The organism is Streptomyces adelaidensis (assembly GCF_016598475.1).
Lineage (GTDB): Bacteria > Actinomycetota > Actinomycetes > Streptomycetales > Streptomycetaceae > Streptomyces > Streptomyces adelaidensis.
This window is the reverse complement of sequence record NZ_JAEMUX010000059.1, coordinates 1-55,528: the sequence shown is the minus strand read 5'-3', so window position 1 is coordinate 55,528 and position 55,528 is coordinate 1. Positions and strand designations below refer to the sequence as shown.

Here is a 55,528-nt window from a genome sequence, read left to right as displayed (position 1 = left end):
GCTGGCGTATCTGCGGGAGACGCCCCCCACGGAGGAGAACGGGGAGGATCTGGTGCTCTGTGTCAACAACTTCTCGCGCTTCGCGCAGCCCACCGAACTCGACCTGCGCTCCTACGAGGGACGCCACCCCGTCGAACTCATCGGAGGCGTGCGCTTCCCGGCCATCGGCGAACTGCCCTATCTGCTCACGCTCGCGGGCCACGGCTTCTACTGGTTCCGGCTCTCCCGAGTCCTCTCCCGCGCTGCCCGAGGGCGTTGAAGCGTGGGCCGGCGAAAGGACGCGTCACCATGCCGAAGACGGCATCAGCACTGCTCCCGCGTAGCAGCGACGGGGTCGCCGCCGACCTCATGACCTCGCTCGCCGGGCTGCTGCGCGAGTGGCTGCCACGGCAGCGCTGGTTCGCCGGCAAGGACCGGCCGGTCACCGACCTCGCCCTGCTGTCGACGACCGAGCTGTATCCGGGCTGCCTGCATCTGCTTGTGCACACCGGTCAGCCCAGTCACATCGGGCCCGGGGTGCCGGCGCCCGGCGGCGCACTCCCGGCAGGCGACTGCTACCAGCTGCTGCTGGGCGTGGGCGAACAGCTGCCGCCGCGCCTCGGCCGGGCGCTCATCGGGCAGGCTCGGCAGGGGCCGCTCGCGGGTCTGACGGTGTACGACGCGCTGTACGACCCCCGCTCGGCGCGGTTGCTGCTCGAACGGCTGCGGCATCCCGGCACGACGGGCCCCCTGCGCTTCGAGGCGGACCCCGCCGTACGGGTCCCGGCCGGCCTGGCGCCCCGGCTGCTCGCCGCCGAGCAGTCCAACTCCTCGCTGGTGTACGGGGACGAGTTCATCCTCAAGGTCTTCCGGCGCATCCAGCCCGGCGTCAACCCCGATCTGGAGGTGCCGGGGGCGCTGGCCGGGCAGGGCTGTGGCCGGGTGCCCGCTCCGGTGGCCTGGTTCCGGACGACGGATCCGTTCGCGGCGACGCTCGGTGTGCTCCAGCCGTTCCTGCCCGACGCGTCCGACGGCTGGACACTGGCGCTCGGCGCGCTCGCCGCCGGGCACGACTTCACCACGCAGGCCCATGAACTGGGGCGGGCCACGGCGGACGTGCACCTGGCGCTGGCCTCGGCCTTCCCGCCGGGGGCCCATGACGAGAACGAGCGGACGGCGGCCGCGATGACCGAGCGGCTGGACGCCGCCGCGCGCTGTGTACCGGCGCTCCAGCCGTTCGTCCCCGGCCTGCGCACCGCCTTCCGGGCCCTCCTGTCCTGCGATGCCGGGCCGCCCGCCCAGCGGATCCACGGCGATCTGCATCTGGGGCAGGTGCTGCGGGCCGGCCGGGAGTGGTTCGTGATCGACTTCGAGGGCGAGCCGTCCCGTCCGCTCACCGAGCGGTGCGGCACCCAGTCCCCGGTGCGGGACATCGCCGGGATGCTGCGCTCCTTCGACTACGCCGCCCGGCAGCGCCGCCCCTGGCGCCCGCAGTGGGCGCGCCACTGCCGGGAGGCCTACTGCGCGGGCTACGCCGACCGCGCCGGCTGGGACCCGCGCGAGAAACAGAGTCTGCTGCGCGCCTACGAGACGGACCGGGCCGTGTACGAGGTCCTGTATGAGGCCCGGCACCGCCCCGACTGGCTGCCCGTGCCGATGGCGGCGATCGGGCGTATCGCTGTGAGAGGAGACTGAGACCGTGGCTCTGCGCGACACCTCACCCCCCGAGTCGGCCGGCCCGCCGACGCGCAGGCCCCGGGCCGTCAAAGGCGCCCCGCCCCTGGCCCCGGACGACCGTGCGCGGCTGCTCTGCGGCGCGCACCACGACCCGCACGCCCTGCTCGGCGCCCACCCCGTCCCGGGTGGCGTCGTCGTACGGGCACTGCGGCCGTACGCCCATGCCGTGAGCATCGTGCTCGACGGTGAGCGCACCTACCTCTCCTCGGAGGGTGACGGCCTCTTCTCCGTCCTCCTGCCGCTCGACGCCGTCCCCGCGTACACGCTGTTCGTGTCGTACGAGGACGCCGACCACGAGGTGCACGACCCGTACCGCTTCCTGCCCGCGCTCGGGGAGCTGGATCTGCATCTGATCGGCGAGGGACGGCACGAGGAGCTGTGGCGGGCGCTCGGCGCCGAGCCGATGACCCACCAGGGCGTGACCGGCACCCGGTTCACCGTGTGGGCGCCGAACGCCCAAGGGGTGCGGGTCGCCGGGGACTTCGCCTGCTGGAACGGGACGGCTTTCCCGATGCGGTCCCTCGGTTCGTCCGGGGTCTGGGAGCTGTTCCTGCCGGGGGTGGGCGAGGGCGCCCGCTACAAGTTCGAGATCACCTCCCGTCACGGTCACCGTTTCCTCAAGGCGGACCCGATGGCCCGCCAGGCAGAGGCGCCTCCCGCGACGGCGTCCGTCGTCACGGCCTCGCACTACGAGTGGGGCGACGCGGAGTGGCTGGCCGGGCGCGGGAACACCCCGGTGCACGAGGCGCCGTTCTCCGTCTACGAGATCCATCTTCCGTCCTGGCGCCCTGGCCTGACGTATCGTCAACTCGCCGAGGTGCTACCGGCGTACGTCTGCGACCTCGGCTTCACCCACGTCGAGCTGATGCCGGTCGCCCAGCACCCGTTCAGCGGCTCCTGGGGTTACCAGGTCACCGGGTTCTACGCGCCGACGGCCCGCCTCGGCACCCCCGACGACTTCAAGTACCTGATCGACGCCCTGCACCGGGCCGGCGTCGGCGTGATCCTGGACTGGGTGCCCGCCCATTTCCCCAAGGACGACTGGGCGCTGGCCCGCTTCGACGGGGAGCCCCTCTACGAGCCCGGGGACGCGCAGCGGGCCGAGCATCCGGACTGGGGGACGTACGAGTTCGACCTCGGGCGCACCGAGGTACGCAACTTCCTGGTCGCGAACGCCGTCTATTGGTGCGAGGAGTTCCACCTGGACGGGCTGCGGGTGGACGCGGTCGCGTCGATGCTCTACCTCGACTACTCGCGTGACTCAGGTCAGTGGGCCCCCAATGTGTTCGGCGGGCGTGAGGATCTGGACGCGGTCGCCTTCCTCCAGGAGATGAACGCGACCGTGTACCGGCGGGTGCCGGGCGTCGTGACCATCGCCGAGGAGTCGACGGCCTGGGGCGGCGTGACGCGGCCCACCGACAGCGGCGGGCTGGGCTTCGGGCTGAAGTGGAACATGGGGTGGATGCACGACTCGCTGGGCTATGTGGCGCACGAGCCGGTGCATCGTAAGTACCACCACAACGAGATGACGTTCTCGATGATGTACGCGTACAGCGAGAACTACGTCCTGCCGATCTCCCACGACGAGGTCGTGCACGGGAAGCAGGCACTGGTGTCGAAGATGCCGGGTGACTGGTGGCAGCGGCGCGCGAACCATCGCGCGTATCTGGGCTTCATGTGGGCCCACCCCGGTAAGCAGCTCCTCTTCATGGGGCAGGAGTTCGCCCAGGGCGCGGAATGGTCCGAGGCGGACGGTCCTGAGTGGTGGCTGCTGGACCCGGCGTACGGCGCTGAGGCCGACCATCGGGGGGTGCGGGATCTCGTCCGTGACCTCAATGCCGTCTACCGTGACGTCCCCGCGCTCTGGCAGCGGGACAGTGATCCTGGCGGGTTCGCCTGGGTGCGTGGGGACGCCGCCGAGGACAATGTCTTCGCGTTTTTGCGGTTCGACGCGGGTGGGGCGCCGCTGCTGGCCGTCTCCAACTTCTCGCCCGTGGTCCGGGAGGAGTACCGGCTTGGGGCGCCTGCGGGTGTCTCGGTGTGGCGGGAGGTGTTGAACACGGATGCGGGGCGTTATGGGGGGAGCGACGTGGTGGCCTCCGGCCCGGTGAAGGCTGAGAGCGTTACGTTGCCGCCGCTTGCCACGGTTTGGCTGCGGCCGGGGTGATGGGTGGTGCGTTTTCGGCTGCCGGTTCGGTGGGGGCTGGTCGCGCAGTTCCCCGCGCCCCATAAAGGCGAAAGGCATGGGGCGCAGCCCCCGCTTTTCAGGGGCGCGGGGAACTGCGCGAGCAACCCCCACTCACCCGCAGCCGAAGACGCGCCCACTGTTACCGTGCACACATGGCAGCGAACACGGTCGGCGCCCGGCTCGAGGACCAGTGGCGGGACATTCTCGCGGTGCATGCCCGGACGATGTGCGAGATCGACCGCGTACTGCACCCGCACGGCCTCGGAGCCAGTGATTTCGAGGTGCTCGACATCCTCGCGTCCAAAATGGCGGCGGCCCAGGAGGCCGGGGATCTCTGCCGGGTGCAGAACATCGCCGAGAAGGTGCACCTCAGCCAGAGCGCGCTGTCCCGGCTGATCGGGCGCCTGGAGAAGGACGGCCTGGTGGAGCGGTCGGTCTGCGCGGAGGACCGGCGCGGCGTATGGGTCACCCTCACCGACAAGGGCCGCGACCTGCACACCGAGGTCCTCCCCCTGCAGCGCGACGTCCTGGCCCGCATGCTGCGGCAGGACTGACGCCTGCGTTCCGGTCGCGGCGGCGGATCACATCGCGTGCCGCCCCAGCAGGGTGCCCACGTCGTGGCCGGGGAGGGTCAGGCCGTGCGGGGAGCCGGCGTCGATGGTGAGGGAGAGGTCGTCGTCGGCCGGCCACTGGGAGGCCAGTGCGCCCAGCGGGACCAGGCGGTAGCGCGACACGAAGGGGAGCAGTTCGGCCATCGCCGGTTCCGAGGTGAAGACCGGCACCATCTGCGGGCCGCCCGGCTGCTCGAGGACGGGCAGCGCGACGGCCGTCGGATCGCTCACGGTCGCCTCGTCGGCGTCGTCCGGCACGGGCACCAGTACGTCGCTGTCGGCCAGCGTGTCCAGCGCGGCCGTGTCCGCGGTGTCGAGGACGAGGGCGATCAGCGCCCGCTGGGCCGCCGAGGCGGCGCGGTCGGTGGAGGGTATGTCCATGGAAGATCCCGGGTTAGTGGCGGACGGGCCACCCGGCACGATGTCCGTCCCGGGCTTGACGTCCCTCGCGTACCCGGCTGGGCCACGGACATTCCTGTGCCCGTGTGCCCGTCCGGTGCACGCATGGTGTGCGCCGCGGCGGGCACGGGCCGCGCGACAGCCCTGGGGGTGAAAACCGACCAGTAGTGGTGACCGGCGCCCACGCGCCCGCCGCGGCGCTCCCCGTAGCGTGTCCGCATGGCCATGCAACCCTGGTTTCCCGCCGCCAAACTGGGCATCTTCATCCACTACGGCATCTACGCCGTGGACGGGGTGCCGGAATCCTGGTCCTTCTACTGGGGCGAGGTGCCGCACGAGCAGTACATGAAGCAGCTCGACGGCTTCACCGCTTCCGTGTACGACCCGGCGGCCTGGGCCGAGCTGTTCGCCCGGGTCGGCGCGAAGTACGCGGTGCTCACCGCCCGGCACCACGACGGCGTCGCCCTGTGGGACACCGCCCACGGCGACCTGAGCGTCGTCCGGCGCACCCCGGCGGGCCGGGACGTGGTCGCCGGGTACGTCGACGCGCTGCGGGAGCGGGGCCTCAAGGTCGGCCTCTACTACTCGCACTCCGACTGGAACCACCCGGACTACGCGAGCATCCGCCACCCCGAGATCTCCAAGTGGACGAACACCCACCCCGGCGGCAGCGACGCCAACCCCTACTCGCACGCCGAGCCCGGCAAGGAGGACCCGGCCGCCTGGGACCGCTACCTCGCCTACCGCGACGCCCAGATCACCGAGCTCGTCGAACGCTTCCGCCCCGATCTGCTGTGGTTCGACGGCGAGTGGGAGCGCACCGAACAGCAGTGGCGGATACGGGAGTTGGCCGAGCTGATCCTCGCGGAGAACCCGGACACCGTCCTCAACGCCCGGATGCTCAGCCACGGCGACTACGCCACCCCGGAGCAGGGAGTGCCGCTCGAAGCACCCGACGGGCCCTGGGAGTTGTGCCTGACGATCAACGACTCCTGGGGTTTCCAGCATCAGGACCACCACCACAAGTCGGTGCGGCAGCTGGTGCGTTACTTCGCCGAGACGATCGGTATGGGCGGCAATCTGCTGCTGGACGTCGGGCCGAGGGCGGACGGGTCGATTCCCGCCGACCAGGTCGAGCGGCTGGAAGGGCTCGGGGCGTGGATCGGCCGGCACTCCGACGCCGTGTACGGGACGGTCGCGGGCCTGCCCGCCGGGCACCACTACGGTCCCAGCACCCTCTCCGCCGACCGGCGCACCCTGTATCTGACCTGCTTCGACGTGCCGCGCGAGTCCGTGGCGGTACGGGGCCTGCGCAACCCCGTCAAGAGGGTCACCGTCCTCGGCACGGGCATCGAGCTGGGCCACCAGGTGATCGGCGGCCTCGACGCCGTACCCGGCGTGACCTGGATCGACGCCCCCGCACAGGCCGACCTCGACGCGTACGCGACGGTCCTCGCCGTGGAACTGGACGGGGAACTGGACCTCTACCGGGGTACGGGCCGCGACTGAGCCAGCACCTCGTCGACGGTCACGACCCGGATGAGCGGCCGGTACAGGTCCAGCACGTACAGGGCCTTGGCGTGCGACTCGTCGGTCGCGCCCGCGCAGGCATCGGCGACCACCAGCACCTCGACTCCCGCGTCGGCGGCGGCGAGGGCGGTGGACAGCACACAGCAGTCGGTGCTGACACCGGCCAGGACGAGCCGCCCGTCCGTTCCCAGGCGGGCGGCCAGCCCCGGGCCCCACTTGCCGAAGGTGGGAGCATCCACCAAGTCCCCTGTGTCGTCGGCGAGTTCGTCGACGATTTCCCAGAGGCGGGCGTCAGGTGGCCGCAGTGCGAAGGGCCACCGGTCGTAGTACGCCCGCCACGCCCCCTCGGGCCGCTCCGGCGCGACGAAGCGGGTGAACACGGTCCGTTCTTCGGCGAAGGCCGGCAGCAGACGTCGTACGCCGGTCGCGGCCTCGGTGAAACGCGGTGCCGCCCAGGGGCTGTCCGGTTCGGCGAAGACGCGCTGCATGTCGATGACGGCGAGCAGGCCCGGCGGGGTGACCGTGCGGTCTCGGGGCGCTTGAGGGCCGGTGGCGGGGGCGGCTTCGCCGCCGGGGGAAGTCCGTGCGGTCATGGCCGGGCCGCCGTGGGGCCCGGGGTCTCCTGCGCCCGTACTCGCCCGCGCGCGAGGAGGAGCGTGCCGAGGAAGCCGACCGCCAGGGCGATCAGGACGCCCAGGTTGGCGTAGGCCCAGTCGCCGTTCCTGCCGCCGAGACCGAGGGGGCCGAGCAGGTAGCCCTGCCAGTCCAGCCAGCCCGCCGCCGAGTTGGTGACGAGGCCCCAGCCGAGGGCGGTGGCGCCGAGGGTGAGGGCGAGCGGGCCCGGCGGGATGTCGCCGTAGCGGCCGTCCGTGCGGAACAGGTCGTCCTCGGCGTAGTCACGGCGCCGCAGAAGGAGGTCGGCCAGCAGCACGCCGCACCAGGCGGCGATGGGGACGCCGAGGGTGGTGAGGAAGCCGATGAACGGGCCGAGGAAGTCGTCGGCGAAGAAGACGATGTAGACGGCGCCCGCGATCATCAGCACTCCGTCGACGAGCGCGGCCAGCGGGCGCGGCACGCGCAGGCCGGCCGCGAGGAGGGCGAGGCCCGAGGAGTAGATGTCGAGGACGGCGCCGCCGACCAGGCCGAGTACGGCGACGGCGGCGAACGGGATCAGGAACCAGGTGGGCAGAAGGGTGGTCAGCGCGCCGATCGGGTCGAGGGCGATGGCCTCGCCGAGGTCGGTGGAGGAGCCCGCGAGCAGCAGGCCGAAGACCAGCAGGAGCAGCGGGGCGAGGGAGGCGCCGAAGGTGGTCCAGCCGACGACGCCCCGGCCGGAGGAGCCGCGCGGCAGGTAGCGGGAGTAGTCGGCCGCCGCGTTGACCCAGCCCAGGCCGAAGCCGGTCATCATGAAGACGAGGGCGCCGATGAACTGCTGGGCGGAGCCGGCGGGTACGGCGCTGACGGCGGACCAGTGGATGTGGTCGGCGACCAGTGCGACGTAGACGACCGTCAGGACGCCCGTGACCACGGTGATCACGGCCTGGAAGCGCATGATCAGGTCGAAGCCCAGTACCCCGACCACCACGACGAGGGCGGCGACCAGGACGAGGGCCACCAGCTTGGTCTCGGTGCCGCCGCCCGTGCCGAGCCGGCGGAAGACGGTGGCGGTGGCCATGGTGGCGAGCGCGCACAGCACGGTCTCCCAGCCGACGGTGAGCAGCCAGGAGACGGCCGCGGGCAGCCGGTTGCCGCGCACGCCGTACGCGGCCCGGCTGAGCACCATCGTGGGTGCCGAGCCGCGCTTGCCGGCGACCGCGACGAAGCCGCAGAGCAGGAACGAGAAGACGATGCCGACGACACCGGCGGCCAGGGCCTGCTGGAAGGAGATGCCGAAGCCGAGCGCGAACGCGCCGTAACTCATGCCCAGCACGGAGACATTGGCGCCGAACCAGGGCCAGAAGAGGGTGCGTGGCGTGCCCTTGCGCTCGGCGTCGCCGATCACCTCCAGGCCGTGGGTCTCCACCTGGAGCGGACGGACGGCGGAAGTGCCGTCGGAGGTACGGGAGTCCGGCATCGTCGACCTGCCTGTCTGATCGCGGATCTGTCCGTCCGATCACGCTGATCGCGTCGAGGGGAACCTAGATCCGCCGGTCAAGGGCGTCAAGGTGGCGTCCCGGGGGGTGGCGGTCCGTCCTCCGACATGTCGGAATCTACGTACAATCCTCAAATATTCGGCCCGGGGGTTCGCGATCACGAACGTCCGGATTGGTTACGGAACGGCTCGGGGACGACTCCGGGACGGCTTCGGGGGGACGCATTGCCGTGGGACGTGGCTCCGCTGGTGGGCCGGGACAGCGAGCTGGCACGGCTCGGTGAGGTGCTCGACGGCCTGACCGGGACCGGTACGGCGACCGGCGGCGGCCCGGGCCGGGGGCCGACGGTCGTCGATGTCACCGGGGCCGCGGGGATCGGCAAGAGCCGGCTGGTGTCCGAGTTGTGCGCACGGGCGGGGGACCGGGGCATGACGGTGCTGCGCGGCCGGGCGACCGAGTACGAGCGGCATCTGCCGTACCAGCCCCTGACCGACGCGCTCGCGGACCTCGACACCGGGGCCGGGCCGCCGTCGCCGTTCACCGAGAGCCGTTCCATGGACCGTTTCGTCCTGCAACGCTCCGTGGCCGACTTCCTGACACGGATCGCGCGGACCTGCCAGGGCCTGGTGGTGGCCCTCGACGACGTGCACTGGGCGGACCCGGCGTCCCTGGAACTGCTCGACCATCTCGTACGACATCCGCCGCGGCGCGCCCCCGTACTGATCGTGGTGGCGCGCCGCGAACGGCAGACCTCGCCCCGGCTCGCCGCCTCGCTCACCCGAGGTGTGGAAACCGGGACGGTGCTGCGCCTCGAACTGGGCCCCCTGGACCGGGGCGCCTGCCTCGTGACGCTGGCCCCCGACCGGCCGGCCCCGCTCGCCGCCGAGCTGTACGCGGCCAGTGAGGGCAATCCCCTGTACTTCCTGGCGCTGCTCCAGGCCGGGCGGCCCGCTGGGCTCAGCTCCCTGCTGCTGGACGAACTGACCCCGCTCACCGACGCCCGGCGCCGCACGGTCCAGGCGGTGGCGGTGCTCGGCGACCATGCGTCGCCCGCCCTGGTGGCGGCTGTCACCGGTCGCCCCGCGAGCGAACTCGACGCCGATTTCAGGGAGTTGGCCGCCCGTGATCTCGCGCAGCCGGGGCCCGACGGCCGCTGGGCGCTGCGGCATCCGGTACTGCGGGCCCTGGTCCACGACACCACCGATCCCCTGCTGCGCACCCGGATGCACCAGCTCGCGGCCGCCGAGCTGGCCCGGGTCGGGGCGCCCGTGACAGAGCGGGCGCACCACGTGGAGCGGTCGATGACCGGCTGGGACCCGGACGCCGTGGCCGTCCTCACCGAGGCCGCCCGGCAGGCCGCCGCGACCGCGCCCGCGAGCAGCGCCCACTGGCTGGGCGTCGCCCTCACCCATCTGCCCGAACGGCCGGTGCACTCCGCGCTCCGCCGCGACCTGATGCTGCGCCGGGCCGAGGCGCTCGGCGTCTGCGGCGGGCTGCGGGAGAGCCGGGACCTGCTGCACGAGGTGATCAGCCTGTCGCCACCGGGCACCGACGACGGCGTACGGGCCTCGGCGGTCACCCTGTGCGCCGTCATGGAGCGCCACCTCGGCCGGTACGCCGAGGCCGTGGCCCTGCTGCGCCGCGAACTGGCCCGGGGCGCGGACCTCTCCCCCGCCGACACCGTCGAACTCGGTCTGGAGCTGGGCTCGTCGGCACCGCACGCCAGCTCCTACCCCGATGTACGCGACGACGTGGCCCGCACCCTGGAGCTGGCCCGGTCGCTGGGCGACGAGGTCGCGGAGGCGGGCGCCCTCGCCGTCACCGCGCTCGGGGAGGCGTACGAGGGCAACACGGTGGCCGCCGCCGAGGCCGCCGACCGTGCCGCCGCGCTGATCGACTCCCTCACCGACCAGGATCTGGCGGGGCTGTGCGAGCCGCTGGCCCGCCTCGGCTGGGCGGAGGCCTTCCTGGAGCGGTACGCCGACGCCGAGCGGCACGCCGAGCGCGGCCTCGTCGTCGCCCGCCGGGGCGGCCGGCTCTATGTCGTGCCGCATCTGCTGCTCTGCCAGTCCCACGTCCAGGTCCTGACACTGCGGCTCCGGTCGGCCCTCGAACTCGCGGAGGAGGCGGAGACGATCGCCCGGAGCATCGGCAGCGACGAGGTGCTCGCCTTCGTGCTGGCGTCCAAGTCGCAGGCGCTGATCCCCGCGCTCCCGCCGGGCGACGGCACCGCGCTGGCCGTGGCCGAGGAGGCCGTCGCCCGGGCCGGCTCGGGCACCGGCTGGTGGGCGTCCATCGCCTGGTGCATCCTCGGGTACGCCGCGATCCACGCCGGTGATCCGGCGCGGGCCCGGGCCGCCGTGCTGCGGGCGGGCGGGGAGGATCTCGGGGGCCTGCAGCCCAGCATGCGGCCGCTGTTCCTGGAGATCCTCGTCACCGCCGCGGTGTTCACCGGGGAGCACGAGGAGGCCCGGCTCTGGGCGGAACGGGCCGGCAAGGAGGCGGAGCGGCTCGGCCTCGCGGCCCAGCGGGCGTCCGCGCTGCGCAGCTGGGCACACGTGCCGCTGGCCGAGAGCGATGTGGCCGCCGCGGCCGACCTCTTCGAGCGGGCCGCCGAGGAGGCGCTCCGGGGCGGAGCCCTCCTGTGGGAGACCCAGACGCTGCTGCTGGGCGCGCCCCTGACCGCGTCCGCCGGGCGGGCCGCCCGTGCCCGCGCCATGTGGGAACGCGCCCGGCGGCTGAGCACCGAGGCCGACGCCCGCCTGCTCGTCGGCCTCGCGGACCTGATCCGCCCGGCCGTCTTCGCCGACAGCGCGGCCGACCCCGAGGCCGAGGCGGGCTCCGGCCCAGGCGTGGGTGCCGGCCCCGGCACGGACGCGGTCGCGGGCCCGTCCGCGCCGGAGCCGGCGCCCGGGGAGCCGGCCACGCTGTCCCCGCGCGAACACGAGATCGCGGCCCTCGTCGCGGAGGGTCTGACCAGTCCCGCCATCGCCGAGCGGCTCTTCCTCAGCCCGCGCACGGTCGAGACCCACCTCTCCCGCATCTACCGCAAGACGGGGGTCACCTCGCGTGCCGCGCTGGCCGCCCTCCAGGTCCGCGGCGAACTCGGTGAACTCGGCGACGGCAGCGGGTGAGGATGTGTGTGGCCGGGGCCCTCCCGAGCACCCTCAGCCCCCGTCACGACCGTCGACCGTCACCGCCTTCGGACCGGCAGGGTCAGCGTCGCCGGGCTCAGGCCGGAGGTCCTCGCGGTGAGCGTGAGTCGGCCCGGTCGCTTCGCCGGGCGGAGGATCGCGAGGGCCTTGCCGTGCCAGGTGTAGCGGGCGGGCCGCTGGAAGCTGTCGACGTTGTGCGGGTTGCCGTTGCCGACGCCGGCCAGCTCCCCCGCGCCGTCGACCTCGAAGGTCACCTTGTGGGTCGCGTCGGGGACGACCCGGCCGTGGCTGTCGACCACCTCGACGAGGACATGGGCGAGGTCGTCGCGGCCGGTGGTGAGGGTCCGGACGTCCGGGACGAGCCGTAGGGCGGCCGGTGCGCCGACCGTGCGGAGCGTCGTACGGCCGATCTCCTCGCCGTCCCGCTCGGCGACGGCGGTCAGCTCGCCGGGCGCGTAGGGCACGGTGAAGGTGGCCATGGCCCGCTCGGGGGCCGTCGGGGCGCCGCCGGGGAACTCCTCGCCGTCGAGCAGCAGCCGTACGCGGTCGCCCGGTGTGTAGACGTGCACGGTCATCGGGTGGCCGCGCTCGACGTCGTCCCACGTCCAGCTCGCCAGTTCGTCGAAGTAGCCCCACCACAGCGCGACCTGCTCGGTGCCGGGCGGGGTCGGGCGTTCCACCAGCAGTTCCACGGGGCTGCGGCCGGTCACCGCGGCGCGCCAGTGGCTTTGCGGCTTGCGCTGCCCGATCAGGTCGAAGTCGCCGCAGTTCCCCTGGAAGTAGGGGTACGGATAGCCGAAGCCGCCCCAGGTGTGGTGCAGTTCGCGGGAGATGGACCAGCCGGGCATGACGCTCTGGTCGCCGATGGCCGCCCCCGTGCCCACGGGCGGGATCGCCGTCTTGCCGATGCCGGCCTCGCCGAGGTAGTCCCAGGCGGCCCAGATCCAGGTGCCCACGGCCCAGTCGTGCCGGTCGGCGAAGGTGATGTCCTGGTGGATCGTCGCGGGGAACGTCTCGTTGTGGGTCATCGCCTTGTCGGGGTGGGCGGCGTGCATCTGGGCGTAGCCCTTGCCGTTGGCGTTGTAGTGAACGTCGCCGATGTCGACGTAGTTCCAGGACGGGTCGTCCGCCGAGTGGGTGGAGCCGCCGCCGAGGGTGACGGGCCGGGTGGTGTCGAGGGTGCGGAGCAGTGCCGCCAGTTGTGCGCCCCGGTGCCCGTTGGTTCCGTCGGTGATCTCGTTGCCCAGCGACCACATCACCACGCTGGGGTGGTTGCGGTCGCGCAGGACCGTGTTCGTGAGGTCCCGCTCCCACCACTGGGCGAAGTGCACCGAGTAGTCGTCGGGGTTCTTGCCGGTGTCCCACACGTCGAAGAACTCGTCCATCACCAGGATGCCGAGCCGAATCGCAGGCGTCGAGCAGTGCCGGGGTCGGCGGATTGTGGGCCGTGCGGATCGAGTTGAAGCCGGCCTTCTTGAGGATCTCGACGCGGCGTTCCTCCGAGCGGTCGAGCGCGACGGCGCCCAGCGGGCCGTGGTCGTGGTGGACGTTGCCGCCCATCACCTTGACCGGCTCGCCGTTGAGCAGGAGGCCGGCCTCGCCGTTCCACGCCAGCGAGCGGATCCCGAAGGTCGTGGTCAGTGTGTCCACGACTTCGCCGTCGACGAGGACCTCGGCATGCGCGGTGTAGAGGCTCGGCGCGTCCATGGACCACAGGGCCGCCCGTCCGACGGGGAGTTCGAGCACCGAGACGGCCGTCGCGCCCGACGCGACACTCCGCGCGGGCGCCCGGCGCACGGCCACGGTCCTGCCGCGCGGATCGCGGACCGTCACCCGCGCCGACGCCGACGCCGACCGCGCCCCGAGGTTGGCGACCGACACCTCCACCCGGGCGACCGAGCGTCCCGTGCCCACCTCGGGCGTCGTCACGTGCACGCCCCAGAGGGGGATCCGCACGGGCCCGGTCGCCGTCAGCCAGGTGTGCCGGTAGATCCCCGAGCCCGAGTACCAGCGGCTGTTCCGGCCGTTGTTGTCGACGCGGACGGCGAGCACGTTCGGCCCCGTGGGATCGAGGTGCGGGGTCAGGTCGTACGCGAAGGACGTGTAGCCGTTGGGATGGAAGCCGAGGTGTCTGCCGTTCAGCCAGACATCCGCGTTCTGCTACACCCCGTCGAACCGCAGCTCCATATGTGACTCACGGCCGTCGGCCGGTTCCGCCACCTCGAAGTGCTTGCGGTACCAGCCGGTGCCGCCGACCGTGTATCCGATCGAGCCGCCGTTCTGGCTACGCCCCGGATCGAACGGACCGATCGCGTCCGGCGGCGCGGGCCAGGCCGGGTCGGGTTCCTCGGGCACCAGGAGGGACGGAAAGCTCGTGGCGCCGCCGTCGTCGTCGGAGGTGGCGTACGGAAGGTCCTCGATGGTCCCGTCGTGCGGGAGGTCCAGTGTCCGCCAGGAGCTGTCGTCGAAGGCCGGCGCCTCGGCGCCGGTGGCGTCGCCGCGTAAGAACAGCCACCCGTCGTCGAACGACCGCTCCCGCTCCCGCCCCGCCACGGCCGACACCTTCGCGACGGCCGCTCCGTGAACGTCCAGCCCGGCGGCGCCCGCGGCCACCGCGCCGAACCGCAGCGCCTGACGCCGTGTCACGCCACCGCTCTTCCTCGTCGCCATCTCTCGTCACCTCTCCATGAGCATTCGTCATACCGAACATCAAGCAGGATGCTGAACTGGCATAGACATGACAGATCGGCGAAGGCGTCGCGTCAAGATGCCCGTCGGCAAACGCAGGAGGCTGGACCGGCCCACCGGGATGGAATCCCCCAACTCACCAAATGCACCTTTTGCGCATGTTTGCCGCAGATGTCAGCATCGATAGGGGGACAGCCACACCAATGAACGTCGACGCCGCCCTGTCCTACGTCCTGAGCCACTTCTCGTAGCAGTGCGCGACGGAGGGTGGAATAGCCATGTCCCTGTGGGACCGCACCCCTGAACGCCGACGGGCGACCGCCTGGCCGGAAGCCGCGGCGACGGCAGCGGCAGAACCGGCGGCCGGCCCGGCGGCCGGCCCGGCGGCCGGCCCGGCGGACGAGGGCGGCGGGCTGCGGCCGAGGACGCTGTACCGCGGCGTCAGTGGCGTGGACCGGGGCCCGGTGCCCATGCCCGCGGGGCAGTCCGACGGGCTGCGGGACCCGATGGCCAGGGTGTTCTTCCAGCGGGATCACTGGCCCATGACACTGGAAGAGGTACTGGACGGACTGACCCGGGCGGGCGAGCTCCCGACGCAGTCGGTGTATCTGATCAGCGAGGCCGGGCAGATCCCGCCGGACGAGACTCCGGGGCTCCGCCGCGACCTCCGATTCGCGGTCTCCCGCGCGGCACCGGGCAAGGACCCGGACCTGCTGGTCAGCAGTGACCCCGGCTCGGTCTTCCTCCAGGTCGCCGCCTGGGACCCGGTGGCCCAGGTCTTCAACTACTACATGCGGATCTCGCCGGCCTGGGTGTGGACGGGCGACTCCTGGTCGTCGATGGCGCCCGAGTCCCGGGGGAAGGGCTGCTTCGACAGCCATGTCAACGGCAGCGTCGTCATGAAGGAACTCAAGCAGCCCTGGAGCAACTGGCAGTCGATGTCCGCGACGATCCAGCTCGCCCCGGACGACCCGTTGCGCGACAACCCCCTCCACGGCCAGGTCATCGGCGCCGAGCGGCTGGAGCTCACCGTGAAGGGGCTCGTCTCCCGGTGGACCGCTGCGCGGCTCTCGGCGGTCGTCGACGACGGCATGGTGACCCACCCCGACCATCTGCTGCGGCAGTTGTTCACCACCACCACGGTCAACCTCGCCAGTACATCCACACAGAGCGCGACGGTCGCGTCCGGCGGCAGAGATCTGAGCCTGCCCCTGGGCTTCTGGCTGAACGCCGACGCCCTGCTCAACGACCTCGGTCTGCCGGTGAGCACGGCCACCGTGCCGTCCGCGCCGACGTCCCTGTACGCGGACAGCCTCCAGGCCCTCGGCTTCCGGCTGGAGGAACAGGTGAGCGACTTCTCGCAGCCCGGCGACACGTTCTTCGCCTTCGTCGTCCCGGAGGCCGCGTACGAGGACAACGACGTGGTGCGGCAACTGGTGGAGAAGAATCTCGTACCGGCCGGATTCGCGGCCTGCGCGCTGATGGTGGACTTCACCAACCCGGTCTTCAGCCCGGTCCGCGCCCACCTGATGAGGTACGTGCCCACCGCGCCCGTGCCCGTCTCCACGTGGTGCGACGACATCGCCGCAGCCGTGGCCGCCGCCGCGCGGACCCTGCCGGCCGACAGCCCCGAGGCCGAGTTCGCGCGCAACTGGGCGCTTCCCGAAGCAGATTGGCGCGGCGTCTTCGCCCAACGCGTGGACGTGTACCTGGAGAAGGTCGCGGCACGGCTCCGTACGGCCTCGGGATTCGACGAGTTCACCAGGCTGGCGGAGTCGCGCCGCCGCATGTTCAAGGAGATGAGGCTCAACGAGTTCGCGCTCACCCTGCCGACGACCGACATCCCGGCCGACGCACCTCGGCTGCGCATGCACGAGGACGGCACCGTCGCTGTCGTGACCACCGGAGGTTCTCCATGACCACCATCAACGCGTACGGGCCTCCCGGCCGGCTCACCGACCTCGATGACGTCGGGACGAAGGCGTGGCACGTCTTCATCAACGACAGTGTCGACCAGGCGATCGCCGGGCCGGACCCGGCCGAGGTGCTGCACGACAGCCCCCGGCCGCAGTTCTACAACCTCACCAGGACGGACACCGCGACGGACGCGGTCCAGTCGGCCGTCACCTGGACCGCGTTTCCCAACCGCCTCAGGTCCGCGGTCTCGGACCGGCAGCGCTGGCAACGCGCCGACGCCAGCCGCGATGTACAGGACGAGTACTGCGAGTGGAGCGTGACCCGCGACGGCACGGGCAGGATCACCCGCGTCACCTTCACCTGCGAGGGCCCCGAGTACTGGGACGTGCTGGCGCAGACCAGCCCGGAGAAGGCCCTCGACCTCTACCGCGCCCACATCGACCCGGCCGTGCGCAAGAGCGACCTCTTCGGCCCGAACGGCCGGTACGTACGGCGCAATCAGTGGAACGACTCCACGACACAGGGTGCGATGCACCTCATCCAGCAGTCCAACACCCTCGGTGCGGAGATCGAACTCGCCGCCGCCGCCACGATCCGGCGCGTCATCGGCGGCCGGGAACTCACGGGCGCACAGGAACTCATCGCCTGCGGCAAGTACGGCGTGCCGGACCGCAACAGCGACCCGCACATCGGTGAGGTCGTCAACGCGGTCGCCCGGCAGAAAGCGGACATCGCACTCAGCGACCCGGTGGGGATCTACTTCGACGACCTGGCCACCGACGGTTGGAGCGCTCCCGACGGTTCCGATCCGAAGAGCTTCTGGACCGTCGAACGCGGCGCCGCCGACTTCCCGGTACGCGCGGTCTACGAGGTGCCCGCGGACCGGGACTTCGCCGTGGGCGACATCACCATCGGCGGCAGGCCCATCGAGTTCGGCGCCCAGATCGCCGACTTCGTCACCGTGAAACTCATGGCCACCGCCTGCCGCCTGGGCCGGAGCGAGGTCCAGCCGCGGACCTCCTGCGTGGAGCTCGCGGCGGGTGACGACGTCGAGCCGGGCGCCTTCTCCCCCGCCGCGTTCTCCGCGCACGGCTACCTCGGGACCCACCCCGACCAGGCATCGCGCAGCACACGACTCGTGGCGTAGCGCGCCGTACACCACCTACACCGCCACACACGGGAGGCGGACCCATGACAACGGCTGAACTCTTCTCCCCCACGGAATCCACCTACCTGTCACAGCTGACGAGGGCCGCGGAACGCTATGCGAACCGGACCGGCGAGCGGGAGCGAACCCGAGAGCTGCTCCAGACGCGTGGCGTGCTGTACGCCGATGAACCGGAGCGGGTCGAGAAGCGGCTGGCCCGCCTCGGCGCCGACTGGTCACTGGCCAGGGCGATCGAGCGGGAGCCGTCGGAGCCGGTGACCGCGGCCGGAAGCACTTTGCGGCTGCCGCCGGAGAGCTTCGGCAGCGACGTGCTGGGCCTGGAACGCCTCATCGGGCGCAACAACCTCACTCCGGTCGCGTTCCTGGAGGAGGGCGCCCTCGTCTCCCGCTCGGTCGGCCGCATCACCATCAGCGGCCCCGGGGCCGGCCACGGCACCGGTTTCATGGTGTCCCCCTCGCTCCTGCTCACCAACAACCATGTGCTGCGCAGCCAGGAGGAGGCCCGCCGCAGTGTGGTCGCGTTCTCGCTGCAGGCCGGGATCGACGGGCATCCGCTCACACCGGTGTTCCAGCTGGAGCCGCACCGGTTCTTCGTCACCGACCGCGCACTGGACTTCAGCCTGGTCGCCGTGGCCGAACGCGGGGCGCGGGGCGAGGCGCTCTCCTCCTTCGGCCGGCTGACGCTCAGCGAGGCGCTGGGCAAGGTCGTCATCGGGGAGTTCGTCAGCATCATCCAGCACCCCCGGGGCGAGCCCAAGCAGCTCGCGCTGCGCGAGAACCAGGTCGTGGACATACTCGACCGCTTCATGCACTACGAATGCGACACCCGTGAGGGTTCGTCGGGTTCGCCGGTCTTCAACGACCAGTGGGAGGTCGTCGCGCTGCACCACTCGGCCGTCCCGAAGACCGACGACCAGGGCCGTCCCCTCAGCGTCGACGGAACCGTCTGGACGCCGGACATGGGCGACGACCGGCTGGCGTGGAAGGCCAACGAAGGGGTGCGGATCAGCCGTGTGCTGCGTGCCCTGCACGAGCTCACCCTGACCGGTGCGGCCGCCCGGCTCCGCGACGAGGTGTTCAGCGCCGGGACGACGACCGGGCCCGCTCCGGCCCCGGTCGAGAGCGCCCCGCCCGCGCCCACGCCCACGCCCACGGGCGACGGGGCAGCCGCGCTTCCGGGACCCGACGGAGCGCGGGCGTACATGACCGACGGCACCGCCCATCTCACCGTGCCGCTGCGGATCAGCGTCGGCCTCGACGCCTCGGCGTTCCCGGTGGCGACCGTCACCGCGCCGCCGACCGGGCTCACACCCACGCCGCCGCCCCCGGCCGGGCGGCCCGACGTGGCCTTCGCGGTCGAGCGGGACGTGAACGCGGCCCTGGTCAACCACCGGCTCGCGCGGGAGCGGCCGTACTACGACCCGGCCGCCGACACCGCCGCCCGCGACACCTACTACGCGGGCATCGGCACCGACAACGCGGACGCACTGCGCCGCGCGCTCACCGAACTGCTGACGCGGACACACGACCCTCGGCCCAAGTACAAGCCGATCCGGCTCGTCTATCCGTGGGTCGACCTGCACCGGGACGGCCGGCTGCGCAGCATCTACTCCGGCAAGGACTTCTCCGCGGAGGAGTTCATACGGGCGGACGCCGCCGTGGAGGAGGCCAGGCTGGCGCGCATCCAGGAGCTCTTCCTGCACGAGGGGACGGCGGGCCCGGCCGAGTTCGAGGCGGAGGTCGACGCGCTGGAGGCGTCGATGCCGTTCAACTGCGAACACGTCGTGCCGCAGTCGTGGTTCCTCAAGAAGGAGCCCATGCGGGGCGACCTGCACCATCTGTTCGCCTGCGAGGTGGGCTGCAACAGCTACCGCAGCAACTTCCCCTACTTCGACTTCCCCGACTTCGAGGAGAAGATCCGGGACGCCTGCGGGATGCGCGACGACGTCGGGTTCGAGCCCAAGGCGGGCAAGGGCGCGGTCGCCCGGGCCACCCTGTACTTCCTGCTGCGCTACCCGAAGCAGGTCGGCGACACCCCGCGCGAGTTCCCCGAGAACCGGCTGCCGACCCTCCTGGCCTGGCACGTCAACGACCCGGTGACCGAGTACGAGCTGCACCGCAACGCCGCCATCGCCGAACTGCAGGGCAACCGCAATCCGCTGATAGACCACCCGGACTGGGCCGAGAAGATCGACTTCTCCGGCGTCTGGCCCTGACCTCGCGCCACACAACGATCACGCCACCGGGTTCGGGTCCCCCGGTGGCGTGATCCGATCGGCGAGCGTTTAGCATATGAGCGCCGCCTAGCTCGAAAGATAAATCTGTGACTGTCAACGAGGACTCGTTCACCAACTGGAAGAACCGCGAGGAGATCGCGGAGTCGATGATCCCGATCATCGGGAAGCTGCACCGCGAGCGGGACGTGACGGTCCTGCTGCACAGCCGCTCCTTGGTGAACAAGTCGGTCGTCAGCATCCTGAAGACCCACCGGTTCGCCCGCCAGATCGCCGGTGAGGAGCTCTCGGTCACCGACACCCTGCCGTTCCTGCAGGCCCTCACCACGCTCGACCTCGGCCCCTCCCAGATCGACATCGGCATGCTCGCCGCGACCTACCGGGCCGACGAACGCGGCCTGACGATCGCGGAGTTCACGGCCGAGGCCGTCGCCGGCGCCACGGGGGCCAACAAGATCGAGGGCGGCGAGGGACGCGACGTCGTCCTCTACGGCTTCGGCCGTATCGGCCGCCTCGTCGCCCGTCTGCTGATCGAGAAGGCCGGCTCGGGCAACGGTCTGCGGCTGCGCGCCATCGTGGTGCGGGGCGGCGGCGAGCAGGACATCGTCAAGCGCGCCTCGCTGCTGCGCCGGGACTCCATCCACGGCCAGTTCCAGGGCACGATCACGGTCGACGAGGCGAACAGCACGATCGTCGCCAACGGCAACACGATCAAGGTGATCTACGCGAACGACCCGTCCGAGGTCGACTACACCGCGTACGGCATCAAGAACGCCATCCTCATCGACAACACGGGCAAGTGGCGCGACCGGGAGGGCCTGTCGACGCATCTGCGTCCCGGCATCGACAAGGTCGTCCTGACCGCGCCCGGCAAGGGCGACGTCCCGAACATCGTGCACGGCGTCAACCACGACACGATCAAGCCGGACGAGCAGATCCTGTCCTGCGCCTCCTGCACCACCAACGCGATCGTGCCGCCGCTGAAGGCGATGGACGACGAGTTCGGCGTGCTGCGCGGCCACGTGGAGACCGTCCACTCGTTCACCAACGACCAGAACCTGCTGGACAACTACCACAAGTCCGACCGCCGGGGCCGTTCCGCGCCGCTCAACATGGTCATCACCGAGACGGGTGCCGCCTCGGCCGTCGCCAAGGCGCTGCCCGACCTGAAGGCGCCGATCACCGGCAGCTCGATCCGCGTCCCCGTCCCGGACGTCTCGATCGCGATCCTCAGCCTGCGCCTCGGCCGCGAGACCGACCGCGAGGAGGTCCTCGACTATCTCCGCAACGTCTCGCTGACCTCGCCGCTCAAGCGCCAGATCGACTTCACCAACGCCCCCGACTCGGTCTCCAGCGACTTCATCGGCTCCCGCCACGCCTCGATCGTCGACGCCGGCGCCACCAAGGTCGACGGCGACAACGCGATCCTCTACCTCTGGTACGACAACGAGTTCGGCTACTCCTGCCAGGTCATCCGCGTCGTCCAGCACGTCTCCGGGGTGGAGTACCCGACGTACCCGTCCCCGGCGGTCTGATCCGACGCGCCCTCGCCCTGTGACGGCCCACGGCTGTCACCGGGCGAGCGTGCCCTGCGGGGTGGCGGCGCGGCATGGTGTGATGGCGCCGTGAGCCGTGCCGCAGAAGAGTCCAACCGCCGCATGCTGCGGGCCCGGGACGCCATGGACCGCGCCTACGCCCAGCCGCTGGACGTCCCCGCGCCGGCCAGGACTCGCAGATCTACGTCCTCGGCCAGGGCGACGCCCTCGACTTCCACGTCGGCAAGCTCGGCCTGGAGGTCAACACCGATGTCATCCTGGGCTTCATGTGCTGGCTGACCGTCGACGTGCCCGGCCACCCCGAGCGGCAGATCCTGCTGGAGAAGCCGGGGTCCCCGGCGCTGTCCGAGGAGACGGCGGAGCAGGGTCCGTGAGCTGCTGACGAAGGGCGCCATGGGCGGCCACCTCATCTTCAGCACGGACGACCGCCGCAAGCCCCGCGAGACGCTGCTGGGCCGTGGCGTCGAGTTCACCGAGGAGCCCACCGACCGCCCGTACGGCATCGACCGCGGCCTGTGCGACCCCTTCGGCAACAGCATCCGCTTCACCCAGCCGAAGGGCTGAGCACGGCTCGTGCACCGGTGCCCGAGGGGGTCCAGCCGTGGCCGCACGATCCCGGCCCGCCCTTCGCACAGTTCGCCCGGATGGCGCTCCCCCGCACCCCTGCCCCTGCGCTGCGCCCTGCTGCGCAGTCGGGAGGGACGGTTCGGCGCGCGCATGGTGGCGGTGTACGGCGCCGAGCTGCACGTCTCCGTCGCCGGCCACCGCGTACGGCGGCGGACGCGGTGGCCGGGCCACGGAGACGGGAGCACCGGTGGGACTGGTCCACGGAGCGTTGTCAGTGGTGGCAGGCAGGATGGCGGGCATGACGACATCAGTTGCAGTGATCGTGGATGCCGCCGCCTACGCACGGGCCGTCGAGGACGCGGTGAAGGCTTCGGCCGCCTATTACACGGGCGGCACGTCGGTCCTGGACGACGACGCCTACGACCGCCTCGTGCGGGGCATCGCGGCGTGGGAGGCGGAGCACCCGGACGGGATAGTGCCGGACTCGCCGACCGGGAAGGTCGCCGGCGGGGCGGTCGAGGGCGATGTACCGCACACGGTGGCGATGCTGAGCCTGGACAACGTGTTCTCGGCCGAGGAGTTCACGGCGTGGACGGCGTCGCTGGCGCGGCGGATCGGGCACGACGTGGAGCGGTTCGGCGTCGAACCGAAGCTGGACGGCCTGGCGGTCGCCGCCCGTTACACCGAGGGACGGCTCACGAGGCTGATCACCCGTGGCGACGGGACGGCCGGGGAGGACGTCTCGCACGCGATCGGCACCATCGAGGGGCTGCCGGCCGAGCTGGCCGAGCCGGTCACCGTGGAGGTGCGGGGCGAAGTCCTCATGACCACCGTCCAGTTCGAGCACGCCAACGAGGTGCGCACCGCGCACGGCGGGCAGCCGTTCGCGAACCCGCGCAACGCCGCCGCCGGCACCCTGCGCGCCCGGGAGCGGGCGTACACCGTGCCGATGACCTTCTTCGGCTACGGCCTGCTCGCACTGCCCGCCACGGACGCCGAGTTCGCCGGGCGGCTGGGCGAACTCGCCCACAGCGAGCTGATGGCACGGGCCGCCGGACTCGGCGTGCACACCACCGCGGGTACGGCCGTGCCCGGCGTCACCGCCGGCACCGCCGAGGACGTGCTGGGCCGGGTGAAGGAGATCGCCACGCTGCGGGCCGAGCTGCCGTTCGGCATCGACGGGATCGTCATCAAGGCCGACCTGGCCGCCGACCAGCGGGCCGCAGGCTCCGGTTCACGCGCCCCGCGCTGGGCGATCGCCTACAAGCTGCCCGCCGTCGAGAAGATCACCCGGCTGCTGGAGGTGCAGTGGAACGTCGGCCGCACCGGCATCATCGCCCCCCGCGGAGTGCTGGAGCCCGTCGAGATCGACGGCTCCACCATCACGTACGCCACCCTGCACAACCCGGCCGACATCACCCGCCGTGGCCTGCGGCTGGGCGACCATGTCATGGTCCACCGCGCCGGTGACGTCATCCCACGTGTGGAGGCGCCCGTCGCCCATCTGCGCACCGGCGACGAACAGCCCATCGTCTTCCCCGAGGTGTGCCCGAGATGCGGCTCCGGCATCGACACCGGGGAACAGCGCTGGCGCTGCGAGAACGGCCGCAACTGCCATCTGGTCGCGTCCCTGTCGTACGCCGTCGGCCGCGACCAGCTCGACGTCGAAGGCCTCGGTCACACCCGTGTCGTCCAACTCGTCGACGCGGGCCTGGTCGCCGATCTCGCCGACCTGTTCGCGCTCACCCGGGAGCAGTTGCTCGGCCTGGAGCGCATGGGTGAGACGAGCACCGACAATCTTCTCGCCGCGCTGGACACGGCCCGGGGGCGGCCCCTGTCGCGGGTGCTGTGCGCGCTGGGGGTCCGGGGCACCGGCCGTTCCATGTCCCGCCGTATCGCCCGGCACTTCGCCACCATGGACCACATCCGCGCCGCGGACGCCGAGGCGATCCAGCGGGTCGAGGGCATCGGCACCGAGAAGGCCCCGTCCATCGTCGCCGAGCTGGCCGAACTCGCCCCGCTCATCGACAGACTCGTCGCGGCCGGGGTGAACATGACCGAGCCCGGCGCCACGCCACCCGCCCCGGCCACCGAGACCGAGGCCGAAACCGGCGCCGAAACCGGCGAAAGCCCCGCACCCGACGCCGGTCCGCTCGCCGGGATGACCGTGGTGGTGACGGGCGCCATGACCGGCGTACTGGAGAAGCTCAGCCGCAACCAGATGAACGAACTGATCGAGCGCGCCGGTGGACGCTCCTCCTCCAGCGTGTCCAAGAAGACCTCTCTGGTCGTCGCGGGCGAGAACGCGGGCTCCAAGCGGGCCAAGGCCGAAGCCCTCGGCCTGCGCCTGGCGGACCCCGACGAGTTCGCCACGCTGGTGGCCGGCTTCCTCGACTGACCCGGCCTCGCGGACGGGCCGTCGTCGCGAGGTCTCGCCAGGCCGTCCGACTGCCCCGGCATCCTGCTGGTCGACCGCTGGATACTCCTTGATAGGACCGCCGGCGCAGGCTCAAGGCGATGGACACGGCCATCCGCCCGTGGGTGAGCGTGATGGTTCCCTGGAGCCGCCACGACCTCCAATGCCACAGCGAGGAGAGCCGGCGGCTCGGGACGCACATGGAACACACCTTGCCGGTCCTCCTGGAGCGTGGCCGTCGCAGCGACGGCCGAGCAGCCGTCAACGGCCTCCCCGCTCTGAAGGCGTTCACGGACGTACTTCCCGCCGTCGTGGCATGGAGCGCCCGGCAGTTCCTGACACACGCTCAACCTCATCCACCTCCCGGTCCGCCGCATTCGGTGAACCGCCCACGCCTGCTTCTGGACGAGGCACCGCATGGGGACGAGTGAAGGTCACAGTCGGATGATGACCAGCGCGGTGTCGTCGGTGGCGCCGTCCGCCGGAAGGAGGGCGTGCAGGAGGGCGTCGGCGAGGGTTTCGGGGATGGCTCGGCGGTGGCGGGTGAGGGCGTCGGCGAGGCGGGTGAGGCCGGTGTCGATGTCCTCGCGGCGGCGTTCGATCAGCCCGTCGGTGTAGAGGACCAGGGTGTCTCCCTCACTGAAGCCGACGGCGGCCTCCGGGCGGGCGACCGGCTCCGGGCGGGCGCCGAGCGGTGGATCGGTGGCCTTGTCGAGGAAGACGACCGTGCCGTCGCGGCGCAGGAGCACGGGCGGCGGGTGACCGGCGCTGCTGTAGGCGACCGTGCGGGCCTCCCAGTCGATGCGGGTCTGGACGACAGTGGTGTTCTCGGCCCCGTCGACGGAGTCGGCGTACAGGCCGAGGGCGTCGAGCGCCTGGGCGGGGCCGTCGGCGACGAGGGACGCGGCGCTCAGCGCGCTGCGTAGCTGGCCCATGGCGCAGGCAGCGGCAAGGCCGTGTCCGACGACGTCGCCGACGGCGACGCCCATCCGGTCGGCACCGGGCAGGTCGACGAGGTCGTACCAGTCGCCGCAGACGTTGAGCGCGCCGACGGCCGGCCGGTAGCGCACGGCTGCGCGGTGGTGGAGGACAGGGCTGGGAGCGGGGAGCATCGCCTTCTGCAGCGCGAGCGCGACCTCGCGTTCACGGGCGTGTGCCTTGCGCAGCCCCTCGTTGATGTCCTGCAGCTCACGGGCTCTGGTGTAGAGATCGGCCTCCAGTACGCGGGCTCGGTCGTCCTGCGGGCGCCGGGCCCGGATCAGTTCGGTGACCTCCTCCACCTTGTGGATGATCAGCGCCACGCTCCCGTCGGGGCCGAGGACCGGCGCGTTCACCGGGCTCCAGTACCGCACCTCCCACTCCCCCGGCCGCTGCGCCGACTCCACGTCGTACCGTTGCAGCGCCATCGCGTCCCGCTCGCCGCTGTCCACCACCCGGACGAGAGAGGCCGCCAGGTTCCGCATGCCGCTCGCGGCCGGATCGGTGGGGTTGTCCGGGAACACGTCGAAGAGATACCGGCCGACCACCTGCTCGCGGGACCGGCCCGACAGGCGCAGGAACTCCTCGTTCGCGTCCAGGTACACGAACTCGGGTGTCAGCAGCGCCACCATTCCCGGCAGCGCCTGGAACACCGCCGAGTAATCGATCGCCGTATCCGCCATGGTCCGCCGCCTCAGCGTCCGTAGCCGTCCTGTGATCCCACCATAGGAGCCTCGGGCGGGCGCGGCGCGTCCCTCGCCGCGCCGCCGGACAGGCAGGTCACGGGCCGTGGTGGGGGGTGGGGAGCACAGAGTGGCAGAGCAGGGGCACAGCGTCGCGGGTCGGTGGGCGGCTGTCGGGTTCTTTGGCCTTTCGGCCGGGTTCTCGGGCCGCGGGCGCTGGTTTTCCGGCCTTTCGGCCGAGGCATGGGCAGGGCCGGCGGGCCGACAGTGAGGGGCGTGACCGCTGACCCGGTCCGGGCCGGACGGCCGGACCGGGTCCTCTCCTGGAAGGATCCCCGCATGCGTTCTGCGCACAAGGCCGCGCTCGCCGCGGCCGTACTGCTCGCGACTCTCCGCGTCCCTGTCGTCGCGGAGGGCGCGGGCGGCACGGAGGGCGCCGAGCGCGCGGCGCCGGCGGACCATCCGTCCGCCCTGGCCCCCTACTACGACCAGCGCCCCGCGTGGCGTCGATGCCAGAGCGAGGCGCCTGCCGCGTACCAGTGCGCCGACATCACCGTGCCCCTGGACTACACACGCCCCACCGGCCCGCCCCTGCGGCTGCGCGTCTCACGGCTGATGACGAGCGTGCCCGGCAAGCGGCGCGGTGTGCTGTTGTCCAACCCCGGCGGCCCCAGCACGGCGGCGCTGGGCGATCCGCTGCAGTTGAACGATTCCCTGTCCAAGAAGGTGAAGGACCGCTACGACCTGATCGGCTTCGACCCTCGCGGCCTGGCCACCAGCAGCCCGCTGCGCTGCGGCCTCACCGAGGACGAGCTGACGCCGTTCCATCCGTATCGTTCCGCCGCGTACACCGAGGACGTCACCCGCGCCCGCGACATCGCGGCCAAGTGCGCGGCCCGCAACCGCACGCGCCTGCCGTACATCAACACCCGGAACACCGCCCGCGACATGGATGTGATCCGAGGTGTCCTGGGCGAGAAGAGGATCTCCTACGTCGGCTGGTCCTACGGCACCTATCTGGGCGCTGTCTACACCCAGCTCTTCCCCCGGCACAGCGACCGCTTCGTGCTCGACAGCGCCGTGGCACCCGATCGCTTCGGGCGGGGCACGGTCCAGGCCATGGCCTCCGGGGCCGAACCCGCGTTCCGGGAGTGGAGCCGCCGGACGGCCCTCAAGGACCGCACGTACCAGCTGGGCGACACACCCGCGAAAGTCCGCGCCACCTTCCAGAGGCTCGTCGCCCGCGCCGACCGTACGCCCCTGCGGTACGCGGGCTCCGACGAGGAGCACCGGGGGCGGGCGCTGACCGGCGCCGACATCCGCGACTGGCTGCGGCCCGAGTTCTTCGACGCGCCCGACCGGGTCGCCCGCGAGGTCGTCGCGCTGCGCAAGGCCCGGGCCACGCGCCCCGATCCCCGGCCGGCCGGCCGCGCCGACTCCTTCGAGGACAACGCCACCGCGCTCCACTGGGCGATCATGTGCGGCGACAACTCCGTGTCCTGGCCCCGCGATCCGGCCCGCTACCGGCACGACGCCGTCCGGGACGGTGCCCGCTACCCGGTGTACGGCGACTTCGCCTCGAACATCACTCCCTGCGCGTTCTGGCCCCGCGGCTCCGAACCCGCCACCCGTGTCGACAACCGGGTCCGGGCCCTCGTCGTGCACAAGCAGTGGGATTCCCAGACCCCGCTGCCGAGCGGCCGGGCCATGCACCGCGCGCTGCACGGCTCACGTCTGGTGTACGTCGCCGGCGGACGGGGCCACGCCGTCTACGCCTTCCCGGGCGCCCCCGCCTGCGTCACCCGCGCGGTGGACGCCTATCTGACCGAGGGCTCGTTCCCGGGCCGCGACGTCACGTGCCGCACGTAGAGGCGCGCCGTTGAGCACCTCCGCCCCGCCGGTGATACCGGCGGGGCGGTCAGCAGGGCCGGCGCCACACCCCGAGTTCCAGTCGTTTCACCATCGACGACAGCTTCAGTCGGCGGGACTCGGCGCAGAAGCTGCTCCTGGGCTCCGTGTACTCCACATGGAGCACCGCCTTGCCCGCCTCGATGAAGGGCGTGAGCTCCGCACACTCGTCGTACTGCGCGCACTCCTCGTTGACGGCGAAGTCGAAGTGGTCCAGGAGCTGGGGGATCTGGGGCAGGTCGTTCTTGAGGCCCACCGACAGGCCGCGCTCGTGGGCGATGTCGGCGATCACGCGGTTGAACCTCAGCTGGTCGTCTGCGGTGAGCGGGAAGCCGGTGTGGTTGCCGTAGCCCTCGACGAGGTCGGGCTCCACCGCGTCGAAGCCCTTGTCGCGGCACATGTCGAAGCGGCGTTCCATGATCGGCCGCAGGACGTCGAGGCGCCGGATGTCGAGCCACCGTTCGCCGGCCCAGCCGTTGCGTTCGCCGAGCACCGAGCGCGGGAAGGTGTCCGCGTCGGGCCGGAAGTCCTCCCAGGCACCGACGTTGATGTAGCAGATGACCTTCCGGCCGTCCCGGTGCAGCCGGGCCACGTCGGCCGCGGAGTTCTCGAAGCCGTCGATGTCGTAGACCGGCACGTCCGCCGAGGGGTCGACCCTGCCGTCCAGCTGCCACTGCCAGGCCACACCGGGCCGGGGTTTCCACCGGGCCTCCCCGGCGGCGGTCGGGTCCTGACTGCCGGGGGCGTCGGAGGGCCGGTCCGTGCCGTCCGTTCCGCCCGTGCAACCGGTCAGTGCCGATGCGGCCAAGGCCGCCAGCAGTGTCACGTACGCGAGGGTCGTCCTCCTCGTCATTCGGTCCCCGTCACCGCTAGGGCGCTTCTGATGGATCTCCGCGGCGTCGCGACGCCCGGCACGCCCTCTCGCCGCACCGGACAAAAGCCCTAGTAGCTCCTCCCCCACTCTCGGCTTCGCTCGAGCGGGGGGACCCCCATCGAGGGCTTCCGCCCGGCACGCCGAGAGCACGCACCGAACGCCGCTCCTTCTCCCACGGAGATCCATCAGAAGCGCCCTAGTGCGGGCGTCAACTCGGCCCAGGGATTGGGCGGTTCGCCGGTCACCGGGCCGCAGACCGCCGCGCCGCGGTCGTGTGCGGTGCGCACGGCGAGCGGTACGAGTGCCTCGGGGACGCCGTAGACGAGGTGACAGAGCCGCTCGGGTGGATGCCGGGCGGCCCAGGTGGGTCTGCTGAACGCCGACACATACGTCGACCAGTGGCCCTCGAAGGTGACGGTCAGGTCGGCGAGGCGGGCGTAGCCGGGGGCCGGGTGGACGCCGGGGTTGAGGACGACGGTCCCGGCGCCGAGCCGGCGTACGGCCCGCACGAGCCGGCGGCAGGCGGGCAGGCCCTCCGGTGTGGCCGTCACCTGGTCGAGGAAGCAGCCGTCGGCCGCGTACCACTCCTGGTGACGGCGTACGTCGTCGGCGATCTCGGCGCGGTCGCGGACCCCGTAGTCGGTGTCGACGTAGCCGAGCAGCCGCGCCCCGGCCGCGCGCAGCGCCCGGGCCGCCGCGGCGAAGGCGGGGTCGGGGCCGTCGCCGGGGCCGTTCGCGGGGTTGAGGACGACGCCGTACGTGCGGGTCGCGGCCCTGATCAGCCGGTGCCAGGCGCCCGGGTCCTCGGCCGGGTGCACGTACAGCGGAATAAGCAGGCTCACGGCGTACCGACGCCCTTGCCGCCGCCTCCGGTGCCTCCGGTGCCTCCGCCGCTCCGACCGTCCCCGCCGCCCCCCGCGTCCACGGCTTCGCCGTCTTCCCAGAGTGCGGTCAGCGCGTCGTCGAGGGTGTGGGCCGGGCGCCAGCCCAGGGCCGTCTCGGCGGCGGTGATGTCGGAGCACTGCCACGACACGTCCGCCGAGCGGACCGAGCCGGCCGGCCCCGCCCCGCTGCCCGTGCCCGCCGCGTTCTCCGCGATCCGGCCCCGGAAGCCGGCCTTGTCGGCGAGGCCTCGCACGACGTCGCGCACGGGGACGGCCCGGCCCCCGCCGATGTTGAGGACGGGGGGCAGCGGGCCGGGTGCGGTGGCCGCGAGGACGGTCGCCCGGGCCACGTCGCGTACGTCGACGAAGTCGCGGTACGCGGAGAGGTCGCCCAGGGGCAGTACGGCGTCGGGGTCGGAGCCGGCCGCGCGCAGCAGTCCGGCGATGCGGCCGGGCAGGCCGGTGGGTGGCGCCCCGGGGCCCACCGGATTGCCCACGCGCAGGACGACCGCGTCCAGGCCGGAGGCGGTGACGGCGACCGTGCCCGCGAGCTTGGTCGCGCCGTACGGGGCGAGGGGGCGGGTGGCCGCCGACTCCGTCACCCGGACGTCCGGGACGCCGGGGCCGTACTCGGCGGCCGAGCCCAGGTGCACCAGCCGCGCCCCCGGCGCCGCCTCCCGCAGCGCGGCGCACAGCACTGCGGGGCCGCGGGCGTTGACCTCGGCGAGGGTGACGGGATCGCCGCCGGTCGCGCCCGCGCAGTTGATCACGGTGTCGGGCGCGGCCGACGCCAGGGTCTTCGCCAGCTGGTCCGGGCTGACGGTGGCGAGGTCGACGCCGTACTCGGCGGTGGGCGCGCGGCCGCCGCCGAGGACCAGCGCGCCCGGCAGGGCGCGCAGTGCCTCGACGACGTGGGTGCCGAGATAGCCGGTGGAACCCAGGACGAGAATGCGCATGTGGTGCTCAGGCTCCCTTGAGCAGAAGCGACTTGCGGGTGGTGAACTCGGCGTTGGCCCGGTCGTAGTCGTCGGGGCGGCCGATGTCCAGCCAGTACCCGTCGAACTCGTAGGCGTGCGGCTGGTTCTGAGTCTTTATCAGGTCGAGGACCAGTTCGTCGAAGCCCAGCGGGAGGCCGGGGGTGTAGCCGTCCAGGGTGGAGCGGGACACGCCGTAGACGCCCATGGAGACGCTGTAGTCCATGCTCGGCTTCTCGGTGAAGGCGACGACCTTGGAGTCGTCGGTGGTCAGGACACCGAAGTCGATGTGGACCTGGCGGGTGTAGGTGGCGATGGTCAGGGGCGCGCCGGACTCGCGGTGGCGGTGCAGGACGTCGGCGTAGTCGAGGTCGGTGAGGATGTCGCCGTTCATGACGAGGAACGTCTCGGGCAGGCGGTCGCGCAGGTTGAGCAGCGGGCCCATGGTGCCCAGCGGGCTCTCCTCGGTGGCGTAGTCGATGGTCAGGTCCCACTGGGAGCCGTCGCCGACGTAGGCGCGGATGATCTCGCCGAGGTGGCCGATGGCGATGGTGCAGTGGGTGAAGCCGGCCGCGGAGAGCTGGCGCAGCACGATCTCCAGGATGGCGTGCTGGTCGCCGATGGGGACGAGCGGCTTCGGCAGCGCGGTCGTGTAGGGCCGCAGCCGGACGCCCTTGCCCCCCGCCAGGATCACTGCGTGCATGGTGCTCCTCCTTCGTGGACGTGCTTCGGACTTCGGACGTGCCGGACGGGAGTCAGATGTTGTAGATGCCGGTCTTGTAGCGGGCGAGATTGGCCGGGTCTCGGAAGAACTCCACGGTGTGGGCGAGACCCTCCTCCAGGGTGTGGGCGGGTTGCCAGCCGGTGGCGGCGGTGAGCCGGGTCGCGTCCGCGACCAGTCGCATCACCTCGGAATTGGCGGGCCGGATGCGGGCCTCGTCCTCGCGTACGTCGAGTTCGCTGTCCATGACCTTGCCGATCAGTGCGACGAGGTCGCCGATGGAGATCTCGCCGCCGGTGCCGGCGTTGAAGGTGCGGCCCACCACCTGTCCGGCGGGCGCGGTGCCGACGGTCAAAAAGGCCTGCGCCGTGTCCTTGACGAAGGTGAAGTCCCGGGTGGGGCGCAGATCGCCGAGGGTGATGGTGCGCTCCCCCGCCGCGACCTGGCCGATGACTGTGGGGATCACCGCGCGCATCGACTGGCGTGGTCCGAAGGTGTTGAACGGTCTCAGGGTGACGACCGGGGTGTCGAAGCTCGCGTGGTAGCTGTCGGCGAGCCGGTCCCCGCCGGCCTTCGAAGCGGCGTACGGGGACTGGGTGTTGATGGGGTGGTCCTCGGTGATCGGCACGGTCCGCGCGGTGCCGTACGTCTCGCTGGTGGAGGTGTGGACGAGCCGGGGTGTGCCGAGGGCGCGGACCGCTTCGAGGACGTTGAGGGTGCCGGTGACGTTGGTGTCCACGTAGCTGTGGGGGGCCTGGTAGGAGTACGGGATCGCGATGAGGGCGGCCAGGTGGTAGGCGGTGTCGGCGCCTTCGAGGAGGCCTCGGACCGAGCCGGGGTCGCGGACGTCGCCGAGGACGATCTCCACCTGGTCGAGGACGTCCGGGTGCAGGGTCTCCAGCCAGCCGTAGGAGGAGAAGGAGTTGTACTGGGCCATGGCCCGGACCCGGTGTCCGGAGGCGACCAGCGCCTCGGTGAGGTGGGAGCCGATGAAGCCCTCGGCTCCGGTGACGGCGGCGATCGGTGCGGAGGTCAACTGGTGTGTCCTTCCAGTCGGTTGACGGTGGGGCGCGCGGGTGCCGGTCGGGGGTGGGCGCGGGGCTCAGGCATGCGGGGCCGGCCGGCCGAGCAACCGAAGCGCGCACGCCGAGAGACAGAGCGCGGCGGCGCCGCAGGACAGGGGCAGCGCCAGGTCGCCCGGTGGCAGGTCCAGCAGGGTGACCGCTCCGGCGCCGCCCGCCGCCGCGAGGCAGATCAGGGCTGACGGCCAGGCCGCCCCGAACGCCTGGAGCAGCAGCGCGGTCCACAGGACGGCCGCGAGGAGCAGCAGCGGGGTCGGGTCGGCGTCGGTGAGCAGGGCGGCGGGCAGCAGCGGCAGGAGGTAGGCGAGCAGGCAGAGTACGAGGATCCCGGCCGAGCGCAGCAGGAACCCGGTGGGCGTCGCGACGGCGCGCAGCGCCGCCACCGACAGGCCCCGGTAGCGGTACAGCAGCCATTCCGCAGGCCCCATGCTCACGGTCAGCACGATCACCGCGTACGGCTCCTTGCGCCCCTCCAGCAGTACCAGTACCCCGGCGGCCAGGCCGAACAGGCCGTACGGCAGGGACCGCAGCAGGTGTGGCCGGCGGGCGCCCGGTACGGCCGGGGCGGAGCGGGTGGTCCACAGGGTTCGGCCGGTGACGGCGAGCGTGGCGAGCAGGGCCAGCAGCGGGAGCCCGGCGCGGAGCGGGGGGCCCGGTTCCCACCAGGGCAGGACGGCGGCTCCGGCGATCAAGGGGCTGAGTGCGGCGAGCAGTTGGCGCTCCCGGCCCAGTACCAGCAGGACGCCCGCGGCCGCCAGGTACGCGGACTGCGCGGCCGCCACCAGGGTCACCGCGCCGCTCCCGGCGAGGAGCGCCGCGACCGCCGTGGCCACCACCGCGCCGATGGGCGCGCCGGTCAGGAGCGTACGGCCCGCCTCGCGCCGTCCGGTCGCCATCCGCAGGTGGGCGCGGTGGCCGAGGGCCTGGCCCCAGGCCCAGGAGACGAGTCCGGCGACGATGAGGGCGGGGGCGTGGGCTCCGGGGTTCCACAGGGGTGCGGTGAGCAGATAGGCGAGTCCCGGCAGGGCGAAGAGCACGCCGCGCAGGAGGCAGCGCACGGTGTCGGGGCGCCAGGGGTCGGCCGTCGGTGCGGGTTCCGGGAAGGTGCGGGGCACCTGTTGGTAGAGGGCGGAGGCGAGGGAGAACAGGTTCGGGTGGCCGTAGCGCTCCTTGATGAGGGAGGCGGGCAGGCCCTCCGCCTCCAGGAGTGCGGCCACCTCGTACGGGTGGACGGCGGGGCCGACGCGGTCGGCGAGTTCGGCGGCGAGTTCGCTGACGGCCTCCTCGTCGGGGCCGCGTGAGGGCAGCCGGATGGCGAGTGTCGTGTCGTCGCCGAGGGCCCAGCTCGGGCGGCGGCGGCGGGGGCGGCGCCGGTCGGCGAGCCGGATGGTGAGGGTGTCCTGTTCGACACCGCCGGGTTCGAGGGACATGGGCCCGCTCATCCGGCCATCGTGCTGATCGGGGCGGGCGTCTCCACCGGGGCCGGCGCGGCCGTCGACCGCCGTTGCCGCGTGGGGAGTTCGAGGTAGATGGACCGGAAGGTGTCGATGGTCTGGCGGAGGGTGAACTGCTCGATGACCCGCAGCCGCGCCGCCTCCCCCATGGCCCGGCGCCGTGCCGGGTCGCCCAGCAGTCGCAGCGCGGCCTCGGCCATCGCCGCCGGGTCGCGGGGCGGCACCACGAGCCCGGTGTCGCCGACGGCCTCCCGTACGCCGCCCACGTCGGTGGAGACGGTCGCCCGCCCGCACGACATGGCCTCGATCAGGGTGAAGGGGAAGCCCTCGCTGATGCTGGAGAGCATCACGACGTTGCCGGCCGCGTAGGCGTCCTTGATGTCGTCGACGCGGCCCTCGAACGTGACCGCGTCGCCGTGCCCGAGTTCGGCGGCCAGGGCCTCGCACCGCTCCCGGTACTCCTCTCCGCCCCGGGGTGTCCCGCCGAACAACCGCAGCCGTACGTCGGGGAGCCGGGCCCTGACGAGGGCGAAGGCCCGGATGAGGGTCTCCAGATCCTTGATGGGGTCGACGCGGCCGGCCCAGCTGAGGGTGAGCGCCTGCGGCTCGGGTCCGGCGGGCGGGAACGCGGCGGGGTCCACGCCGTTGTAGACCGTGCGGATGGACTCCGGGTCGGCGCCGCCCTGTTCCTCCCAGAGCCGGTTGTAGCGGTTGCCCGGGGTGATCAGGGCGGCCCGCCGGTAGGTCTCCTCCGCGAGGAGGCGGAATAAGCCGAGGACGACGGCCTTCACGGGCCAGCGGTAGGGCGCGGTGCGGTAGCCGAGGTAGCGCTCGCGCAGATAGACGCCGTGTTCGGTCAGCAGCAGGGGTACGCCGTGCCGTTCGAGGGCGGCGAGGCCGGGCAGGACGGCGACTCCGCCGCTCACCGCGTGTGCGACGCCGGTCTCGGGGGGCGGTGCGGCCAGCGGGCGCAGGGCGTGTTCGAGGAGGGAGGTCGCGGTGAGCGCGTCGTGCAGGGTGGGCCGGGACTCGCGTACGGCCAGGCCGGGGCGGTTCCACACGCCGGTCAGGAGGGTGATCGCCCGGTCCGAGCGCAGGAAGGGGCTGAGCGTTCCGTCGGCCGCGGCGCGTGCCATGGCGTACAGGGCGGGCGCGAAGCCGTCCTCGGCGCCGGGGTCGAGCAGGGCGGTGAGGAACTGCTCGTAGGCGGTGGCGAGTTCGCTGCGGGCGCGGCCCCGGGGCGGGCGGCCCTGCGGCGGGTCGCCCCACATGGGGACGGTCAGCACGCGCGAGACGTGTGCGGGCAGGTCCCAGACGAGGGGTTCGCGTCCGGTGCCGGTGACGGCGACGACGTCGAAGTCGAAGTCGGGCATGCCCTGGACGAGTTGGTCGCACCAGACACTCACGCCGCCGTGACCGTGCGGATAGGTGCCTTCGGTGAGGAGGGTGACGCGCGTCGCGCCGAGTCGGCGCGCGCCGTGAGGAACGGGCATCGGTGTGCTCCACGGCCGTGGGGGTGTGGGGTGGTTGCCTGCCGGTGCCGGCCGCCGGTTGCCTGCCGGTGCCGGCCGCCGGTGGGCGGCCGGCACCCGTCGTCGCATGCGTGCGCCGTCAGTTGTCCGCAGTGTACGGGACTCTGTCGGTCACGCCCGCGGGGACGCGGGTGTCCGGGGCGGGCTCCGTGACTTCGGCTGTCTCGGTCTCGGCGGACTCGGCCGACTCGGTCTCGGAGGACTCGGTCTCGGCGGGATCGGTGGCGGTGGCGGGCGGTGTCTCGGTGGACGCCGGGAGGGCGAGCGTGAGGGGTTCGCCGGAGGAGGGGGTCCAGCCGGACAGTGCGCCCGCGTACGCCTCGCCGAAGGCGGCGCCGGCCCGGGTCGTGCCGGTGGGCGCGGTCGCGGTGACCGCCAGCCCGTCCGGTGCCTCGACGGTCACGGTGTCGCCGATGCGGTAGGCGGTGACCTCGCCGGCCTGGAGGGCGGCCTGCCAGGCGGCCCGGTCCCGCAGTTCGGTGCCGATGTCCCGCATCCGCAGGTTGACCACCGGGGTGTTCTCGGCGAACAGTGCCGCGTAGCCGTCGAGGACGCCGCTGAGCACCGGGTAGGCGATGCGGTCCTCGGCCAGGTTCGACTGGTGGATGAAGTGCGGCTTCGGGTCGTTGGCCAGGACGTGTCCGAGGGCGATCCGCTTCTCCAGCGGCACGATGACCTCTTCGTATCCCGTGGCTGTGTCCAGGGGGGCCGTGAGGCAGGTGGTGGTGGCGGGGTTGTCCTCGCAGATGCCGCTGCCGCCCTGGGCGCGGGCGGTGTAGATCCAGTTGTACTCGTCGACCTGTTCGGCGGCCCGTCCCGCGTTGTAGAAGACGTTCATCGGGTAGCGCGGGACGGTGGTGGCCGGGCCGACCTGGCGCTGGGCGGGTTCGCGGGAGTTGTCGGAGCCGAGCCAGGCGATGTCGTTGTCGTCGAGGGCGAGCGCCAGGTTGGGGTTGTCCTCGGGCTGCTGCGGCAGCACTTTCATGCCCGAGTGCTCACCGGTGACCAACTCGCCGTTCTCCAGGGGGAGTCCGGCTGTCTCGCCCCAGACCCGGTTGGTGGCTGTCTCGTCGGAGATGTCGTTCCGGCTGACCCACCGGGTGGAGCCGTCGGCGTCGGTCGCGCATCTCCAGGGCACCACGGCGGTGTCCTGGACACAGCCGAGGAAGGGGTGCGAGTAGGTGTGGTTGATCCAGCGGAACTGGTTGCGGTCCGCGATCAGTCGGTCGGTGAGCGCGTCGTCGCCGTTGTTGTCCTCGCGGTGGTCGACGCTGCCGGCGCCGTTGTAGGCGAGGTCGAGGGTGAAGCCCTTCTCGGCCTGCCAGGCGACGGCGTTGTCGACGTCGTCGGGCGTCATCCGGATCGGGTCGGGCTGGGCGTTCGGATCGGTGCAGTCGACGTCGCCGGGGGTGCAGTTGAGGTCGCTGTTCCAGCGGTCGTCGGCGGCGAACACGTCGTCCACGTGGACGGCGAAGTAGTTCCGTGAGGCGCCCAGGTGCACCCCACCGGTCATCCACTCCACGATGCCGCGGGCCAGCAGCCGGAACTGCTGCTGGTACTGGTTGTAGACGAAGGTGACGACGAGTTCACGGCGCCCGTCGTGCCGGTACTCGCCCACCAGGGTGCCCCGCGTGGTCTGCCCGGGGATCGCCGCCTCGACGTAAGGGGTGAAGTCGGCGCCGGTCACGGGGTTCGACAGGTAGGCGTAACTCTCGCCGACGGCGGGGTCGTTGTCCTCGAAGGGCACCGCCCCGTCGAGGTACCCGAAGGGGCCCGACTTCCCGGCGGTGGTCACCTCGGCCTCGGCTCCGTCGATGCTGCCGGAGTAACCGCCGTAGATCGGGTACTGCAAACCGGCTTCTGGACGCGCGTAGGTGTAGGCGTCGACCTGGGGGATCGCGTACGTCTGCTCGTACGTCGCGAGCGCGGCCATCTCGGTGGAACCGGCCGGGAACGGGTTGTCGTTGGGCAGCACGACGGCCTGGAACCTGGCGCGCGGCCGGCCGTCGACGGTGTCCGCGAGGAAGCCGGCGTCGATCACGGGCCGGTCGGCCCGCGTGAGGTCGATCTCGGTGTACGGCGTGCCGGCCGCGGTCAGTTCGGCGGCGATCGCGTCGGTGGACGGGCCACCGTCGCTCACCACCAGCACCCGCAGGTCGACACGGGGTGTCGTGTCGTCGGCGTGGGCCGGGCCGGCCGGCAGGCCGAGCGCGGCGATGAGCGCGCCCGCCGTGAGCACGGCGGTGCGTAAAGTCCGCTTCATGCGGTGAAGTCCCCTCCCCGGGCAGGGGTGAGCACGCCTCTCCTGGAGCGGACGCACCCCCTTGCGTGACGCCGGTGTCCCCCTCAGAACCCAGTCGTCGACGCATCCGTCGCGTCACATAGTGGTGGCTGTGTGTGGCTTTCGTGGTCATGCTGCGAAACATGACGGAAAAGTGCAGGTGTCCAACAGTGCAGATCTGGAACCGAATTGAGCAGATTCCCGTCGCAAGGGAACACGAGACGGGACGATCACGAGGGTCCGGCCCGCTGGTCCGGGCCCTCGACGGCGTACCGGCGGACCGGTCGGGTCCGCCGGGCCGATCGCCAGTGGTCCAGACCACGACGGCTTCCTGAGCGCAGATCATTTCAGGTCACTTCCGTCACGGCCGTCCACTTCGCCCACCGACGGTCAGGCGCAGAGCACCCGGGTCTCGGGTGTGTAGACCGGGCCGCCGCTGAGGTTCGTGCTGTCGCTGAACTCGGCGTAGAAGTACGAGTAGAAGCCGATGTTGCCGTTGCAGCCGGAGTCGGCGCCGATCTCCAGCGTCAGCGTGACGGTGCGGCTCTGGCCGGGCGGGACGGTGGCGCCGTAGTTGGCGCCGAGGTTGGCGGGGCCGGTTCCGGAGCACGGGGTGGCGCCGGCGGCCGTGGCCAGGCTGCAGCCGGTGAAGGAGTACTTCAGGTCGGGGCGCTGGGTGGTCAGCCACGTCGGTTCGATCGTCTGGTAGACGAACCAGATGTCGTAGGTGTTGCTGTTCGTGATCGTCATCGACAGGTTCACCGTGCCGCCGGGCGTGGTGGTGACACTGTCGGTGGCGAACGTCAGCTCCGCGGGTGCCGCGGCGGCAGCGCTCGCGCCGGGGGCCATGCCGAACGCGGCGAGGGCGAGGGCCAGTACGGCACCGAGGCCGAAGCGTCTCATCAGTGGTGATCGCATGGGCCGCGAGGCTAGGCATCCGGCGAGCACACCGTCTCCCCTTGGGGAGGACCGGCGGACGCCCCCCGGCCGGAAGTGTGCGCAGCGTGAAGGAGGTGCGGTGAATCGGTGGGGGCTGCCGGGGGTTCGTATTGGCGCACGGTAACGGGGGTGTGACTGCGGGTGCGACGGGGGTCGATGATGCCCGACCGGCCCCTGGTGCGGAGGGGATGCCATTGGCGCGTATCGAACCTGCCGGGCGGCTCTCCCGTCGGCGCCCGACGCGAAGACTCTCGGCCATCCGCCGATTTCCGGCCCCGGACCGGCGACGGCAGGACGCTGCTGCGCCGCGCCACCCTGGACGACCTGGGGGACGGACCTGAGTCCGGCGAGCGGCGAGCGGCGAGCGGCGAGCGGCGAGCGGCGAGCGGCGAGCGGCGAGCGGCGAGCGGCGAGCGGCGAGCGGCCCGAACGCCCTCGACGTCTTCGACGTGGCGGCCTCCGAGGACACGGTTCACCGCCGCGCCCGTCTGGCGGTTCGCCGGCGCCGAACCGCTCCGGAGCCGCGTCCCCGGCGACCGTGGCGAGCGGCTCTGCGCCGCCGCCGTCGCCGGCACCCGAGCGGTCCGGCTCGACTCGACCACCGGCATCAGCCAAGTGGTGACCCGGGCCGGCCGGGCGGCAGGTGTGACTGACCGGACTCGGGAGAGGTCAGCGGTCCGCCGGACGGATGCCCGGTGGACCGCCGGCGGTCGTCGACGCGGTCGTGACCGCGACCGCGACCGCCGTGACGGCGAGGCCGACGCTGACCCATACGGCATCCCGGTAGTCACCGGTCGTCTCCGTCACGGCGCCGGCGAGCAACGGCCCCACGAACGCGCCGACATTCAGCGCGACGGTGGCGAACGCCCCGTTCAGGGCGGGCGCCTCGGACGCGACGTGCATGACTCGGCCGACGAGCACCGATCCGACCCCGAACGACAGCCCGCCCTGAACGACCGTCACCACGAACAGCGGCACCGCCTGTGTGCTGGTCACAGCCAGTACCGCCCACCCGGCGGGCAGCGCCCACAACGCGAGGACCGCCCCTCGCCGGAGCCGGCCGACGGCCGTACGTCCGGCGAGGTTCACGCCGATGAAGGCGCCCGCGCCGAAGGCGGCGAGCAGCGCGGGGACAGCGGCCGGGGCCAGGCGGGTGATGTCCGTGGCGATGACGGCCAGGTAGGCGAAGGTGGCGAAGGTCGCCCCGTTGACCGTCGCCGCGAGCACCGACGCCGACCGCACCGAACGGGACTTCAGCGTCCGTAGCTCCCGGCGGACCGAGATGTCGTGCCGACGGCCCGCGTCGGCGGGCGCCGAGCGGAACACGAGCGCCAGCGCGGGCAGACACAGGGCAGCGACGGCCCAGAAGGCCGAACGCCACCCGGACCACTCGCCGAGCAGCGCGCCCGCCGGCACACCGGCGACGCACGACAGCGTCACCCCCGACAGCAGTACGGCGGTGGCGCGGGCCCGCCTCTCCGGTGTCACCAGGGCGGTCGCCGCGCTCATCGCGACCGCCAGGAATCCGGCGTTGACGACGGCGGCCACGATCCGGGTGCCGAACAGCACGGCGAAGTCCGTCGTGACCGCGCCGACGACATGTACGGCGATGAACGCGGTCAGGAAGCCGGCGAGTGCGCGGCGGCGTGGCCATCGCGCGCCGAGCGCGGCCATCACCGGCGCGCCGACGACCATCCCGACGGCATAGGCGGACGTCAGGCTCGCGGCGGCTCCCACCGGCACGGACAGATCACGGGCGATGCCCGGTACGAGACCGGACAGCATGAACTCGGAGGTTCCTTGCGCGAAGACGGCAAGGCCGAGGACGTAGAGGAACAGGGGCACGAAGTCGACTCCAGCGTTGGCGTGCGCGGGCATGAACATCCGCGCGCCGGCCGTCGAGCCGCGTCACCTGCTGAGGAGGGGTGAGCTGGACCGGGGCGGACACACGGAGCACGTGTCCGGCCGCTCGGGGCGGGCCGACCGCCGAAACCACCGGTTCCGTCGGATGCTGTAGGCGATCCGCCGCCGGGCGACCGGCGGCTCCGCTCTGTCCGACTCGGGGCTCATCACCCGAGGCACCCTACGTATGGCCTGGCCGGCCATCAACCGGATTCCTGTCCTCTGGCGGGGCCGAGGGGCCGCCACTGCGAAGAGTGACCGTGCCGGCCGCGCGGCGGCGGAGATCAGCGACTGGCCGGTAATACGTACTCCGGTTACGTAGGTCTACGGATGCGTGGGCGCACCCGCTTCGATTGGCTTGCCGGATGCCGGGAGGAGTCGTCCCGCGTGTCTGTGCGTCGTCGGGGATTCCCGGCACTTCGGGCAGGCCTTGTGGGGAGGGGCCCCGGACCGATTGTCAGTGACTGCCGCTAGCGTTCCGCACATCGTCGCACTTGGTCGGGGTTCCCCGGTTCAACTGTGCTTTCTTCTTGTGGAATCGACGCGAGGGGCTGGGGTTCGTGGGTTGGCTGTCGGCGGGTGACGGGTATGAGGTCGCCCTTGTGGAGGGGCGGGTGGCGGCGCGAGCCACCTCGGGCCGGGCGGCGGGGCGGCAGTTGAAGTCGCTGCCGCGCGCGTTGAAGGACCACCCGGAGGTGGACCGGCTGCGGCGATTCGCCCAGTGGCTGGATCGGCACGCTGCGGCGTGTGTCGCGCAGGTGGACGCCTGGATGGTGTCGTCACTGCCCGTGCCCACCGGTCTGCTGGTCCGGGTGTGGCCGGACGAGGCGTGGCAGTTGGCGCTGCGCGACCTGGTGGTCGTCGGCGACGACCCGGACGAGGTGGGCTTCCTGCGGGGCGCCACCGAGTCCGGTGAGCTGAGAATCGTGAACCTGGACGGCGAGACGGTCCGCCTCTCCCCGCGCATGGTCACCCTGCCCCACCCGGTGCTGCTGCCGGACCTCGACGACCTGCGGGAATTCGCGGCGGAGCTGGGCATCGTCCAGCGCGTCGAGCAGATACACCGGGCGACCTGGCGGCGGCCGGACGACCTCGACGCCCGGGCCACCCAGGTGCGGGACTTCACCGGGGGCTCGTTCCGCTCCCGCTTCGCCCTCGCCGCGCGCGCCACGTCGCTGGGCTATCGCGTCTCCGGCGGTTACGCCACCGCCCGGGTGCGGGACGGCGAGCGCACCGTAGAGGCCGCCGTGTGGATCGGGGAGCCGTACTGGGACGACGAGGTGTCGACCGGCAACCTCACCTGGCAGGACCGGGACGGCCGCGACCTGCTGCTGCGCGGGGTGGGGCCGGTGGCCTGGTCGGAGGGGATGCGGATGGCGGCGGCGCTGTACGCGGGCCGTGTGATCGAGGAGGGCAAGGACGCATGAGCGGGGGGACGCAGGTGTCGTACGAGGAACTGCTGGCGGCGGGCGGGGTGCTGCCGCCGGACACCGAGGGGGCCGGTGAGCAGGCCGTGCCGCTGACGGCGCGGACGTACCGTCACCCGGGCCTGGACGACCGGGTGGTGGTGCGGCTGGTCGCCGGGGAGCTGGGCGCGGCGGAGGATCTGGCCGCCGGTTTCCTCGGCCTGGAGCAGGACGCGGAGCCGGCCGTGGTGGGCCTCGGGCCGCGTCGGTCGCTGGGCTTTCCCGAGTGGGTGCTGGTGCATCACCCGGCGGACGGGCACCACGCGCTGGGCGTCGTACCGGACCTGGAGAAGGCGGCCCGGCAGGCGAAGTCCAAGCCGAAGGCGGCCATGGACGCCTATCTGGAGCTGGGCGCGCGGCTGGCGGCCTCGGTGCCGCATTTCCTGCCGACGTTCTACGAGCAGGCCGGGCGGGTGTTCCTCGCGGAGGAGAACGCCACGTACGCGGCGCAGTTGTTCACCCGGGCCCGCAAGGCCGAGGCGGAGCACGGCCTGACGGTCGAGGAGGGGCGGCTCGACGAGGTGTTCCTGGAGTTCGCGCTGGCCGGCGCGCTCCCGGTGAAGGTGCTGTCGGCGTACGCGAAGGAGCTGGCCGCCCGGGTTCCGGCCGAGGAGGCGCTGCGCCGCTTCACCAAGCTGTGCCTGCGCCGCACCGCGGGCGGTATGCCGCCGTCGGCTCAGATGGCGGGCGACCTGCGCAAGCTGGCCCGTGCCGCCGGCCGGGACGCGGATCTGACCGAGCAGGACTATCTGGCCGAGCTGCTGGGCCTGCCGTCCACGCTGCGCGCGGCGGCCGGCTGGTGGAAGGGGCACCGTGCGGCCCTGGTGGCGCTGGCCGGACGTGAGCCGAAGGTGCGGGGCACCCTGCTGGACACGCTCCCTTCGTGCTACGACGACGAGATGCCCGCGATGTGGCTGGGGATGCTGGAGCACTCCGGTGCCACCGCCGGGCTGTGGGACGCCACCCTGCCCGCGGAGCAGCGGCCGCACGACGGTACGGCGGGCTGGCTGGAGCGGTTCCTGGTGTTCCGGGAGCGGGCCCGGTCCTGGAACGGCTCGACCCGGATGCCGGAGCTGTACCCGCTGGTGGAGCGGGCGACGGACGTGCTGCGGGCCGAACTGGCGGGTACGGGCCGCGAGTTGAAGGTCACGCATGACATCGACCTGATCGACCTGCTGCTGTTTTCGGACGTGCCCGTGGCCGCCGTGGAGGGCGGCATGCTGGTGCTGGAGCAGTGGGCCCCGGGCGAGGGGCACCGCGACCTGCTGTCGCTGGCCGCCGCCCCCCGTTTCCACGAGGCCTTCCGGCGGGGCGCGGACCGGTTCGACAACGACGAGCGGGGTCTGCGGGCGATCCGTGTGCTGGCGGCGTCGCCGGGCGGGCGCCCGCTGCTGGCGCAGTGGGTGCGCGGGGTCGTCCGGCGGTTCACCGCCGTCGGTCTGCCCCAGCTGCCCGACGCGCTGTCCCGGCTGAAGTGGCTGCCCGCGGAGGCGCTGGCGCTCGCCGAGGACGAGGTCCGCGCGGCCGTCGCCACCGACCTCTCACCGGTGCTGTCGCGCACGCTGCGCGCCGGGCTCTTCGACGAACTGGGCTGGCCCGCCTGGGAGGACGCGGCCGCCACCCTCGTCCCCAAGAACGACGTCGAGGACCTGATCGTCGCCGACGCCTGGCCCCACCTCATCGTGGCGGGCGCCGCCCAGGCCCGGGTGATCGGCGCCGAGGGCACCCTCCTCACCCACGATCTGCGCATCCCGGCGAACGACAGCTGGGGCGACCCGGGCTTCCACCACGTGGACGGCGAGCTGCTCGTCTACTGGCGCTCCCGCGACGACGGCCTGCGCGGCTACTGGCACACCCGCGCCGACCGCCCCCAGACCCTGGAGGGCCACCGGAGCACCCGAGGCACACAGATGGACTGGTACAAGGCCGGCCTCCCCATCACCCTGCCCCTGCCGGGCGGCGGCCGGACCACCGGCGCGGGCGTCCTGCACGTCGGGGACACCGCGATTCCCGAGGAGCGACGGCTGCTCTTCGACGGCGCCTCGTACTGGGTGTGGTCCAGGGACGGCCAGGACGACACGCACGGCTGGTACGAGTTCGACCCGGCCACGAACAAGCGCGGGCGCATGAGCATGCCCGCCTTCCTGGCCGACGCGCTGCGCGACGCCCCCGCGGGCAGCACCTTGGAAGGCGGCCGGCTCAGCCCTTCGCCGACCGTCGGCCGCGCACCGGCGTCCGCGCCCGTGGACGGAGTGGTCGGCCTGCGCGTGGTCAAGCTGCCCGACGGTTCCCTGCGCGCCCAGGACCTCGCCGGACACACCGTCACCCTGCCCTCGGGCACGAACAGGCCGTCCGCGCTCGTCGTCTTCCCGGGCGACGACCGGGCCCGTGCCGTCGTCCGCGACGGCTGGCAGCTCGACATCGTCGACACGGACGGCGTCGTCACCTCCGTGGCCAAGACCGACCGCACCCCGGGTGTCTTCGGCGAGGGCACGCTGCTGCTGCCGCCGGTGCAGTTCTGGGAGTGCATGACACCCCGCGACCCGGAGGGCTCCGCCGCGCTGCGGAACATCGAACGGGACACGTCGGCGGCCCTGCTGGCAGCCGCCGCCCAGGACGACAAGGAAGCGCTGCCCGATGCGATCCGTACGCTCCTGCCGGTCACCCATGACGCGCTGGTCGCGGGCATCGCCGGGGTCGTGCGCCACGCCGCCGGCCAGCAGGCCGTCCTCGACGCGGCGGCCGTACGGCTCACCCGGGCGCTCGACGGCGGACTGGCGGAGGACGAGGGTCCGGCCGGGCCCGCGGACAGCGTGCTCACCGACGCCGTGAACGGTCTCGGCGTGTCGCACAGCCACTGGTGGAACCGCGACAAGGAGGCCGACACCGTCTTCCGTACGCTGCGCGCGATGCACCGGGCCACCGGACTCTCGGGCGACGCCGTTCCGGACGGGCCGACCGCGCGCCTCCACCTCGACGGGCGCGAGCTGCCGGTCGGTCAGCCGGACATGGGGACGCTGCTCGACCGGGCCATGGCCGTGGCGTTCAGGGCGGCGGCCGGGACGACCTCGGAGGAACACCGGGACGCGCTCAGCGCGCTGCTCACCGAGTTCGACGCACTGGGGCTGTCGTCGGCCGACGGTTCCGCGCGCTGGCGCAAGGTGGACCTGTTCCTGGAGGCCGCCCAGCTGCGTACCCCGTCGGGCGAGTGGCGCGAGGGCAGTTGGAGCGGGCTGCTGGCGTTGGGCGGCGGCGCCTTCGTCGCCGTCGGTATGCGCCGCTCGGAGGAAGAACGCGGCCACTCCTTCACCGGCTTCTTCCACGACCCGACGGCGCGGTTCGAGGCGCCGGAGCCCTACACGCTCCGGTCGTCGTCCCGGCTTGCCGGGGAGGGTGAGGCGGGCCGGCTCGGCGCGTTCCTCGCGGAGCTGGCCGCGCGGGGACCGGCGCCCTGGTTCCCGGAGGCCGCCGAGGAGTTCGCCCGCCGTACCGGGGTCACCGAGACGATGGCCCGGCTCGTCGTGGCCGGTCTGCCGCGGATCGACGTCTATGAGCGCACCTTCCTGACCACGGAGGCCCGCAACGCCATCGGGGTGAAGGCCGCCCCCGCGGCCGTCGCCAAGGACGAGCTGCGCGGCATCGACGCTGAGATCCGCGCCGCGGTGGTGGCCGCGCTGCTGCCCGCCGACCCCGCCCGGCTGTGGACCGAGGGACCGGACGTGGCAGCCGCGGCCGAGGTGTGGAACAGCGAGGTCGGCAAGCGGACGGCCGTCCCCGAGGACTTGCTCAGCGACGCGATCCGGGCGATCAAGCACACCCCGTGGGAGGTGCGGGAGGCCCTGCCCGCACTGCTGGACCCTGCCGGTGAGCCCCGGCTCACCCGGGACCTTCAGTGGGCGGTCGACGGCGACCGGGTCCGGCCCGTCGGCGACGACAAGGTCGGCTTCAAGGTGGACACGCTGGTCGGCTCGGTCGGGCTCGCCGCCTGGCTCGCCCACCGCCTGCCCGCCGGCGACCCGGTCCGGGCCGCACTGCCCGCCGCGCTCACCGCCGTACGCGAACGGCTGGCCCACCCCGGGCTGATGCTCGACCTCGGGCGGTACGTCAACCTCCCCGCGTTCCGGAAGACCGCGGGTGCCCCGACCGAGGTCGGCCAGGGCTTCGAGAGGTACGGCGCCGTCATCCTGGCCACCCACGACGACCAGCCGGCGCCCGGGCTGAAGGTCGCGCTGCTCGACGAGGCCGGCCAGGACCCGTACCTGCCCGTTCTGCGCGCCGATGCCGAGCAGCCCTACGCGGCCGAGGTGGCGCTCCGCCTGGCCCGCTACCCCGGGTACGCGGCCCTCCTCGCCGATCCGGGCGCCCCCTCGGCGGGCGAGCGCGGTGCGGACGGCACCTGGTGGCCGCAGGACCCGAGCCGCTCGGTGCCCGAGCTGGTGACCGAGGCGGCGAAGGAGTACGGCATCGGTGAGGACGCCGCCACGCTCTATCTGATGCTGCTCGCCATGCCCGACCCGACCGACCGGATGACGGCCCGCTGGACGGGGTGGAAGCCGGCCCGGCTCAAGGCGGCCCGTGCCGAACTGGCCGCGGGCGAGCTGGTGGTCGAGGCCAGCCGGACCCGGGCGGGGCGTTCGCTCTTCCTGCCCGGCGGCTGGGTCGATCCGAAGGCGCCGCGCGTTCCGCTGGAGCGGTGGAAGCTGCCGCTGTTCGCCGACCTGATGTTCGGCGAGTACACGCCGTTCGTCGTGATCGTGCCGACCGAACCGGCCGCCGAGCTGTACCGCAGGGCCTGGCAGCGGGTCCTGGACGGCGACGCGCCCCGGTTCGACGAGCTGAAGGTACGGCGGGGGCGCCGCCGCTGAGGGACGGGGCGCGCGCCGCCACCGAGGGGGCGTCTCCGCTGAAGGACCGGGGGCGCCCGGCCACGGTCAGGCGCCCCGGTCCTCCCCCACCCCGCAACGACGGACAGACCCACCTATAAACCACCCACCGACCAACTGACCAACCCGGCAAGGACATTCATGACCCCGACCGACACGGTGACGGCCCCTCCGGCCCGGCAGACCCTGCCCGCCGAGGAGCGCCACGCCACCGAACTCGCCTTCCTCGCCGCCCACGACGAGGGCCCCCGCCCCCCCGGCTGGCGGCTGACCCCGCGCGCCGTGGTCACCTTCGTCTGCGGCAGCGGCGGCGAGACCCTGAAGCCGGCCAAGCCGCACGAGACGCTGCCCGACCGGCTGGTGATCGCCCCCAAGTTCGTCGGCGAACGCGCCCTGGTGGAGCGGTGCGTGGTCACCCTCGCCGGTGAGCGCGGCCTGCTGCTCGTCGGCGAGCCCGGCACCGCCAAGTCGATGCTCTCCGAGCTCCTGTCGGCTGCCGTGAGCGGCACCAGCGCGCTCACTGTGCAGGGCACCGCCGGCACCACCGAGGACGCCTTCCGCTACGGCTGGAACTACGCCCTGCTGCTCGCCCAGGGCCCGACCCCGCAGGCGCTGGTCGACTCGCCGGTGCTCGGCGCCATGCGCTCCGGCCGGGTGGCGCGGATCGAGGAGATCACCCGCTGTCTGCCCGAGGTGCAGGACGCGCTGGTGTCGATCCTGTCCGACCGGCGGGTGAGCGTGCCCGAGCTGTCCGGCACTGACGACGCGCAGGTCGCGGCGGCTCCCGGATTCACCGTCGTCGCCACGGCCAACCTGCGCGACCGGGGTGTCTCGGAGATGTCCGCCGCGCTCAAGCGCCGCTTCAACTTCGAGACCGTGCACCCGATCGCCGACGTCGACGCCGAGACCGCGCTCGTCCGGCGGCAGGCCGAGGCGGCCGTCGAGCGGGCGGGCGCGGCCTTCGGGGTCGACGACGCGGTGCTCGACGTACTGGTCACCGTCTTCCGTGACCTGCGCGAAGGGCGTTCGGCGGAGGGCTGGGACGTGGAGCGTCCCGGCACGGTGATGTCCACCGCCGAGGCCGTGCAGGTCGCCGCCTCCCTCGGGGTGGCCGCCGCCTATCTGCCCGGCGGGGACGCCCTGGACCTCGTCCCCGGCCACCTCCTCGGTGTGGTCCGCAAGGACGACCCGGCCGACCACGCCCGGCTGCTCGGCTACTGGGACGGCCCGGTGCGCCGCCGCGCCGAGGACGGCTCGGCGACCTGGCGCCGCCTCTGGGACCTGCGGGAGAACCTCCGGTGACACTCACTCAGGACCCGCGGGCGGCCGTCACGGCCCTCGCCGACTCCGCCGTGCCGTATCTGCTGGGCGTACGGCACCACAGCCCCGCGCTCGCCGCGGCGGTACCCGCCCTGCTGGACGCCGCCGGCGCCGAGGTCGTCTGCGTGGAACTACCCGCCGACTTCCAGCCCTGGCTCACCCATCTCGCCGACCCCGGCACCCTCGCCCCGGTGGCGCTGGCCGGGGCCGGCGAGGGCGGGCGGCTCGGCTTCTACCCCTTCGCCGACTTCTCCCCCGAACTCGCCGCGGTCCGCTGGGCGCGGGAGCGGGGTGCGGAGGTCGTGTGCTGCGATCTGCCGATGTCCGATCCCGCGTGGAGCGGCGGCGAACACCCCGTCCCGGCCGGTCACGCGCGCAGCGCCGTCGCCATCGCCGAAGCCGTACCCACCGCGTTCGCGGACGCGCTCACCGCCGCCGGGACCGGGCGGGACGGCGACGACCTGTGGGACCGCTGTGTGGAAGTCCTCGCGCCCGGCTGCGCGCCGGAGGCGATCCGGCGTGCCGCCCTCGGCGTGGGGTGGGCGCTGCGCCGTGACGCCGAGTCGGGTGGCGGGGTGCCGTCGGTGGACCTGGCCCGCGAGGCGCACATGCGCGACACGATCGCCCGCGCGGCGGCGGGCGGGCGCCGGGTCGCGGCCGTCATCGGCGCGTTCCACGCCCCGGCGCTCACCGACGTGCCCGGCGCGGCGGCGGCCGGGGCGGAGGAAGCCACGGCGGCGGCCGGGGCGGAGGAAGCCACGGCGGACGGCGCCGTGCCCGCCCCGCGTGCGGCCGGTACGGCGTCAGGGGCCCGGGGCACGGGCCCCGTCGGGGAGCACCCGCCGGTCGCCACGTCACTCGTCCCGTACGCCTTCGATCTGCTGGACTCCCGTTCCGGCTACCCGGCGGGCATCCGGGACCCGCGCTGGCAGCAGGCGGTGTTCACGGCCGGGGGCGACCCCGAGCTGGTGCACGGCGCCGCCGCGCGGGCGATCACCGATGTGTGCCGGGAGCTGCGGGCGGCCGGGCACACGGCCGGCACGGGCGAAGCCACCGAGACACTGCGGATGGCCTGCGACCTGGCCAGTCTCCGGGGGCTCCTGGCGCCCGGGCGGGGCGAGGTGCTGGAGGCGCTGACGACGGTTATGGGCCAGGGCGAACCGCTCGGCCGAGGCCGCGCCCTCGCACGGGCGCTCGACCGGGCCTGGTCGCCGGCGGTGTGCTCGTGCTGCTCATCGTCTGGAACTTCATCTACTTCTTCCCCGTCTACACGGGCCAGACGATTCCGTATGACGGCTGGCGCACCAGGATGTGGCTCGACACCTGGATCTGAGGCCTCAGACCGTGGGGTCGAACCATGTGGGTGTCTCGGACAGCGCCTGCTTGATCCGGAACAGCCCGAACTCGCTCAGGTCGGGCAGGGCGTCCAGCGAGAACCAGCCGACGTCCAGCGACTCGTCGTCGTTGACGCGTGCCTCACCGCCGACGGCCCGGCAGTGGAACGTGGTGTCCATGTACTGGCAGACGTCTCCGTTGTCGTACAGCACCTGGTCCAACGCCTGGACCAGGACGACCCGTTCGGCCACGCACCGGACCGCCGTCTCCTCGAAGACCTCCCGCACGGCACAGGCCGCGGGCTGCTCCCCCGGCTCCGGAATGCCGCCGATCAGCGACCACTTGCCGTTGTCGGAGCGGCGGTTGAGCAGCACTCTGCCCTCGTCGTCGAAGACGAGGGCCGTGACTCCGGGGAGCCAGAGCAGCTGGTTGCCCGCGGAGGAACGGAGTGTGCGGATGAAATCAGGGGTAGCCATGGACCCGACCCTAACGGGCCATTTCCGTCACACCCCTGGTTCGAGGACGCGCACGAGAGGCGTACGACTACACGCCACCGGCGCGCCTCCCGCGCACACCGGCCCCGATCGCCCAGCCGAGCCCACCCGCCGCGACCAGCACCAGAAGCATCTCGGGCAGGATGCCGAGCTCGGTGGCGGGGGTCCGCGAGGAGCGCAGGGGCACCTCCTGGACCAGCGAGTCCGCGACGAACATCCCGGTCTTCTGCGTGATCTCCCCGTCCGGCATGATGATCGCGCTGACGCCGCTGGTCACCGGCACGGCGACGGTACGGCTGTGCTCGACGGCACGGACCCGGGACATGGCGAGCTGCTGGTAGGTCATCTCGCTGCGGTCGAAGGTCGCGTTGTTGCTCGGGACCGAGATCAGCTGCGCGCCGTCGGTGACCTCGGAGCGCACGGCCCAGTCGAAGGCCGCCTCATAGCAGGTGGCGAGGCCGATCTTGGCGCCGTCCATGGTGAACACACCGGGGTCGGTGCCCCGGCTGAAGTCCTGGCGGACCATCGACGTCCACTCGCTGTTGATGGCCCCGACGAGCGACCGCAGCGGAAGGTACTCGCCGAACGGCTGGATCTGCCGCTTGTCGTAGGTGTCGATGGGGCCCTTCTCCGGGTCCCAGAGGATCTGCTCGTTGTAGAGCTTGCCGTCCCGCTCGACCACCCCGCCGACGGAGATGGGGGCACCGATGGCGGTGGCCGCCTTGTCGATCACCGCGCGCGCGTCGGGGTTGGCGAAGGGATCGATGTCGGAGGAGTTCTCCGGCCACAGCACGAAGTCGGGCTGCTCGGCCTTGCCTGCCTCGACCTCGGCGGCCAGGCGCTCCGTCTCACGCGCGTGGTAGTCGAGGACGGCCCGGCGCTGGGAGTTGAAGTCCAGGCCGAGCCGGGGGACGTTGCCCTGGATGACGGCGACCGTCGCGGTGCCGTCCTCGGCCTTGTCGCTCACCAGGGTGCGCGCGGAGAGGGCGGCCACGAACGGGACCGCCAGACTGAGCAGTGCCAGGTTGGCGGCCAGCCACCGCACCTCGCCGGTGCGCCGCCGCTCCACGCCGAGGCGAATCAGTTCGCCGAGGCCGAAGCCGCCGAGGACGACCGCGAAGCCCAGGACGGGCGTACCGCCCAGCGCGGCCAGCGGCAGGAAGACGCCGTCCGCCTGGCCGAACGCGATCTTGCCCCAGGGGAAGCCGTTGAACGGGGCACGCGCGCGTGCCGCCTCACCGGCGATCCACAGCGCGGCGGCCCAGACCGGCCAGCCGGGCAGCTTCGACACGGCGGCGACGCCCGCGCCGACGAGCGCCACGAACACCGCCTCGATGACGACGAGCGCGAGCCACGGGCCGGGGCCGACCTCCACACCGGTCCACACGAGCAGCGGCAGCAGGAATCCGAGGCCGAAGAGATAGCCGAGGCCGAGCCCCGCCTTCCAGCCACGTCCGCGCAGCACCCAGCCGAAGACCGCGAAGGCCGGCAGGGCCAGCCACCACAGGGTCCGGGGCGGGAAGCTGACGTACAGCAGCACCCCGGAGAGTGCCGCGGCGGCGGCCGGGAGGAGCCTGGCGACCCAGCGGGAGACCCGGGAGACGGGCGCGGCCGGGGGTTCGAGCTGTTCCGGCTCGTCTACGGGAGTGGCGGTGACGGTCACTCGGGGAGTGTACGGCGCGTCACCCCGGCGCCGACAGCGCGGTCCGTCCGGTCCCGGTGAGGCATTTGTCGCACATCCGCCGCAACGTTTCTGCGCAACTCGTCCACAAACCGGCGCATCACCCGTTACGGTGTGCCCCGAGCCTCTGACGTGCGGCCGGAGGTGGCCGAGCGGTCGGGGCCCGGCACAGTCGGGGGGCGACGGGTTGGGGTCCACGGGGACGGAGTCCGCGGCCGGTGCGTCGGCCGCGCGGGACAGACGGAACGTTTCCGATGTCACGGGCGTGATCATGCTCGGGGCGTGCGCGGCCTGGTCGTTGATCACGGCGGGGCGGGGTGGACGCCCGGAGGGTGTGCTGCTCGCGGTGCTGGCGCTGGCCGCCGGTTACGCGGCGGGCCGGATCTGTGGGGCGCTGCTGCCGGTCGTCGCGCCCGGCACTGCCGCCCTCGCCGGTCTCGGCCTGGCCGTCACCGCCCCGCACACCATGGCGGGCTCACCCCTGATCTCGCCGCTCGGGCACACGGGCGCGACCGCGGCACTGCTGGCCCTCTCCGCGGGCGCCGCCTGCTGCGCCGCGTGGGCGGCCCGCCCGCCCGGGCCGCGGCGGGCCCTGCGCCTGCTGGCCGCCGGGGTCGTGGTGACCGCGGCCGTACTGGGCTCGTCCGCGGGCTTCGCCGCGAGCACCGCGGTGCTGCTGTGTTCGCTCGCCGCAGCCCGGATGCGCCACCGGGGCCCGGGGCTCACGGGGTTCGCGCTCGCCACGAGTCTGGTGACGGCGACGACCTGGGCGATCGCCGAAGGCGCACTGCCGACCGGGCTGACCGACTCACTGGCGGGTCCGCTCACCCCGCACCGCGTCCTGCTGTGGCAGGACGCGCTCACCCTGGCCCACGACGAGCCGCTGCTGGGCGCGGGGCCCGGCAGGTTCGGGGAGCTCAGCCCGACGATCGCCGGGTCGCTGTCACCTGACGGCAAGCCCCACTCGGCGCCGCTGCAACTGGCGGCCGAGCAGGGCCTCATCGGTGTCGCCCTGCTGGCCGCGGTGTTCGGCTGGGTCCTGTACATGCTGTGGCGCACCCCTCGCCCCACTCCGGTCGTCCTCAGCGCGGGCGCGGCCCTGACCGCGCTGGCCACGATCGCGACGGTCGGCAACGCGGTGAGCTTCACGACGGTGACGGCGGGCGCGGGCCTCCTCGCGGGGATGGCGACGGCGCTCCCCCTCACGGGGGAGGGGGACGGTGTCGGCGACGCCCCGTAGCCGGGGGTGTCAGCGCGCGGCGCCGGATGCCTTAGGGCTCAGCCGGGCGCGGATGACGCTCACGGCCGTCTCCGCGTTGTCCACGGTGATCGTGAAGGTGTGGCCGTCCCAGAGGCGCAGTACCACGGCCTCGCCCCGTCGTACGACGACGGCGGTGCCCTTCTCGGGCCGCCAGCGGTAGCCCCAGCCGCCCCACTGGTGGGGGGTGACGCACGGCTCGAAGACGGCGTCGGCGACCTCGGAGAGCGGGATGCGGCGGCGCGGCACGCCGATGTGGCCGCAGCGCACTTCGAGGCAGTCCTGGTCGACCCGGACGGAGACGTGCACGAACGCGAGGGTGCCGAAGAGGACGAGGAGCCCGGCCGTGATGCAGCCGACGACCGACATGACGAGCGGGGCGGTGCCGGACGTCCATGCGGAGTCGACCGCGAGTTCGATGCCCAGTGCCATGCAGGCGGCCCCGCCGAGCGCCAGGAGCCACTGGGCTCGGTTGGTCGCGCGGCCGGTCCAGACCTCGGGGTGCGGGGCTTCGGGGGTGCCCGTCTCGCCGTGGGGGTGGTCCCTCATGGCTTCGAGAGTACCCAGGTTCCGCTATGCGGGCACCTGGTCGCGGAACGTCACTGCTCCGGGCGGGCGGCCAGTGCGGGAGTGACCGTCTGCAGCAGTCTCCCCTCCTCGTAGGCCAGTGCCGCGGCGGGCAGTGAGCCCTCTCGTCCGCTGAGGATGACCGTCAGCGTCGCCTCGTTCCAGCCCGCCTCGGGCGCCGGGAGCTCACCTATGCGGCGCAGCGCCTGGGCGGCCACGGCGCCCGCGGAACCGTGCAGGACCAGGGGCGGGCGGCCGGGCTGCCGGACGGCGGCGCGGATGCGTTCGGCGACCAGCTCGTAATGGGTGCAGCCCAGGACGACGGTCGTCACATCGGCGGGCGTCAGCGCCGCGGCTGCGGCGATCGCCGCGTCGATCGCGGCCTCGTCGGCGTGCTCCACGGCCTCGGCCAGTCCCCAGCAGGGCACTTCGGTGACCCGCACACCGTCGGCGAACTCCTCGATGAGGCCGCGCTGGTAGGGGCTGCCGGTGGTGGCGGGCGTGGCCCAGATGGTGAAGGGGCCGCCGCCGGACGCGGCCGGTTTGATCGCCGGGACCGTGCCGATGACCGGCAGGCCGGGTTCGAGGAGGGCGCGCAGCGCGGGCAGGGCGTGCACGGACGCGGTGTTGCAGCCGACGATCAGGGCGTCGGGCCGGTGCGCGGCCGCCGCCTCGGCGACGGCGAGGGCACGCTCCGTCAGGTCCTGTGTGGTGCGCGGGCCCCAGGGCATGCCGTCGGGGTCCGAGGAGATCACGAGATCCGCGTCGGGCCGCAGTCGCCGTACCGCGGCGGCGGCGGGGAGCAGACCGATACCGGAGTCCATGAGCGCGATCTTCACCCGGCCACGATAGACGATGGCCTCGGTGGGACCGTCGGCGTGGGGCAGACTGCGGACGTGAGCGCCATCGCGTGGACCGCCGCCGGATCACTCGCCGCCTGGTTGTGGCTGCTGCTCGGCCAGGGCTTCTTCTGGCGCACCGACGTGCGCCTGCCACCCCGGCGCGATCCCGACGACTGGCCGTACGTCTGTGTCGTCGTCCCCGCGCGCGACGAGGCAGCCGTCCTGCCCGCGAGCCTGCCGTCACTGCTGGCCCAGGACTATCCGGGCCGGGCGGAGGTCTTCCTGGTCGACGACGGCAGTACGGACGGGACCGCCGAGCTGGCCCGTGCCCTGGCCCGGCGGCACGGCGGTCTGCCCCTGACCGTCTCCTCGCCCGGGGAGCCACCCGCCGGCTGGACGGGCAAGCTCTGGGCCGTACGGCACGGCATGGCGCTGGCACGCGCGCGCGGACCCGAGTTCCTGCTGCTGACGGACGCGGACATCGCCCATCGGCCGGACAGTCTGCGCGCGTTGGTGGCGGCCGCGCGCACCGGCGGCTTCGACCTGGTGTCGCAGATGGCGCGGCTGCGTGCCGAGAGCGTGTGGGAACGGCTCGTCGTGCCCGCGTTCGTGTATTTCTTCGCCCAGCTCTATCCGTTCCGGTGGATCGGCGTACGGGGTGCGCGCACGGCGGCCGCGGCGGGCGGCTGTGTGCTGCTGCGGACCGAGGCCGCCGAGCGGGCGCGGATTCCGGAGGCGATCCGGCAGGCCGTCATCGACGACGTGGCTCTGGCCAGGGCGGTCAAGGGGAGCGGCGGCCACATCTGGCTGGGGCTGGCCGAGCGGGTGGACAGCGTGCGGCCCTACCCCCGGCTGCACGACCTGTGGCACATGGTCGCGCGCAGCGCCTACGCCCAGCTGCTGCACAATCCGCTGCTGCTCGCCGGCACTGTCCTCGGTCTGGCGCTGGTCTATCTCGTCCCGCCGGCAGCACTCCTGGCGGGTCTCGCCTCGGGGAGCCTGCCGACGGCGCTCTTCGGCGGGCTCGCCTGGCTGCTGATGACGGTGACCTACGTGCCGATGCTCCGCCACTACGGTCAGCCGCTGGGGCTCGCTCCCCTGCTGCCGTTCACCGCGTTCCTGTACCTGCTGATGACGGTCGACTCCGCCGTGCGGCACTACCGGGGACGGGGTGCGGCCTGGAAGGGCCGCACCTACGCGCGCCCGGACCCGGTCCCGGACGAGGGCTAGTC

The 55,528-nt window shown here is 72.7% G+C and carries 38 protein-coding genes and 4 pseudogenes; 21 read left to right on the top strand and 21 right to left on the bottom strand.

Annotation, left to right across the window (positions count from 1 at the left end):
• The 4 genes from I8N67_RS28580 to I8N67_RS28565 form a co-directional block, all read left to right on the top strand.
• The coding region (locus I8N67_RS28580; RefSeq protein WP_200307096.1) for an alpha-glucosidase C-terminal domain-containing protein at positions 1-259 on the top strand (259 nt) is incomplete at its 5' end.
• Positions 260-288: 29 nt separating this feature from the next.
• A complete protein-coding gene (locus I8N67_RS28575; protein ID WP_200307095.1) occupies positions 289-1,674 on the top strand; it encodes a maltokinase N-terminal cap-like domain-containing protein in 1,386 nt (461 codons plus the stop codon).
• Positions 1,675-1,678: 4 nt separating this feature from the next.
• Positions 1,679-3,883, top strand: coding sequence for a 1,4-alpha-glucan branching enzyme (glgB, locus tag I8N67_RS28570; RefSeq protein WP_200307093.1), 2,205 nt, complete (start codon positions 1,679-1,681; stop codon positions 3,881-3,883).
• A gap of 173 nt (positions 3,884-4,056) precedes the next feature.
• Positions 4,057-4,458: a MarR family winged helix-turn-helix transcriptional regulator gene (locus I8N67_RS28565; protein WP_200307091.1), complete on the top strand. Its 402-nt coding sequence runs from the start codon at positions 4,057-4,059 to the stop codon at positions 4,456-4,458.
• Positions 4,459-4,485: 27 nt separating this feature from the next.
• On the opposite strand, the gene I8N67_RS28560 is transcribed toward I8N67_RS28565, so the two are convergent.
• Positions 4,486-4,896, bottom strand: coding sequence for an SseB family protein (locus I8N67_RS28560; protein ID WP_200307089.1), 411 nt, complete (start codon positions 4,894-4,896; stop codon positions 4,486-4,488).
• Positions 4,897-5,133: 237 nt separating this feature from the next.
• On the opposite strand from I8N67_RS28560, the gene I8N67_RS28555 reads away from it, so the two are divergent.
• Positions 5,134-6,423 carry an alpha-L-fucosidase gene (locus I8N67_RS28555; RefSeq protein WP_200307087.1) on the top strand — a complete coding sequence of 430 codons (1,290 nt, stop codon included), beginning with the start codon at positions 5,134-5,136 and terminating at the stop codon, positions 6,421-6,423.
• On the opposite strand, the gene I8N67_RS28550 is transcribed toward I8N67_RS28555, so the two are convergent.
• Both I8N67_RS28550 and I8N67_RS28545 read right to left on the bottom strand, forming a co-directional pair.
• Positions 6,399-7,037 carry a cysteine hydrolase family protein gene (locus tag I8N67_RS28550; RefSeq protein ID WP_200307084.1) on the bottom strand — a complete coding sequence of 213 codons (639 nt, stop codon included), beginning with the start codon at positions 7,035-7,037 and terminating at the stop codon, positions 6,399-6,401. The two genes, I8N67_RS28555 and I8N67_RS28550, sit on opposite strands and share 25 nt — an antisense overlap.
• Positions 7,034-8,518 (bottom strand): purine-cytosine permease family protein, encoded by a 1,485-nt coding sequence (locus I8N67_RS28545; protein ID WP_200307082.1) that lies wholly within the window; start codon positions 8,516-8,518, stop codon positions 7,034-7,036. The genes I8N67_RS28550 and I8N67_RS28545 overlap by 4 nt, the downstream gene beginning before the upstream one ends.
• A 243-nt stretch (positions 8,519-8,761) precedes the next feature.
• Here I8N67_RS28545 and I8N67_RS28540 point away from each other — a divergent pair, with 243 nt between their 5' ends.
• Complete coding sequence (locus I8N67_RS28540; protein WP_234046432.1) at positions 8,762-11,671, top strand: helix-turn-helix transcriptional regulator; 2,910 nt, start codon at positions 8,762-8,764, stop codon at positions 11,669-11,671.
• Positions 11,672-11,730: 59 nt separating this feature from the next.
• On the opposite strand, the gene I8N67_RS43975 is transcribed toward I8N67_RS28540, so the two are convergent.
• The 3 genes and pseudogenes from I8N67_RS43975 to I8N67_RS28530 form a co-directional block, all read right to left on the bottom strand.
• Complete coding sequence (locus tag I8N67_RS43975; protein ID WP_267912836.1) at positions 11,731-13,077, bottom strand: glycoside hydrolase family 2 TIM barrel-domain containing protein; 1,347 nt, start codon at positions 13,075-13,077, stop codon at positions 11,731-11,733.
• A 28-nt stretch (positions 13,078-13,105) separates the two neighbouring features.
• Positions 13,106-13,573: pseudogene (locus I8N67_RS44995) on the bottom strand (glycoside hydrolase family 2 TIM barrel-domain containing protein); the annotation flags it as partial.
• Positions 13,574-13,852: 279 nt separating this feature from the next.
• Positions 13,853-14,338, bottom strand: coding sequence for a hypothetical protein (locus I8N67_RS28530; RefSeq protein WP_200307078.1), 486 nt, complete (start codon positions 14,336-14,338; stop codon positions 13,853-13,855).
• A 320-nt stretch (positions 14,339-14,658) separates the two neighbouring features.
• Between I8N67_RS28530 and I8N67_RS28525 the strand changes: the two genes are divergently transcribed.
• The 8 genes and pseudogenes from I8N67_RS28525 (at position 14,659) to I8N67_RS28495 (ending at position 24,669) form a co-directional block, all read left to right on the top strand.
• Positions 14,659-16,299: a hypothetical protein gene (locus tag I8N67_RS28525; protein ID WP_200307076.1), complete on the top strand. Its 1,641-nt coding sequence runs from the start codon at positions 14,659-14,661 to the stop codon at positions 16,297-16,299.
• Positions 16,296-17,444, top strand: coding sequence for a DUF8225 domain-containing protein (locus I8N67_RS28520; protein ID WP_200307074.1), 1,149 nt, complete (start codon positions 16,296-16,298; stop codon positions 17,442-17,444). Before I8N67_RS28525 ends, I8N67_RS28520 begins: the two co-directional genes overlap by 4 nt.
• Before the next feature lie 44 nt (positions 17,445-17,488).
• A complete protein-coding gene (locus I8N67_RS28515; RefSeq protein WP_200307072.1) occupies positions 17,489-19,681 on the top strand; it encodes an endonuclease in 2,193 nt (730 codons plus the stop codon).
• Between the two features lie 107 nt (positions 19,682-19,788).
• Positions 19,789-21,234, top strand: coding sequence for a glyceraldehyde-3-phosphate dehydrogenase (locus tag I8N67_RS28510; protein WP_200307070.1), 1,446 nt, complete (start codon positions 19,789-19,791; stop codon positions 21,232-21,234).
• Between the two features lie 90 nt (positions 21,235-21,324).
• Positions 21,325-21,426 (top strand): annotated as a pseudogene (locus tag I8N67_RS44345) (helix-turn-helix domain-containing protein); the annotation flags it as partial.
• Positions 21,427-21,434: 8 nt separating this feature from the next.
• Positions 21,435-21,819, top strand: a pseudogene (locus I8N67_RS28505) (VOC family protein).
• A 292-nt stretch (positions 21,820-22,111) separates the two neighbouring features.
• A complete protein-coding gene (gene ligA / locus I8N67_RS28500; RefSeq protein WP_200307098.1) occupies positions 22,112-24,220 on the top strand; it encodes an NAD-dependent DNA ligase LigA in 2,109 nt (702 codons plus the stop codon).
• Between the two features lie 119 nt (positions 24,221-24,339).
• Entirely contained in the window at positions 24,340-24,669 is a 330-nt protein-coding gene (locus I8N67_RS28495; protein WP_200307068.1) for a hypothetical protein, read from the top strand.
• A 3-nt stretch (positions 24,670-24,672) separates the two neighbouring features.
• Here I8N67_RS28495 and I8N67_RS28490 read toward each other — a convergent pair whose 3' ends face one another.
• Positions 24,673-25,899, bottom strand: coding sequence for a PP2C family protein-serine/threonine phosphatase (locus I8N67_RS28490; protein WP_200307066.1), 1,227 nt, complete (start codon positions 25,897-25,899; stop codon positions 24,673-24,675).
• Positions 25,900-26,238: 339 nt separating this feature from the next.
• Here I8N67_RS28490 and I8N67_RS28485 point away from each other — a divergent pair, with 339 nt between their 5' ends.
• Positions 26,239-27,768: an alpha/beta fold hydrolase gene (locus I8N67_RS28485; protein WP_200307064.1), complete on the top strand. Its 1,530-nt coding sequence runs from the start codon at positions 26,239-26,241 to the stop codon at positions 27,766-27,768.
• A 49-nt stretch (positions 27,769-27,817) separates the two neighbouring features.
• On the opposite strand, the gene I8N67_RS28480 is transcribed toward I8N67_RS28485, so the two are convergent.
• From I8N67_RS28480 to I8N67_RS28435, 10 genes are all read right to left on the bottom strand, one after another.
• The gene (locus I8N67_RS28480) at positions 27,818-28,660 is read right to left on the bottom strand and encodes an endo alpha-1,4 polygalactosaminidase (RefSeq protein ID WP_200307062.1); all 843 of its coding nucleotides are present in this window, start codon (positions 28,658-28,660) and stop codon (positions 27,818-27,820) included.
• A gap of 206 nt (positions 28,661-28,866) precedes the next feature.
• A complete protein-coding gene (locus I8N67_RS28475) occupies positions 28,867-29,523 on the bottom strand; it encodes a spherulation-specific family 4 protein (protein ID WP_200307061.1) in 657 nt (218 codons plus the stop codon).
• Positions 29,520-30,521 (bottom strand): NAD-dependent epimerase/dehydratase family protein, encoded by a 1,002-nt coding sequence (locus tag I8N67_RS28470; RefSeq protein WP_200307059.1) that lies wholly within the window; start codon positions 30,519-30,521, stop codon positions 29,520-29,522. The genes I8N67_RS28475 and I8N67_RS28470 overlap by 4 nt, the downstream gene beginning before the upstream one ends.
• Positions 30,522-30,528: 7 nt before the next feature.
• Positions 30,529-31,242 carry a nucleotidyltransferase family protein gene (locus I8N67_RS28465; protein WP_200307057.1) on the bottom strand — a complete coding sequence of 238 codons (714 nt, stop codon included), beginning with the start codon at positions 31,240-31,242 and terminating at the stop codon, positions 30,529-30,531.
• A gap of 52 nt (positions 31,243-31,294) precedes the next feature.
• Positions 31,295-32,296, bottom strand: a complete 1,002-nt coding sequence (locus I8N67_RS28460; protein WP_200307055.1) for a GDP-mannose 4,6-dehydratase — start codon at positions 32,294-32,296, stop codon at positions 31,295-31,297.
• A gap of 66 nt (positions 32,297-32,362) precedes the next feature.
• Positions 32,363-33,784 (bottom strand): hypothetical protein, encoded by a 1,422-nt coding sequence (locus I8N67_RS28455; RefSeq protein ID WP_200307053.1) that lies wholly within the window; start codon positions 33,782-33,784, stop codon positions 32,363-32,365.
• Positions 33,781-35,289, bottom strand: coding sequence for a GT4 family glycosyltransferase PelF (gene pelF / locus I8N67_RS28450; protein ID WP_200307051.1), 1,509 nt, complete (start codon positions 35,287-35,289; stop codon positions 33,781-33,783). Before pelF ends, I8N67_RS28455 begins: the two co-directional genes overlap by 4 nt.
• A gap of 118 nt (positions 35,290-35,407) precedes the next feature.
• Positions 35,408-37,591 carry a hypothetical protein gene (locus tag I8N67_RS28445; protein WP_200307049.1) on the bottom strand — a complete coding sequence of 728 codons (2,184 nt, stop codon included), beginning with the start codon at positions 37,589-37,591 and terminating at the stop codon, positions 35,408-35,410.
• Between the two features lie 408 nt (positions 37,592-37,999).
• Complete coding sequence (locus I8N67_RS28440) at positions 38,000-38,512, bottom strand: hypothetical protein (protein ID WP_234046431.1); 513 nt, start codon at positions 38,510-38,512, stop codon at positions 38,000-38,002.
• Between the two features lie 705 nt (positions 38,513-39,217).
• Positions 39,218-40,426 (bottom strand): Cmx/CmrA family chloramphenicol efflux MFS transporter, encoded by a 1,209-nt coding sequence (locus I8N67_RS28435; protein WP_234046430.1) that lies wholly within the window; start codon positions 40,424-40,426, stop codon positions 39,218-39,220.
• A 584-nt stretch (positions 40,427-41,010) separates the two neighbouring features.
• On the opposite strand from I8N67_RS28435, the gene I8N67_RS28430 reads away from it, so the two are divergent.
• From I8N67_RS28430 to I8N67_RS43040, 4 genes and pseudogenes are all read left to right on the top strand, one after another.
• Positions 41,011-41,877, top strand: a complete 867-nt coding sequence (locus tag I8N67_RS28430; RefSeq protein ID WP_200307045.1) for a DUF4132 domain-containing protein — start codon at positions 41,011-41,013, stop codon at positions 41,875-41,877.
• Positions 41,874-46,781, top strand: a complete 4,908-nt coding sequence (locus I8N67_RS28425; RefSeq protein WP_200307043.1) for a DNA-binding protein — start codon at positions 41,874-41,876, stop codon at positions 46,779-46,781. The genes I8N67_RS28430 and I8N67_RS28425 overlap by 4 nt, the downstream gene beginning before the upstream one ends.
• 159 nt (positions 46,782-46,940) lie before the next feature.
• Positions 46,941-48,101, top strand: coding sequence for an ATP-binding protein (locus tag I8N67_RS28420; protein ID WP_200307042.1), 1,161 nt, complete (start codon positions 46,941-46,943; stop codon positions 48,099-48,101).
• Positions 48,098-49,318: pseudogene (locus I8N67_RS43040) on the top strand (DUF5682 family protein); the annotation flags it as partial. The gene I8N67_RS28420 and the pseudogene I8N67_RS43040, both read left to right, overlap by 4 nt.
• A 138-nt stretch (positions 49,319-49,456) precedes the next feature.
• Here I8N67_RS43040 and I8N67_RS28410 read toward each other — a convergent pair.
• Positions 49,457-49,930 carry an NUDIX hydrolase gene (locus I8N67_RS28410; RefSeq protein ID WP_200307038.1) on the bottom strand — a complete coding sequence of 158 codons (474 nt, stop codon included), beginning with the start codon at positions 49,928-49,930 and terminating at the stop codon, positions 49,457-49,459.
• Between the two features lie 67 nt (positions 49,931-49,997).
• Complete coding sequence (gene lnt / locus I8N67_RS28405; RefSeq protein WP_200307036.1) at positions 49,998-51,611, bottom strand: apolipoprotein N-acyltransferase; 1,614 nt, start codon at positions 51,609-51,611, stop codon at positions 49,998-50,000.
• A 283-nt stretch (positions 51,612-51,894) separates the two neighbouring features.
• Here lnt and I8N67_RS28400 point away from each other — a divergent pair, with 283 nt between their 5' ends.
• Entirely contained in the window at positions 51,895-52,869 is a 975-nt protein-coding gene (locus I8N67_RS28400; protein WP_307835396.1) for an O-antigen ligase family protein, read from the top strand.
• A 9-nt stretch (positions 52,870-52,878) separates the two neighbouring features.
• Here the strand turns inward: I8N67_RS28400 and I8N67_RS28395 are convergent, their stop codons facing one another.
• On the bottom strand, positions 52,879-53,436 hold the full coding sequence (locus tag I8N67_RS28395; RefSeq protein WP_200307033.1) for a hypothetical protein: 558 nt from the start codon (positions 53,434-53,436) through the stop codon (positions 52,879-52,881).
• Between the two features lie 50 nt (positions 53,437-53,486).
• Positions 53,487-54,293 (bottom strand): glutamate racemase, encoded by an 807-nt coding sequence (locus I8N67_RS28390; protein WP_200307031.1) that lies wholly within the window; start codon positions 54,291-54,293, stop codon positions 53,487-53,489.
• Between the two features lie 57 nt (positions 54,294-54,350).
• Between I8N67_RS28390 and I8N67_RS28385 the strand changes: the two genes are divergently transcribed.
• Entirely contained in the window at positions 54,351-55,526 is a 1,176-nt protein-coding gene (locus tag I8N67_RS28385; protein ID WP_200307029.1) for a glycosyltransferase, read from the top strand.
• Positions 55,527-55,528 lie beyond the last annotated feature (2 nt).

Excerpts from the sequence above, each read along its gene's own strand:
- I8N67_RS28575 (WP_200307095.1), top strand. The coding sequence starts at position 289 with ATGCCGAAGACGGCATCAGCACTGCTCCCGCGTAGCAGCGACGGGGTC.
- I8N67_RS28565 (WP_200307091.1), top strand. The coding sequence starts at position 4,057 with ATGGCAGCGAACACGGTCGGCGCCCGGCTCGAGGACCAGTGGCGGGAC.
- I8N67_RS28560 (WP_200307089.1), bottom strand. The coding sequence starts at position 4,896 with ATGGACATACCCTCCACCGACCGCGCCGCCTCGGCGGCCCAGCGGGCG.
- I8N67_RS28555 (WP_200307087.1), top strand. The coding sequence starts at position 5,134 with ATGGCCATGCAACCCTGGTTTCCCGCCGCCAAACTGGGCATCTTCATC.
- I8N67_RS28550 (WP_200307084.1), bottom strand. The coding sequence starts at position 7,037 with ATGACCGCACGGACTTCCCCCGGCGGCGAAGCCGCCCCCGCCACCGGC.
- I8N67_RS28545 (WP_200307082.1), bottom strand. The coding sequence starts at position 8,518 with ATGCCGGACTCCCGTACCTCCGACGGCACTTCCGCCGTCCGTCCGCTC.
- I8N67_RS43975 (WP_267912836.1), bottom strand. The coding sequence starts at position 13,077 with ATGGACGAGTTCTTCGACGTGTGGGACACCGGCAAGAACCCCGACGAC.
- I8N67_RS28525 (WP_200307076.1), top strand. The coding sequence starts at position 14,659 with ATGTCCCTGTGGGACCGCACCCCTGAACGCCGACGGGCGACCGCCTGG.
- I8N67_RS28520 (WP_200307074.1), top strand. The coding sequence starts at position 16,296 with ATGACCACCATCAACGCGTACGGGCCTCCCGGCCGGCTCACCGACCTC.
- I8N67_RS28515 (WP_200307072.1), top strand. The coding sequence starts at position 17,489 with ATGACAACGGCTGAACTCTTCTCCCCCACGGAATCCACCTACCTGTCA.
- ligA (WP_200307098.1), top strand. The coding sequence starts at position 22,112 with ATGGCGGGCATGACGACATCAGTTGCAGTGATCGTGGATGCCGCCGCC.
- I8N67_RS28495 (WP_200307068.1), top strand. The coding sequence starts at position 24,340 with ATGGACACGGCCATCCGCCCGTGGGTGAGCGTGATGGTTCCCTGGAGC.
- I8N67_RS28490 (WP_200307066.1), bottom strand. The coding sequence starts at position 25,899 with ATGGCGGATACGGCGATCGATTACTCGGCGGTGTTCCAGGCGCTGCCG.
- I8N67_RS28485 (WP_200307064.1), top strand. The coding sequence starts at position 26,239 with ATGCGTTCTGCGCACAAGGCCGCGCTCGCCGCGGCCGTACTGCTCGCG.
- I8N67_RS28480 (WP_200307062.1), bottom strand. The coding sequence starts at position 28,660 with ATGACGAGGAGGACGACCCTCGCGTACGTGACACTGCTGGCGGCCTTG.
- I8N67_RS28470 (WP_200307059.1), bottom strand. The coding sequence starts at position 30,521 with ATGCGCATTCTCGTCCTGGGTTCCACCGGCTATCTCGGCACCCACGTC.
- I8N67_RS28465 (WP_200307057.1), bottom strand. The coding sequence starts at position 31,242 with ATGCACGCAGTGATCCTGGCGGGGGGCAAGGGCGTCCGGCTGCGGCCC.
- I8N67_RS28455 (WP_200307053.1), bottom strand. The coding sequence starts at position 33,784 with ATGAGCGGGCCCATGTCCCTCGAACCCGGCGGTGTCGAACAGGACACC.
- pelF (WP_200307051.1), bottom strand. The coding sequence starts at position 35,289 with ATGCCCGTTCCTCACGGCGCGCGCCGACTCGGCGCGACGCGCGTCACC.
- I8N67_RS28445 (WP_200307049.1), bottom strand. The coding sequence starts at position 37,591 with ATGAAGCGGACTTTACGCACCGCCGTGCTCACGGCGGGCGCGCTCATC.
- I8N67_RS28440 (WP_234046431.1), bottom strand. The coding sequence starts at position 38,512 with ATGAGACGCTTCGGCCTCGGTGCCGTACTGGCCCTCGCCCTCGCCGCG.
- I8N67_RS28435 (WP_234046430.1), bottom strand. The coding sequence starts at position 40,426 with ATGCCCGCGCACGCCAACGCTGGAGTCGACTTCGTGCCCCTGTTCCTC.
- I8N67_RS28425 (WP_200307043.1), top strand. The coding sequence starts at position 41,874 with ATGAGCGGGGGGACGCAGGTGTCGTACGAGGAACTGCTGGCGGCGGGC.
- I8N67_RS28420 (WP_200307042.1), top strand. The coding sequence starts at position 46,941 with ATGACCCCGACCGACACGGTGACGGCCCCTCCGGCCCGGCAGACCCTG.
- I8N67_RS28410 (WP_200307038.1), bottom strand. The coding sequence starts at position 49,930 with ATGGCTACCCCTGATTTCATCCGCACACTCCGTTCCTCCGCGGGCAAC.
- I8N67_RS28395 (WP_200307033.1), bottom strand. The coding sequence starts at position 53,436 with ATGAGGGACCACCCCCACGGCGAGACGGGCACCCCCGAAGCCCCGCAC.